This window comes from Pseudomonas kilonensis (assembly GCF_001269885.1).
GTDB lineage: Bacteria > Pseudomonadota > Gammaproteobacteria > Pseudomonadales > Pseudomonadaceae > Aquipseudomonas > Aquipseudomonas kilonensis.
Map to the genome: position 1 here is coordinate 1 of NZ_LHVH01000008.1, position 57,671 is coordinate 57,671.

45 protein-coding genes (1 of these 45 running past the window's edge) are annotated in these 57,671 nt (G+C 62.3%); 12 read left to right on the forward strand and 33 right to left on the reverse strand.

The window, feature by feature from the left end:
- The first annotated feature begins 242 nt into the window (after positions 1–242).
- Entirely contained in the window at positions 243–1,256 is a 1,014-nt protein-coding gene (locus AD662_RS03090; protein ID WP_014336346.1) for an AI-2E family transporter, read from the forward strand.
- A 135-nt stretch (positions 1,257–1,391) separates the two neighbouring features.
- On the opposite strand, the gene AD662_RS03095 is transcribed toward AD662_RS03090, so the two are convergent.
- Positions 1,392–2,666: an Hsp70 family protein gene (locus tag AD662_RS03095; protein WP_018611872.1), complete on the reverse strand. Its 1,275-nt coding sequence runs from the start codon at positions 2,664–2,666 to the stop codon at positions 1,392–1,394.
- 457 nt (positions 2,667–3,123) lie between these two features.
- Here AD662_RS03095 and AD662_RS03100 point away from each other — a divergent pair, with 457 nt between their 5' ends.
- The 3 genes from AD662_RS03100 to AD662_RS03110 all read left to right on the forward strand — a co-directional run bounded on the left by AD662_RS03100 (position 3,124) and on the right by AD662_RS03110 (position 9,675).
- Entirely contained in the window at positions 3,124–4,062 is a 939-nt protein-coding gene (locus AD662_RS03100; RefSeq protein ID WP_053185379.1) for a DnaJ C-terminal domain-containing protein, read from the forward strand.
- Positions 4,063–4,221: 159 nt separating this feature from the next.
- Complete coding sequence (locus AD662_RS03105) at positions 4,222–4,521, forward strand: chaperone modulator CbpM (protein ID WP_018611876.1); 300 nt, start codon at positions 4,222–4,224, stop codon at positions 4,519–4,521.
- Positions 4,522–4,632: 111 nt separating this feature from the next.
- Positions 4,633–9,675, forward strand: a complete 5,043-nt coding sequence (locus AD662_RS03110; protein ID WP_053185382.1) for an NEL-type E3 ubiquitin ligase domain-containing protein — start codon at positions 4,633–4,635, stop codon at positions 9,673–9,675.
- 199 nt (positions 9,676–9,874) lie between these two features.
- Here the strand turns inward: AD662_RS03110 and ureC are convergent, their stop codons facing one another.
- The 24 genes from ureC to AD662_RS03230 all read right to left on the reverse strand — a co-directional run bounded on the left by ureC (position 9,875) and on the right by AD662_RS03230 (position 33,042).
- The gene (gene ureC, locus AD662_RS03115; RefSeq protein WP_018611880.1) at positions 9,875–11,575 is read right to left on the reverse strand and encodes an urease subunit alpha; all 1,701 of its coding nucleotides are present in this window, start codon (positions 11,573–11,575) and stop codon (positions 9,875–9,877) included.
- 82 nt (positions 11,576–11,657) lie between these two features.
- Positions 11,658–11,963 (reverse strand): urease subunit beta, encoded by a 306-nt coding sequence (locus AD662_RS03120; RefSeq protein ID WP_003197343.1) that lies wholly within the window; start codon positions 11,961–11,963, stop codon positions 11,658–11,660.
- Complete coding sequence (locus AD662_RS03125; RefSeq protein ID WP_018611882.1) at positions 11,960–12,493, reverse strand: GNAT family N-acetyltransferase; 534 nt, start codon at positions 12,491–12,493, stop codon at positions 11,960–11,962. The genes AD662_RS03120 and AD662_RS03125 overlap by 4 nt, the downstream gene beginning before the upstream one ends.
- 5 nt (positions 12,494–12,498) lie before the next feature.
- On the reverse strand, positions 12,499–13,032 hold the full coding sequence (locus tag AD662_RS03130; protein ID WP_018611884.1) for a GNAT family N-acetyltransferase: 534 nt from the start codon (positions 13,030–13,032) through the stop codon (positions 12,499–12,501).
- Positions 13,033–13,041: 9 nt separating this feature from the next.
- A complete protein-coding gene (gene ureA / locus AD662_RS03135; protein ID WP_003197350.1) occupies positions 13,042–13,344 on the reverse strand; it encodes an urease subunit gamma in 303 nt (100 codons plus the stop codon).
- Between the two features lie 305 nt (positions 13,345–13,649).
- Positions 13,650–14,492, reverse strand: coding sequence for an urease accessory protein UreD (locus AD662_RS03140; protein WP_053185386.1), 843 nt, complete (start codon positions 14,490–14,492; stop codon positions 13,650–13,652).
- Positions 14,493–14,522: 30 nt separating this feature from the next.
- Positions 14,523–15,221, reverse strand: a complete 699-nt coding sequence (gene urtE / locus AD662_RS03145; RefSeq protein ID WP_018611889.1) for an urea ABC transporter ATP-binding subunit UrtE — start codon at positions 15,219–15,221, stop codon at positions 14,523–14,525.
- A 230-nt stretch (positions 15,222–15,451) separates the two neighbouring features.
- Positions 15,452–16,321: an urea ABC transporter ATP-binding protein UrtD gene (gene urtD / locus AD662_RS03150; protein WP_018611891.1), complete on the reverse strand. Its 870-nt coding sequence runs from the start codon at positions 16,319–16,321 to the stop codon at positions 15,452–15,454.
- Positions 16,318–17,397: an urea ABC transporter permease subunit UrtC gene (urtC, locus tag AD662_RS03155; protein WP_024617353.1), complete on the reverse strand. Its 1,080-nt coding sequence runs from the start codon at positions 17,395–17,397 to the stop codon at positions 16,318–16,320. Before urtC ends, urtD begins: the two co-directional genes overlap by 4 nt.
- Positions 17,397–18,893, reverse strand: a complete 1,497-nt coding sequence (urtB, locus tag AD662_RS03160; protein ID WP_053185389.1) for an urea ABC transporter permease subunit UrtB — start codon at positions 18,891–18,893, stop codon at positions 17,397–17,399. The genes urtC and urtB overlap by 1 nt, the downstream gene beginning before the upstream one ends.
- Positions 18,894–19,019: 126 nt before the next feature.
- Positions 19,020–20,285: an urea ABC transporter substrate-binding protein gene (gene urtA, locus AD662_RS03165; RefSeq protein ID WP_014336360.1), complete on the reverse strand. Its 1,266-nt coding sequence runs from the start codon at positions 20,283–20,285 to the stop codon at positions 19,020–19,022.
- A 330-nt stretch (positions 20,286–20,615) separates the two neighbouring features.
- On the reverse strand, positions 20,616–21,626 hold the full coding sequence (locus tag AD662_RS03170; protein WP_053185391.1) for a FecCD family ABC transporter permease: 1,011 nt from the start codon (positions 21,624–21,626) through the stop codon (positions 20,616–20,618).
- Positions 21,623–22,570 (reverse strand): ABC transporter substrate-binding protein, encoded by a 948-nt coding sequence (locus tag AD662_RS03175; RefSeq protein ID WP_053185394.1) that lies wholly within the window; start codon positions 22,568–22,570, stop codon positions 21,623–21,625. The genes AD662_RS03170 and AD662_RS03175 overlap by 4 nt, the downstream gene beginning before the upstream one ends.
- Positions 22,567–23,355 (reverse strand): ABC transporter ATP-binding protein, encoded by a 789-nt coding sequence (locus tag AD662_RS03180; protein WP_018611901.1) that lies wholly within the window; start codon positions 23,353–23,355, stop codon positions 22,567–22,569. Before AD662_RS03180 ends, AD662_RS03175 begins: the two co-directional genes overlap by 4 nt.
- Positions 23,356–23,586: 231 nt before the next feature.
- Positions 23,587–24,966, reverse strand: coding sequence for a PepSY-associated TM helix domain-containing protein (locus AD662_RS03185; protein WP_053185396.1), 1,380 nt, complete (start codon positions 24,964–24,966; stop codon positions 23,587–23,589).
- Between the two features lie 163 nt (positions 24,967–25,129).
- A complete protein-coding gene (locus AD662_RS03190; protein ID WP_053185397.1) occupies positions 25,130–27,256 on the reverse strand; it encodes a TonB-dependent copper receptor in 2,127 nt (708 codons plus the stop codon).
- Between the two features lie 85 nt (positions 27,257–27,341).
- A complete protein-coding gene (locus AD662_RS03195) occupies positions 27,342–27,731 on the reverse strand; it encodes a DUF2946 domain-containing protein (RefSeq protein ID WP_053185400.1) in 390 nt (129 codons plus the stop codon).
- Positions 27,732–27,788: 57 nt separating this feature from the next.
- On the reverse strand, positions 27,789–28,268 hold the full coding sequence (locus tag AD662_RS03200) for a copper chaperone PCu(A)C (protein ID WP_053185402.1): 480 nt from the start codon (positions 28,266–28,268) through the stop codon (positions 27,789–27,791).
- Positions 28,269–28,315: 47 nt separating this feature from the next.
- Positions 28,316–28,714, reverse strand: coding sequence for a DUF2946 domain-containing protein (locus tag AD662_RS03205; RefSeq protein ID WP_053185403.1), 399 nt, complete (start codon positions 28,712–28,714; stop codon positions 28,316–28,318).
- A gap of 152 nt (positions 28,715–28,866) precedes the next feature.
- Positions 28,867–29,067, reverse strand: coding sequence for a helix-turn-helix domain-containing transcriptional regulator (locus AD662_RS03210; RefSeq protein ID WP_371915887.1), 201 nt, complete (start codon positions 29,065–29,067; stop codon positions 28,867–28,869).
- Between the two features lie 235 nt (positions 29,068–29,302).
- Positions 29,303–29,662, reverse strand: coding sequence for a DUF6124 family protein (locus tag AD662_RS03215; protein ID WP_053185407.1), 360 nt, complete (start codon positions 29,660–29,662; stop codon positions 29,303–29,305).
- Positions 29,663–30,021: 359 nt separating this feature from the next.
- Entirely contained in the window at positions 30,022–30,744 is a 723-nt protein-coding gene (locus AD662_RS03220; RefSeq protein ID WP_053185409.1) for a cobalt-precorrin-6A reductase, read from the reverse strand.
- Positions 30,741–31,838 (reverse strand): cobalt-precorrin-5B (C(1))-methyltransferase, encoded by a 1,098-nt coding sequence (locus tag AD662_RS03225; protein ID WP_053177927.1) that lies wholly within the window; start codon positions 31,836–31,838, stop codon positions 30,741–30,743. The genes AD662_RS03220 and AD662_RS03225 overlap by 4 nt, the downstream gene beginning before the upstream one ends.
- Positions 31,831–33,042 (reverse strand): bifunctional cobalt-precorrin-7 (C(5))-methyltransferase/cobalt-precorrin-6B (C(15))-methyltransferase, encoded by a 1,212-nt coding sequence (locus AD662_RS03230; RefSeq protein WP_053185412.1) that lies wholly within the window; start codon positions 33,040–33,042, stop codon positions 31,831–31,833. Before AD662_RS03230 ends, AD662_RS03225 begins: the two co-directional genes overlap by 8 nt.
- Positions 33,043–33,441: 399 nt before the next feature.
- Here AD662_RS03230 and cobG point away from each other — a divergent pair, with 399 nt between their 5' ends.
- The 5 genes from cobG to AD662_RS03255 all read left to right on the forward strand — a co-directional run bounded on the left by cobG (position 33,442) and on the right by AD662_RS03255 (position 45,683).
- Complete coding sequence (cobG, locus tag AD662_RS03235) at positions 33,442–34,761, forward strand: precorrin-3B synthase (protein ID WP_408003922.1); 1,320 nt, start codon at positions 33,442–33,444, stop codon at positions 34,759–34,761.
- Positions 34,754–35,380: a precorrin-8X methylmutase gene (locus AD662_RS03240; RefSeq protein WP_018608196.1), complete on the forward strand. Its 627-nt coding sequence runs from the start codon at positions 34,754–34,756 to the stop codon at positions 35,378–35,380. Before cobG ends, AD662_RS03240 begins: the two co-directional genes overlap by 8 nt.
- Positions 35,380–36,111, forward strand: coding sequence for a precorrin-2 C(20)-methyltransferase (locus tag AD662_RS03245; RefSeq protein WP_053185496.1), 732 nt, complete (start codon positions 35,380–35,382; stop codon positions 36,109–36,111). Before AD662_RS03240 ends, AD662_RS03245 begins: the two co-directional genes overlap by 1 nt.
- Positions 36,111–37,811, forward strand: coding sequence for a precorrin-3B C(17)-methyltransferase (cobJ, locus tag AD662_RS03250; RefSeq protein ID WP_053185418.1), 1,701 nt, complete (start codon positions 36,111–36,113; stop codon positions 37,809–37,811). Before AD662_RS03245 ends, cobJ begins: the two co-directional genes overlap by 1 nt.
- Positions 37,812–38,624: 813 nt before the next feature.
- Positions 38,625–45,683, forward strand: a complete 7,059-nt coding sequence (locus tag AD662_RS03255) for a TcdA/TcdB pore-forming domain-containing protein (RefSeq protein ID WP_053185421.1) — start codon at positions 38,625–38,627, stop codon at positions 45,681–45,683.
- Positions 45,684–45,694: 11 nt separating this feature from the next.
- On the opposite strand, the gene AD662_RS03260 is transcribed toward AD662_RS03255, so the two are convergent.
- Positions 45,695–46,291: a MarC family protein gene (locus AD662_RS03260; RefSeq protein ID WP_014336378.1), complete on the reverse strand. Its 597-nt coding sequence runs from the start codon at positions 46,289–46,291 to the stop codon at positions 45,695–45,697.
- A gap of 246 nt (positions 46,292–46,537) precedes the next feature.
- On the opposite strand from AD662_RS03260, the gene AD662_RS03265 reads away from it, so the two are divergent.
- From AD662_RS03265 to AD662_RS03275, 3 genes are read left to right on the forward strand one after another with little or no spacing between them, the layout of a single operon-like run.
- Complete coding sequence (locus AD662_RS03265) at positions 46,538–47,314, forward strand: hypothetical protein (RefSeq protein WP_053177932.1); 777 nt, start codon at positions 46,538–46,540, stop codon at positions 47,312–47,314.
- Positions 47,315–47,373: 59 nt separating this feature from the next.
- Complete coding sequence (locus tag AD662_RS03270) at positions 47,374–48,102, forward strand: hypothetical protein (RefSeq protein WP_053185424.1); 729 nt, start codon at positions 47,374–47,376, stop codon at positions 48,100–48,102.
- Positions 48,099–48,734, forward strand: coding sequence for a hypothetical protein (locus AD662_RS03275; RefSeq protein WP_053185427.1), 636 nt, complete (start codon positions 48,099–48,101; stop codon positions 48,732–48,734). The genes AD662_RS03270 and AD662_RS03275 overlap by 4 nt, the downstream gene beginning before the upstream one ends.
- A gap of 29 nt (positions 48,735–48,763) precedes the next feature.
- On the opposite strand, the gene AD662_RS03280 is transcribed toward AD662_RS03275, so the two are convergent.
- From AD662_RS03280 to prmA, 7 genes are all read right to left on the reverse strand, one after another.
- Positions 48,764–51,538, reverse strand: coding sequence for a hybrid sensor histidine kinase/response regulator (locus AD662_RS03280; protein ID WP_018605691.1), 2,775 nt, complete (start codon positions 51,536–51,538; stop codon positions 48,764–48,766).
- A gap of 99 nt (positions 51,539–51,637) precedes the next feature.
- On the reverse strand, positions 51,638–52,933 hold the full coding sequence (gene purD / locus AD662_RS03285; RefSeq protein WP_003197406.1) for a phosphoribosylamine--glycine ligase: 1,296 nt from the start codon (positions 52,931–52,933) through the stop codon (positions 51,638–51,640).
- Between the two features lie 221 nt (positions 52,934–53,154).
- Positions 53,155–54,762: a bifunctional phosphoribosylaminoimidazolecarboxamide formyltransferase/IMP cyclohydrolase gene (purH, locus tag AD662_RS03290; protein WP_053177935.1), complete on the reverse strand. Its 1,608-nt coding sequence runs from the start codon at positions 54,760–54,762 to the stop codon at positions 53,155–53,157.
- Positions 54,763–54,845: 83 nt separating this feature from the next.
- Positions 54,846–55,166, reverse strand: coding sequence for a DNA-binding transcriptional regulator Fis (gene fis, locus AD662_RS03295; RefSeq protein WP_003186237.1), 321 nt, complete (start codon positions 55,164–55,166; stop codon positions 54,846–54,848).
- Entirely contained in the window at positions 55,163–56,170 is a 1,008-nt protein-coding gene (gene dusB, locus AD662_RS03300) for a tRNA dihydrouridine synthase DusB (protein WP_053185430.1), read from the reverse strand. Before dusB ends, fis begins: the two co-directional genes overlap by 4 nt.
- A gap of 185 nt (positions 56,171–56,355) precedes the next feature.
- Entirely contained in the window at positions 56,356–57,588 is a 1,233-nt protein-coding gene (locus AD662_RS03305; protein WP_053177937.1) for a DUF3426 domain-containing protein, read from the reverse strand.
- A gap of 30 nt (positions 57,589–57,618) precedes the next feature.
- A protein-coding gene (prmA, locus tag AD662_RS03310; RefSeq protein WP_018605709.1) for a 50S ribosomal protein L11 methyltransferase crosses the window boundary here: on the reverse strand, positions 57,619–57,671 show its final stretch. The gene runs 826 nt beyond the window's last position; the window shows 53 of its 879 coding nt (coding positions 827–879); its start codon lies off the right edge, out of view — the gene reads right to left on this strand; it ends in the stop codon at positions 57,619–57,621.

The window sequence follows — 57,671 nt, forward strand, 5'->3', positions numbered from 1 at the left end:
AACCCATGAGCCCTATCGTCGGATCGCCGCCCGGAGCAAGCTCGCTCCCACAGTGGGCCGGGCGATGCCGATCCAGGGTGGGAGCGAGCTTGCTCCGGGCGGCGATCCGACGATGGGGCCGGCACAGCCACCGCAAAAAAAAACCTGAACTGCGACGAAGGTCGGCCGATACAATCCCTAGTGCTGCCAGTGGAAGGCTGGCAGACTGCCGATCCTTTCACGCCGTTTTGTCCTGAGGCTGTATGCCAACGTTTTCTCAGCGTCATGTGTTGTTGGTGATCAGTTGGGTGATCATTTTTGGTGGGCTGTTGCTGGTGCTGCCGTTGCGTCTGTTGCCGAGTTTGCTGGCCGGGCTGCTGGTGTTCGAACTGGTCAACATGCTCACCCCGCAGTTGCAGCGATTGATCGAAGGCCGCCGCGCTCGCTGGCTGGCGGTGGCGTTGCTGGGCACGCTGGTGGTCAGTGTGCTGACGTTGATCTTCGCCGGTGCCTTCAGTTTCCTGCTGCATGAAGCGGAAAACCCAGGCGCGTCCCTGGACAAGTTCATGGCGGTGGTCGACCGCGCCCGTGGGCAATTGCCGCCGTTCATCGACGCTTACCTGCCGGCCAGCGCCGCCGAGTTCCGGGTGGCGATCGGTGACTGGGTGAGCAAGCACCTTAGTGATCTGCAACTGGTGGGCAAGGACGCGGCTCACATGTTCGTGACGTTGCTGATCGGCATGGTGCTGGGGGCCATCGTTGCCCTGCAGCGCATCCCCGACCTGACCAAGCGCAAACCCCTGGCCGCGGCGCTGTTCGATCGGCTGAACCTGCTGGTCAAGGCGTTTCGCAACATCGTCTTCGCCCAGATCAAGATTTCCCTGCTCAACACCTTCTTCACCGGGATTTTCCTCGCGGTGGTGCTGCCGTTGTTCGGCATCCAGCTACCGTTGACCAAGACCCTGATCGTGATGACGTTCCTGCTGGGGCTGCTGCCGGTCATTGGCAACCTGATGTCCAACACCCTGATTACCATCGTCGCCTTGTCGTTGTCGATCTGGGTGGCGGTCGCGGCGCTGGGTTACCTGATCGTGATCCACAAGCTCGAATACTTCCTCAACGCACGTATCGTCGGCGGGCAGATCAGCGCCAAGTCCTGGGAGTTGCTCATGGCGATGCTGGTGTTCGAAGCCGCGTTCGGCCTGCCGGGGGTGGTGGCGGGGCCGATTTATTATGCGTACCTCAAGAGTGAGTTGAAGCAGGTGGGGATGGTCTGATCCAAGGGGTGTGTTGTCTGATCTGACGCCTTCGCGAGCAAGCCCGCTCCCACAGTTTGACCGAGTTCCTTCAGGAAGAGTGCGGTTCAAGTGTGGGAGCGGGCTTGCTCGCGAAAGGCGCACCTCGGTCTGGGATCAGGCCTGAGTGCCGTACCGCTTCATCGCCTCGATCGCCAACCCGCTGCCGATACTGCCGAAGATGTTGCCTTCCACATGCCGCGCCTGGGGCAGCATCGCCGAGACGCTGTTGCGCAGCGCCGGGATGCCGCTGGAACCGCCGGTGAAGAACACCGTGTCGACCTGATCGACCCGCACGTTGGCATCGTTGAGCAACTGCGTGACGCTGCCGCGTACCCGCTCCAGCAAGCCGTCGATGGCCGACTCGAACAAGGCCCGGCTCAGGTCCACGCTCAGGCCTGGCTCGATCCGGTCCAGCGGCACGTGGCGCTGGTCGGCGTGGGTCAGCTCGATCTTGGTTTCTTCCACTTCCATCGCCAGCCAGTGCCCGGCGCGCTGTTCGATCAGCTTGAACAGCCGGTCGATGCCGCCGGTGTCTTCGATGTCGTAGCGCATGCTGCCCAGGGCCAGGGTGGATTTTTGCGAGTACACCGCGTTGATGGTGTGCCAGGTCGCCAGGTTCATGTGGTGACTGGTGGGCATGTAGGCGCCGCTTTTCATGCGGCTGCCGTAGCCGAACAGCGGCATCAGGCCGGCCAGCGAGAGTTGCTTGTCGAAATCGGTCCCGCCGATGTGCACGCCACCGGTGGCGAGGATGTCGGCGTGGCGGTTGTCGTGGGTGCGCCGCTCGGGGGACAGGCGCACCAGGGAGAAGTCCGAAGTACCGCCGCCGATGTCGACGATCAGCACCAGCTCTTCTTTCTCGATGGTCGATTCATAGTCGAATGCCGCCGCGATGGGCTCGTACTGGAAGGAAACCTCCTTGAAACCGATGGCGCGGGCGACGTCCACCAAGGTGTTTTCCGCTTCCTGGTCGGCCATTTCATCGTCGTCGACGAAAAACACCGGGCGCCCCAGCACCACTTCTTCGAATTCCCGACCGGCGGTGTCTTCGGCGCGTTTCTTCAATTGGCCGATGAACAGCCCCAGCAGATCCTTGAACGGCATGGCCGTGCCCAACACGCTGGTGTCGTGCTTGATCAGCTTGGAGCCCAACAGGCTCTTGAGCGAGCGCATCAGCCGGCCTTCATAGCCTTCCAGGTATTCGTGCAGGGCCAGGCGGCCATACACCGGACGGCGCTCCTCGAGATTGAAAAAGACCACCGAGGGCAGGGTGATCTTGTCATCCTCCAGCGCGATCAACGTTTCCATGCCGGGGCGCAGCCAGCCGACAGTGGAGTTGGACGTGCCAAAGTCGATGCCGCAGGCACGGGCCGGGGATGCGTTTTTCATGTCTTTCGGGTTCCAGTTGAAAAAACGGCCGCGCAGTGTATGTCAGTGCGAGGCGGATTCGAAGGCCGGTTATCCGCTAATTCGCAATCGTCGGCCTTGAAAGCGGCCCTTATACCCCCAAACTTGCTGGCATGGGCCAAGTGGCCTGTATGGTCAGTTCTGTTAGCTCAACTTCGGCGCCAGAAGCCCCTAGCCTGCGTTGCTGTTCCTCGCCATAGCGGGCTATGACTCGTCACAGCGCCTTGGCTAGGGACTTCTGGCATCCGAATTTGAACTAACGAACTGACCACACAGGCCACTGGTAGCCACACGGCGGTACAAGAACCGCCACCGGCTGCCGATAAACTTCTGAAGCGCCGCCCGGTCACAAACCTTGAGATTGGTCAAACTCCGGGGCTTGTACCACGAGCATGCTGTGCATGGCGGTGCTATATCGATAACGGATGGTGATCCTTCAATGGACTTCAAAGACTATTACAAGATCCTGGGTGTCGAGCCGACGGCCGACGACGCCACGATCAAGGCCGCCTATCGCAAACTGGCGCGCAAGTACCACCCGGATGTGAGCAAGGAAAAGGACGCCGAAACCAAGTTCAAGGACGTCTCCGAAGCCTATGAAGCGCTGAAAAGCGCCGACAAACGCGCCGAATACGACGACCTGCGCCGCTACGGTCAGCACGGCCAGCCGTTCCAGGGCCCGCCGGGTTGGCAGAGCCGTGGTGGTTTTGGCGGCCAGGACACCGGCGACTTCTCGGACTTCTTCAGTTCGATTTTTGGTAATCGCGGGCCGGGTTTCGGTGGCGGACAGTCAGGTCGCAGCGCCGGCCGTCGAGGGCAAGACGTGGAAATGGAATTAGCGATCTTCCTGGAAGAGACCCTGTCGAGCGAGTCGAAAAAGGTCAGCTTCCAGGTGCCGCAGTACAACGCGGCCGGCCAGCATGTGAGCAACACCAGCAAAAGCCTGAACGTGAAGATTCCACTGGGCGTGACCGACGGCGAACGCATCCGCCTCAAGGGCCAGGGTGCGCCAGGTATCGGTGGCGGCGCCAATGGCGATTTGTACCTGACCATTCGCTTCGCGCCGCACCCCAAGTTCGACGTCGAAGGCCAGGACCTGATCATCACCTTGCCCCTGGCACCGTGGGAATTGGCGCTGGGTACGGAAGTGGCGGTGCCGACCCTCACCGGCAAGATCAACCTCAAGGTCCCGGCCGGCAGCCAGAACGGCCAGCGCATGCGCGCCAAGGGCCACGGCCTGCGCAACAAGGCCGGCGAGCGCGGCTACCTGTTCGTGCAACTCAAGGCCGTGATGCCCAAGACCAGCGACGAGGCGGTCAAGGCGTTGTGGGCGGAACTGGCGAAGAAAGCCGCGTTCGATCCGCGGGAGAATTTCTGAACACATCAGATGTGGGAGCAAGGCTTGCCCGCGATGAATGCAACTCGATCTCCAGGAATTGAGGCACCTCTGTCGCGAGCAAGCTTTGCTCCCACAGATCCCGTTCACAAGGGTAGGCGGGGCTAGACTCGACAGTTACAGCATTGGGAGAAGCAGACCATGAGCAACCCGATCATTGAACTGAACCTGCTGGAATTCTGTGAAGCCGCCGCATTGGCCGATGTCCATGTGATCGAAATCGTCGAGCATGGCATCCTTGAACCCCACGGCGCGGCCCCGACGGATTGGCGTTTTACCGATTACGAACTGGCCCTGGCCAAGCGTGCTGCGAAGCTGCGACACGACCTGGACCTGGAGTGGGAAGGCGTCGCCCTGGCGCTGGACCTGCTGGAAGAAGTCCAGCAACTGCGGGCCGAGAACCGTCGGCTGCGTCAGCAACTGGGGCGTTGGGTGGAATGAAAGCGGCGGGCCTGGACGACATTCGGGTCGAGAAAAGCGATAAATAGTTACCGCACTCACCGCTCAAAGGCTGGTTAGGCTCGGGTTTTCCACCCTCAAGGATGACCCGATATGCCAGAACCGATTCTTGGCCCTGTGCGCCCCGAAAACCGCGGCCTGCACTTGGACCTGCTCAAGGCCCGTATTCCCGGCTGGTACAGCGGCGCTATCGTGCAGCGTCAGCAGGCGCTGAGCGACCATGAGCTGGAACTTCCAGACTGGTACGTGAAGACTTCCCACGAAACCAGGACCAGCCTCAAGCACAGTCACTCCCGCTACCGCGAAACCCTGAACCAGATCGACAATGTGCTGGGCAACATCCAGGACATCCGCGCCTTTGCCGAGCCGCTGCTTACCCAGGCGATCCAGACTGAATTCAAGCAAACACTGAACGTCAAGCAGGTGTATTTCGTCCGCAAGTACGGGCTCAAGATGCGCGATGATTTTTTTGGCGCGCTCGTCCTCGATAACGAGGGCAGTCATTTCGATCGCTACGAATACCGCGGCACTTCGCTGCTGGAGGCCGCGCTGGCCAATTTCGATCCCGACGAAGAGAACAAACCCGGCTGCACCGACTGCAGCCTCATTACCACGGTGCGTCCGTTTTATGGTGGCGAGGTTATGCCTTCTATCAACGCCTTTCGCGCCGGGGAGTTGCCGATCGCGCCCGAGGCCTTTGCCCGGCTGTGCCGCAAACTGGACCTGGGACGCCGGTATCAAGAACACATCAACGCCATCGTACGGCCGATCAACCACGAGGTACGCAGCCAGTTGGATCGCCAACTGCGCGACCATCACAAAGAGGGATTGGCGTTGTGTGTCGAGGTGGCCAGGGCCAAGGGCGACATCAGCGTGGCCGTCTACCGAATGTTGCAGCAAGTGGTCAGCGACCAACGCGCGATCTTGCTTGATGGCCGGGCGGTGACGTTCACCTCATTGAGCATTTTCGGTATCGAGCTGGTTGGTCCGGTGCTGATCGGCCCCGACCGTGAAAGCAGTCGCCGGGTGGAGCGGGTCGTGGCCTATATGCCGGGCGATCCCGAACAGCCTCTCAAGGAATATGCTTCCAGCGCTGAATTCATGGTCGATCTTCGGCGGCGCCTGCACGGTATCGCTTACCGGCGATTCTTCAGTCGTTTTGTGCCGTTGCGTCAGCAAGGCGCTTTTTTCGAGCAGTTCAACCACCTCTATCAATCTTCCACAGAGGCAGATGATCAGGTCGATTTTCCTCTCAAATCGTCGTTGCGGAATCTGCCCATGGCAACGGCAGCCTTTCCCGAACCTTTATGGGAATCGTTGCGTCTCAGGCAGATCCAGAAGATCCAGGTCGATGCCCGGGCGGTGGCGGTGCCCACCGGTGATGAGGACAAGAAAGCGCGTCTGGCGCGGCTGGACAGTTACCTGGATGCCGTGATCGATGTCTTCAACCTGGCAGCGTTCGTGGTGCCAGGGCTTGGGCCGCTGATGCTGACGGTAGGCGCTGTGCAGATGTTCAACGAAGCGTTCGAGGGCATCGAAGCGTTCGAACGTGGGGAGACCAGGGAAATGTGGGCGCACTTCTCAAGCGTGGCCCTCAACACGGCATTCGTCGCCACCGGCGCGGCGGTGTTGCCGCACATTCAATGGTCGAGCACGGTGGATCAGTTGGAGCCGGTGCAACTGGCCAACGGTGAATCACGCCTCTGGCGCCCCGACCTGACGCCTTATCAGAGTGTGCGGGAACCCCCCGCGACCTCGGTTCCAGATGCTCAAGGGCTGTACCGGGTCGATGGCCGGGACGTTGTGCCGCTGGACGGCCAGCATTACGAGGTGCAACAGGATCCGACGACCCGGCGCTATCGCATTCGTCACCCTTCCCGGGGGCCGGACGCTTATCAGCCCGGGCTGACGGACAACGGCAGCGGTGCCTGGAGCCATGAACTGGAACAGCCGCGAAGCTGGGAGGGGGCGAGGTTGATGCGCCGACTCGGCCATTGCGTCAAGGACTTCAGTGACGCTGATCTGGAGCAGATCCGTACGGCCAGTGGTACGAGCGAGGAGGTGCTGCGGCGGCTGCATGTCGAGGGCGAGCCGATGCCTGCTTTGCTGGCCGACACGATCAAGCGCTTCGACCTGTGCCGACAAGTCGACCGTTTCATTGAGCAACTGCAAAGCGAAGACCCGCTGCGGTATGAAGCAGCCGATCCGATGACCCAGCTGCATCTACTCGCTGGCTACGGTCCTTGGCCAAAGGGGCTGAGATTGATGGTGGTCGACGGTTCGGGCAAGACGCTTTGGGAATATGCGCGTCCATCGGAAGGGGGCGCCCCGGTTCGAGATGTCATCATCCCCGAGGGGAAAGTCCGCACGCCTTCGGTGCTGAAGAATCTGATCCAGGCGGTGGATGCTGCGGGGGGCGACCTGTTGGTCGGTACGACCCCGGCGATTGCGAAAACGAATATGGACGCTCGGGTCCGGCAGTTGCGCAAAAATCTCGCCGCCGTGGTGGCGCGTGAAAAGGTGCAACTGTTCAACGATCATTACGCCAAAGGTGACGTGTCGAGCGACCCGCGTGCAACGCTGATCAAATCCCGTTTCCCCTCGGTTCCGGCGGCGGCAATCGACCAGATAGTAGCGTTTGCCAGCCCGACCGAGCATCAGCAGATGGCCGCTTGGGACTTCACGGATGCCACCCAGACCAAACCCATCCCACTGCGCATCGCCGAGGAGCTGCGTGACTACCAGCGAGCGCTGCGTTTGAACCGGGCATACGAAGGTTTACACCGTGAAACGCTGGCCACGGCTGACACGCCTCGGTTGGCGTTGGCGACCTTGAAAACCTTGCCCGGTTGGAGTGATACGGTGCGCATCGAGCTGCGCGAAGATGACGTTTCAGGCGTTGTGATCGGGAGTATCGGGCCACAAGACCCGACGCAGACCAAGATCGTGGTCAAGGACGATGAGCGTTACAAGGCCTTTGACGACAAAGGCAATGACCTGAGCCACTGGGGGAGTCTCTACGATGCCTTGCAGCATGCCCTCCCGGATGCCGAGCGTCAGGCCATGGGCCGGCCTTCGATTCATCAGGGCAATCTCTTGCAAGCGGCTATTGGTGCAACGCCATTAGGCCGAGTCGCGCTGGCGCAGGTCTTGAAAATGCAACCGCTCAAACCCTCCTTCAAGTCGCCGATGCGCCTGGCTTCGGGCAAAGTTGGCTATCCCATGAGTGGGGTACGGGAGCGGCTGGGCCTGGGCCGATCGCGGGAACGTCGGGTGCTGGAGTTGTACCCGGACTATACGAGCGAGCAAGTCCAGAGCCTGCTGCGGTCCTTGGGTGATGAAGCCGTTCCGGAACTCAAGCGGCGTAAAATCGAGTTGGATACGCTGCGCCGGGAACTGGATCACTGGGCCAGCCTCCCCCTGATACTGGATGTGGGTAATGATCGTATCCGGCGGGTGCCGCCAGCGATCAGGCAAGGGGTGGCTGAGCGCATCAAACGGTGCTGGAGGCGCCAGACTCCGGTCGTTACGGCGGTGGATGGCAGCAGGGTCGGGTATGAGCTTGATTTGAGTGGGCAGGACGTAGGAACGTTGCCGGGCCTGTCGGCCGACTTTAGCCATGTGGCCTCGCTAAAGCTTCGAGACATGAGGTTGTCGGAACCCTCCTGCGACAGATTCCTCACGGGCTTCTCCTCGCTTCGCTGGTTGGACATGTCCAGCAACAGGTTGACCGGTATTCCTGCATCGCTGGGGTTGATGAATAGTTTGACCAGGCTGCAGTTGCGGTCGAATCAAATCAGGCTGACACCCCGCGGCATTCAGATCCTGGAGGGGCGTGCCAGTCTGAAAATGCTCAACCTGGATCATAATTCGCTGGGCCGGTTACCGGACTTCAGCCCTCTGACCAACCTGCGCGGATTGAGTCTGAGGGACACTGGAATTGACACCTGGCCTACCGGTTTGCGCGATCAGCCGCTGGAACAGATTGATTTACGCAACAACCAACTGACCGATGTGCCGGCTGATCTGACTTCCCCGCCAGCCGAGCGTGCTCATGCCACGGCACGTGTCAATGGCGTGACCCTGATCCAAGGCAATCCGTTGAGCGAGGCGACCCAGCAGCGCTTGCGTGATTACTGGACGAACCTCCTGCCCTTGCATCCCGAATGGGTGGCCTTGCGTTTGCCCGGCGCGTTTGAGCCTGCCCCGGCGCAAAGGCTGTCGAATGTGGATTTATGGTTGCGAGACCTGCCCACGGAGCAATTGCAGGACAAAAAGGCGTTGTGGCAAAGCCTGAAGGCTGAAGCCCAGTCCAGGGAGTTTTTTCAGCTGTTGAGCCGATTGGCCGGCTCCTACCAGGAAGTGGAAAATTATCCGGACCTCCAGGCGCGTGTCTGGCAGATGCTTGAAGCGATCAGGGATTCCACCGAGTTGCGGCGTGAACTGTTCGACCTGGCTGGCGCGCCGGCGTGTGAGGATCGCGCCGCGTTGTCCTTCAGCTACCTGGAAATCAAATTGATGATCCACAACGCCAAGGCCCTGACGGTGGGAGAACAGGAGGCTGTGGCGCTGATCCGGCTGGCCAAGGGGCTGTTTCGCCTCGATGAGGTGGAGCGCATTGCCCTGCAGGATATCCAGCAGCGGCGTGACACGATCAATGCCCGCCGGGATCTCACCACCGCGCAAAAGAACCGGCTCATCAGGCAGATCGAAGAAGTAGAGGTGCGCCTGGCCTACCGTGTCGGCCTCAAGGATCGACTGGAACTGCCCGGACAGCCCAAGGGTGGGCGATTTATCCAGGTGGCCGGCGTTACGGCAGAGATGCTCAATGCGGCGGCAGCCGAGATCATCGCGCTGGATGATTCACCGAAGCAATTGCAGTCGCTGGTTGGCCGGGACTTCTGGATCGATTACCTGAAGCAAAAACGCGCGAGCCTTTTCCAGGCGATGAATGATGCCCTCATCGCCAATCAGCTTGCGCTGGATGAGGCGAAAGCGGCCGGAACCCTGGAGGAGCCCGACTATGTCAGCCAATCCGAGACACTGGGCTTGCAACACAAGGTCAAGGAAGCGGAGCTGATCCAGTTATTGACCAAAGAGGAGCTGGAGGCCCTGGTGGAAAGCACGGACCTGTAAGACGACCCCGTTCCCGCCTGGATCAATGAACCCCGTGGCGAGGGGATTTATCCCCGCTGGGCTGCGAAGCAGCCCCAAAGCCGGCCACCGCGATGTATCAGGTTGATGTGATCAGTTTTTTAGGGCTGCTGTGCAGCCCAGCGGGGATAAATCCCCTCGCCACATGTAACTGTTGGCCGGATACCCAGTGTGATTCAACTCAAAACAGGAAATAACGCTGCGCCATCGGCAGCACTTCGGCCGGTTCGCACCACAGCAATACGCCGTCGGCCTTGACCTGGTAGGTCTGTGGGTCAACGTCGATGCTCGGCAGGTAGTCGTTGTGGATCAGGTCGGTCTTCTGCACATCGCGGCAGCCTTTGACCACGGCGATTTTCTTCTTCAGCCCAAGCTGTTCCGGCAACCCGGCCTCGGCGGCGGCCTGGCTGATGAAGGTCAGGCTGGTGGCATGCCGCGAGCCGCCAAAGCTTGCGAACATCGGTCGGTAGTGCACCGGTTGCGGCGTCGGGATCGAGGCGTTGGCGTCACCCATCAGGCTGGCGGCAATCGCCCCGCCCTTGAGGATCAACGTCGGCTTGACGCCGAAGAACGCCGGGCGCCACAGCACCAGGTCGGCCCACTTGCCCACTTCGATGGAACCCACTTCATGGCTGATGCCATGGGTGATCGCCGGGTTGATGGTGTACTTGGCGATGTAGCGCTTGATGCGGAAGTTGTCGTTGCCTTCGCCGTCGCCGGGCAGGGCGCCGCGTTGCTTCTTCATCTTGTCGGCGGTCTGCCAGGTGCGCGTGATGACTTCGCCGACGCGGCCCATGGCCTGGCTGTCGGAGCTGATCATCGAGAAGGCACCGAGGTCATGGAGAATGTCTTCGGCGGCGATGGTTTCGCGACGAATGCGGCTTTCGGCGAAGGCCACGTCTTCGGCAATGCTCGGGTCCAGGTGATGGCAGACCATCAGCATGTCCAGGTGTTCGTCGATGGTGTTGCGGGTGAACGGCCGGGTCGGGTTGGTGGAGCTGGGCAGCACGTTGGCGAAGCCGCAGGCCTTGATGATGTCCGGCGCATGACCGCCACCGGCACCTTCGGTGTGGTAGGTGTGGATGGTGCGGCCCTTGAAGGCGGCGAGGGTGGTTTCGACGAAGCCCGATTCGTTGAGGGTGTCGGTGTGGATCGCCACCTGCACGTCGTACTGGTCGGCCACGCTCAAGCAGTTGTCGATGGCGGCCGGGGTGGTGCCCCAGTCTTCGTGCAGCTTCAGGCCGATGGCCCCGGCCTTGACCTGCTCGATCAGCGGTTCCGGTAGGCTGGCGTTGCCCTTGCCGGTGAAACCGATGTTCATCGCAAAGGCATCGGCGGCCTGGAGCATGCGCGCCAGGTGCCATGGGCCGGAGGTACAGGTGGTGGCGTTGGTCCCGGTGGCGGGACCGGTGCCGCCGCCGATCATGGTGGTGACGCCGCTCATCAGCGCTTCTTCGATCTGCTGGGGGCAGATGAAATGGATGTGGGTGTCGATGCCGCCGGCGGTGAGGATCATGCCTTCGCCGGCGATCACTTCGGTGCTGGCGCCGATGGCGATGGTCACGTCGGGCTGGATGTCCGGGTTGCCGGCCTTGCCGATGGCCGCGATGCGGCCGTCCTTGAGGCCGACATCGGCCTTGACGATGCCCCAGTGGTCGATGATCAGCGCGTTGGTGATCAAGGTGTCGACGACCTCGGCGGCCAGCAGCTGGCTTTGCCCCATGCCGTCGCGAATCACCTTGCCGCCGCCGAATTTCACTTCTTCGCCGTAGGTGGTGAAGTCCTTTTCCACTTCGATCCACAACTCGGTGTCGGCCAGGCGGACCTTGTCACCGACGGTGGGGCCGAACATGTCGGCGTAGGCTTGTCTCGAAATCTTCATGTGCTCGCCTTGAGGTTTCCTGATCGTTCCCACGCTCTGCGTGGGAATGCCGCCATGGACGCTCTGCGTCCGCTTGTGTGACCTAAAGGTTGCCCATGACCCGCCCGGCAAACCCGAACACCCGGCGATGCCCGGCCAGGTCCACCAGTTCCACCTCGCGGCTCTGGCCCGGTTCGAAGCGCACTGCGGTGCCGGCCGGGATGTTCAAGCGCATGCCACGGCTGGCGGCGCGGTCGAAGGTCAGGGCGTCGTTGGTTTCGAAAAAGTGATAGTGCGAACCAACCTGGATCGGCCGGTCGCCGCTGTTGGCGACGTTCAGCGTGAGCGTGCGGCGACCGACGTTGAGTTCGATGTCGCCAGGCTGGACCTGGTATTGCCCTGGAATCATTGCGGTTGCCCCAAAGTCTTGTAGTAAATGGTGGTCGCGGTATACGTCCCGTCCGGGCTCTGGCAGTAGTCGGGCAGCTCGCCGACGCGGGTGTAGCCCATGGCCCGGTAGAATGCCTCGGCCTCGGAGCCGGCCTGGGTGTCCAGGTACAGCAGGCCGCGCTTGTGCTGGCGGGCGCCGAGTTCCAGGGCACTCATCAATTGCTGGCCCAGGCCACGACGGCGGGCCTCGCCGCGCACCAGCAGCTTCTGCACTTCAGCGCGGTTGAGGCCGTTGGGCTTCTGGCACAGGGCAAGCTGGACGCTGGCCTGCACCTGTTCATCCTTGACCACCACCCACAGCAGCAGGTGGCCCTGGTTGAGGCTGGCCTGGACCTCGTCGAAATAGGCGCGGGCCTGGTCGGCATCGAGATCGGCCAGGAACCCCACGCTGGCGCCGTATCCGACGGCGTCGAGCAACAGATCGATCAGGCCCTGGCGATAATGCGCAAAGCTTTCAGCGTGGACACGACGTAACTGGGCGGGGTTCATAGGCATCACTCCTTGTCGAAGACGGGCGGTTGCGCCCCGGGATTGAGGACCAACTGCATGAAAGTCAGATCCAGCCAGCGGCCGAACTTGGTACCCACCTGGGGCATCTGCCCGGTGGTGACGAAACCGGCGCGCTCGTGCAGGCGAATCGAGGCGGCATTGCCGCTCTCGATGGCGGCGACCATCACGTGTTTGCCGCAGCCCCTGGCGCGCTCGATCAATGCGCTCATCAACAACGGGCCGAGGCCATTGCCGCGCTGGTCGCGGCAGACGTAGACCGAATGCTCCACGGTGTGCCGGAAACCGTCGAAAGGCCGCCAGTCACCGAATGAAGCGTAGCCGAGCACGTTCTCCTCGGCGTCGACCATCACCAGCACCGGATAGCCTTGGGATTGTCGGGCGCTGAACCACGCCTGGCGATTGCCCAGGTCCACGGCCTGTTCGTTCCAGATCGCGGTGGTGTTCAGTACCGCGTCGTTGTAGATATCGCGGATCGCTGGCAGGTCTGCCAGTTGGGCGTCACGGACGTGGTGCGTCATTGCGTGGCCTCAGGCGATGGGTTGGTGGACGGTGACCAGTTTGGTGCCGTCGGGAAACGTCGCCTCGACCTGGATCTCGGGGATCATTTCCGGAATGCCTTCCATCACCTGCTCGCGGCTCAGCAGCGTGGTGCCGTAGTGCATCAGCTCGGCCACGGTCTGGCCGTCACGGGCGCCTTCGAGCAGGGCCGCGGAAATATAGGCCATGGCCTCCGGGTAGTTGAGCTTCAGGCCACGGGCCAACCGTCGTTCGGCGACGAGGCCAGCGGTGAAGATCAGCAGCTTGTCTTTTTCGCGTGGGGTCAGGTCCATGTGCAATCCATAAGGGCAGATAAAAAATTCGGGCCGTAAACACAGATACCTGTGGGGACAGGCCTGTGGGAGCAAAACCTGTAAAAGCAAACCTGTGGGAGCCAAACCTGTAAAAGCAAAACCTGTAAAAGCAAAACCTGTGGGAGCAAAGCTTGCTCGCGATAGCAGCGCTTCGGTCTATCAGAAAGACCGCGTCATCGTTCATCGCGAGCAAGCTTTGCTCCCACAGAAATTCATTGCTTCCACTCCATTGCTCCCACAGAAATTCATTGTTTGCATGCCATTGCTCCCACAGAAAAGCAGATTCATGTGCTCCAGATTCGGGGTGGCACGGCCTCTCTTCCAAGCAATGCAGGCCTGAGCAAGCGCCACAATTCAATCAACCACCCCCGCGCCAGCAACGCCTCGCTCGCCAGGCAGCGGGCCACGACCAGGCCGGGCAATTGGGTCAGGTCGCCGCGCACGGCATGGTCCAGGGATCGGCACTGCTCCAACAGCTCGCTGTCGATCTCGCCGGTCACCAATAACGTGGCAAACACCGGATCACCGCCGAGCCCGATGGGTGAGTCGAGCAACCCATCACCGCCCACAATGCGCTGGCGTTCATGCCACAGCAACTGGCCGTCGCGGCGAATGTCCAACCGTGACTGGAAATGCCCCAGGTCGAACCGCTCGCCGCTGGCCGGTCGGCCGAGGGCAACCATGTCCCAGTAGAACAGGCGCCCGTCGCCCTGCAGGTCGATGCTCGTGCTGAGTTCGGCCTGGGCCGCGCTGAAGACGATGGTTTCCTGGGGCAGCCATTCCAGGGTCGCACCGGGGGCCACGCTCAGGGTCAACTGCTGGTACGCAGGGGCGGCGGCGCGATACCACTTGGCCGCGCCGGGGCTGGTCAACTGCGCCCAGGCGCCCGGGCCGACGTGGGCCGAGATGTCCAGGCGGTCACCGCCGGCAATCCCGCCAGGCGGGTGGACGATGATGTGCTGGCACACCTCGGGGCCCTCGGCGTACAAGTGCTTCTGCACCCGCAACGGACCTTTGTGGCGGCGCTGAACCGGACGTGTGCAGTCGCCGAATCGGGCATAACCCAAGTCCAGCTCGGCGTGCCAGCTGGGGGTGAACAGGGCTGATGGCGAAACAGGTAGATTCATGATTTTCTAATGATCGTCGGGACGCTAAGACTAGATCGTAACCAGCCCGCGCACACCCTCGGCTTCCATATTTTCTCCGCGCCCCTGCTGCACGATCTCGCCCCGGGACATCACCAGGTACTGATCGGCCAGCTCGGCGGCGAAGTCGTAGAACTGCTCCACCAGCAAAATCGCCATGTCGCCCCGGGCCGCCAGTTTCTTGATCACCACGCCGATCTCCTTGATCACCGAGGGCTGGATGCCTTCGGTGGGCTCGTCGAGAATCAGCAGGCGTGGACGGCTGGCCAGGGCCCGGCCAATGGCGAGCTGCTGTTGCTGGCCGCCGGACAGGTCACCGCCACGGCGCTGTTTCATTTGCAGCAGCACCGGGAACAATTCGTAGATGAATGCCGGTACCTCCTTGGCTTCGGAGCCGGGGAACCGCGACAGGCCCATCAGCAGGTTTTCTTCCACCGTCAGCCGCCCGAAAATCTCCCGGCCCTGGGGCACGTAGGCGATGCCGGCATGCACCCGTTGGTGTGGCTTGAACGTAGTGATGGCCTTGCCTTCCCAGTTCACCGCGCCTTCCTTGGCCGGCAACAGGCCCATCAGGCATTTGAGCAGGGTGGTCTTGCCCACGCCGTTGCGCCCCAGCAGGCAGGTCACCTCGCCGACCTTGGCGTCGAACGACAGGCCGCGCAGGATGTGGCTACCGCCGTAGTACTGGTGCAGTTTGTCGACTTGCAGCATGTCTTGAATTCCCCTCAAGCCCCCTGTGGGAGCAATAGCTTTCTGTAGAAGCAACCTTTCTGTAGAAGCAATACCTTTCTGTGGGAGCAAAGCTTGCTCGCGATGAACGATAACGCGGTCCTTCCGATAGACCGAGGCGCTGCTATCGCGAGCAAGCTTTGCTCCCACAGGCTCACTCCCACAGGCTCACTCCCACACGCCCGCTCCCGCAGGGGGATGTGTTTGCAGGTCTAGCGACCGAGATACACCTCGATCACCCGCTCATTTTCCTGCACCTGTTCCAGCGACCCTTCGGCCAGCACGCTGCCCTGGTGCAGCACGGTGACGTGGTCGGCAATCGCGCCGACGAAGCCCATGTCGTGCTCCACCACCATCAGCGAATGCTTGCCCGCCAAGGACTTGAACAGCTCGGCGGTGAACTCGGTCTCGGCGTCGGTCATGCCCGCCACCGGTTCGTCGAGCAACAGCAATTGCGGGTCTTGCACCAGCAGCATGCCGATCTCCAGGAACTGCTTCTGCCCGTGGGACAGCAGCCCGGCGGCGCGGTTGACCGAGGTGGTGAGGCGGATGGTCTCGAGCACTTCGTTGATACGGTCGTGCTGCTCGCCAGTGAGTTTCGCCCGCAGGCTGGCCCACACCGACTTGTCGGTCTTGAGCGCCAGCTCCAGGTTCTCGAACACGCTCAACGCTTCGAACACCGTGGGCTTCTGGAACTTGCGACCGATGCCGGCCTGGGCGATCGCCACTTCGCTCATGCTGGTCAGGTCCAGGGTTTCGCCGAACCAGGCCTTGCCATGGCTGGGGCGGGTCTTGCCGGTGATCACGTCCATCAGCGTGGTCTTGCCGGCGCCGTTGGGGCCGATGATGCAGCGCAACTCGCCGACGCCGATGTACAGGTTCAAATCGTTCAAGGCCTTGAAGCCGTCGAAACTGACGCTGATGTCTTCCAGGGTCAGGATGGTGCCGTGGCGGGTGTTCAGGCCCACGCCGGCTGCTTGGCCGAGGCCGATGGCGTCGCGGCTGCTGCCAGCGTCCTGGTTGGGTTCCGGCGGGAAGAAGGCGGGTTCGAGCATGAATTCGGCACTCGCTGTGATTCTCATTGTTCACCTCTTTTCTTCAGCAGACCGATCACGCCCTTGGGCAGATACAGGGTCACGACGATGAACAGCGCACCGAGGAAAAATAGCCAGTACTCAGGAAACGCCACGGTGAACCAGCTCTTCATGCCGTTGACCACACCGGCACCCAGCAGCGGTCCGATCAGCGTGCCGCGCCCGCCAAGGGCGACCCACACGGCGGCTTCGATGGAGTTGGTCGGCGACATTTCGCTGGGGTTGATGATGCCCACCTGCGGCACGTACAACGCCCCGGCCAAGCCGCACAACACCGCGCTCAACACCCAGACGAACAGCTTGAAACCACGGGGATCGTAACCGCAGAACATCAGGCGGTTTTCCGCGTCGCGCAGGGCGGTCAGCACCCGGCCGAACTTGCTGCGGGCCAGGCGCCAGCCGATGAACAGGCTCGCCACCAGCAACAACACCGTGGCAAAAAACAGCACCGCGCGGGTGCCCGGCTCGGTGATGCCAAAGCCCAGAATCGAGCGGAAATTGGTGAAGCCGTTGTTGCCGCCAAACCCGGTTTCGTTGCGGAAAAACAACAGCATCCCGGCGAAGGTCAGGGCCTGGGTCATGATCGAGAAATACACGCCCTTGATCCGCGAACGGAAGGCGAAGAAACCGAACACCAGCGCCAGCAAACCCGGCGCCAGCACCACCAGGCACATGGCCCAGAGGAAGCTGTCGGTGCCGGCCCAGTACCAGGGCAGCTCGGTCCATGACAAGAAGGTCATGAACGCCGGCAAGCCATCGCCGGCGGCCTGGCGCATCAGGTACATGCCCATGGCGTAGCCGCCCAGGGCGAAGAACAGGCCGTGGCCCAGGGAGAGCAAACCGGCGTAGCCCCAGACCAGGTCCAGGGCCAGGGCGACGATGGCGTAGCAGAGAATCTTGCCCACCAGGGTCAGGGTATACGCCGAGACGTGCAGCGGATTGTCCGCCGCCAGCAGCGACAGTAGCGGCAAGCTCAACAGCACGGCCAGGATCAGCAGGCCGACGGCGAGGGTAACTTTGGGGCCGGCCTTTTGCGTGGCCGTGAGCATCAGGGGCTGGTTCATCAGTCGATTACCCGTCCTTTGAGCGCGAAGAGGCCTTGCGGACGCTTCTGAATGAACAGAATGATCAGCGCGAGGATCAGGATCTTGCCGAGCACGGCGCCGATCTGCGGTTCGAGGATCTTGTTGGCGATGCCCAGGCCGAACGCGGCGAACACGCTACCGGCCAACTGGCCGACGCCGCCGAGCACCACCACCAGGAACGAGTCGATGATGTAGCTCTGGCCCAGGTCCGGGCCGACGTTGCCGATCTGGCTCAGGGCCACGCCGCCCAACCCGGCGATGCCCGAGCCGAGGCCGAAGGCGAGCATGTCCACCCGCCCGGTGGGCACGCCGCAGCAGGCGGCCATGTTGCGGTTCTGGGTCACCGCGCGGACGTTCAGGCCCAGGCGCGTCTTGTTCAGCAACAGCCAGGTCAGCACCACCACGAACAGCGCGAAGGCAATGATCACGATGCGGTTGTATGGGAGCACCAGGTTCGGCAATACCTGAATGCCGCCCGACAGCCAGGCCGGGTTGGCGACTTCGACGTTCTGCGCGCCGAACACCAGGCGCACCAGTTGGATCAGCATCAGGCTGATGCCCCAGGTGGCGAGCAGGGTTTCCAGCGGACGCCCATAGAGGTGGCGAATCACCGTGCGCTCCAGGGCCATGCCGATGGCGGCGGTGATGAAAAACGCCACCGGCAGGGCAATCAGCGGATAGAACTCGATGGCGTTCGGGGCGAAGCGCTGGAACAGCATCTGCACCACATAAGTGGAGTAGGCACCCAGCATCAGCATTTCGCCGTGGGCCATGTTGATCACCCCCAGCAGGCCGAAGGTGATCGCCAGGCCGAGGGCGGCGAGCAGCAGGATCGAACCCAGGGACATGCCGCTGAAGGCTTGGCCCAGCAACTCGCCCACCAGGAGTTTGCGTTTGACCTGGCTGAGGCTGGTTTCGGCGGCGGTGCGCACAGCGGCATCGGTTTCGACGCCGGGTTCGAGCAAACCTTCCAGGCGGGTGCGGGCCAATGGATCGCCGGTTTCCCCCAGCAGGCGGACGGCGGCCAGGCGTACGCTCGGGTTGGCGTCTACCAGTTGCAGGTTCGCCAGGGCCAGGCTCAGGGCGGCGTGTACATCTTCGTCCTGCTCGCCGGCCAGTTGCCGGTCGAGAAACGCCAGTTGGGCGGGGCGGGCGCTTTTTTGCAGTTGCTGCGCGGCAGCCAGGCGTACGTGGGCATCGACGGCGAGCAGTTGATGGCTGGCGAGGGCGGTTTCGATCAGCCCGCGCAAGCGGTTGTTCAGGCGCAGGGTTTTTGGCTGGCCGTCGACGGTCAACTGGCCTTGTTGCAGGGCGTTGATCAGTTCAACGCGCTCAGGCTCCGGCTGCGCGGCCCAGTTTTCCAGGAGTTTGGCCTGCTGGGGCGGGTTGGCGGCGACGAAGTCTTCGGCGTCGCCGGCGTGGGCGGCCATTGGTAGCAGCAAACATGCTAGGAGGAACAAACGATAAAGGGACATAGCTACGTCCTGTAAGGCGACGACGGACCCTGTGGGAGCAAAGCTTGCTCGCGATGGCGGTGTGTCTGGATGACCGCGATCGCGAGCAAGCTTTGCTCCCACAGAGTTAGGGGCTTGTTCCCAGGCTCAGTTGCTCTTCACCGCATAGTCAGGCTTCTTGTCGTTGCCGGCGATGAACGGGCTCCAAGGCTGGGCGCGGATCGGCCCTTCGGTCTGCCAGACCACGTTGAACTGACCGTCGGCCTGGATCTCGCCGATCATCACTGGCTTGTGCAGGTGATGGTTGGTCTTGTCCATGGTCAGGGTGTAGCCCGACGGTGCGGCGAAGGTCTGGCCGGCCAGGGCTTCGCGGACTTTGTCGACGTCGGTGGACTTGGCTTTTTCCACGGCTTGGGCCCACATGTGGATGCCAACGTAGGTGGCTTCCATCGGGTCGTTGGTCACGGCTTTGTCGGCGCCTGGCAGGTTCTTGGCCTTGGCGTAGGCTTTCCAGGAATCGACGAACTTCTTGTTTGCCGGATTCTCCACGGATTCGAAGTAGTTCCACGCCGCCAGGTTACCCACCAACGGTTTGGTGTCGATGCCGCGCAGTTCCTCTTCGCCCACCGAGAACGCCACGACCGGTACGTCGGTGGCTTTCAGGCCCTGGTTCGCCAGTTCTTTATAGAACGGCACGTTGGAGTCGCCGTTGACCGTGGAAATGACGGCGGTCTTGCCGCCGGCCGAGAACTTCTTGATGTTGGCCACGATGGTCTGGTAGTCGCTGTGGCCGAACGGGGTGTAGACCTCTTCGATGTCTTTGTCTGCCACGCCTTTGGAGTGCAGGAACGAGCGCAGGATCTTGTTGGTGGTGCGCGGGTAGACGTAGTCGGTGCCCAGCAGGAAATAACGCTTGGCGCTGCCGCCTTCTTCGCTCATCAGGTATTCCACCGCCGGAATCGCCTGCTGATTCGGCGCGGCGCCGGTGTAGAACACGTTTGGCGACATCTCTTCACCTTCGTATTGCACCGGGTAGAACAGCAGCCCATTGAGCTCTTCGAACACCGGCAGCACGGATTTACGCGACACCGAGGTCCAGCAGCCGAACACCACGGCGACCTTGTCCTGGGTCAGCAACTGACGGCCCTTTTCGGCGAACAGCGGCCAGTTCGACGCCGGGTCCACGACCACCGCTTCAAGCTTCTTGCCGTTCACACCACCCTTGGCGTTGATCTCATCAATGGTCATCAGCGCCATGTCCTTGAGGGACGTCTCGGAGATCGCCATGGTGCCGGACAGCGAATGCAGGATGCCGACCTTGATGGTCTCGGCGGCCTGGACGGTCCAGGCCATGCCCATCGCGGCAATGCTTGCCGAGAGTGTAAAAGCCTTGATCAAGCTACGACGCTTCATTGTGCGATCTCCGTGGACTTATGAATTTTTTTTGAGGGCAGATGCAAACGCTGAAAGCGCTTTTGCAAGGGGTGTGCCCGGTCGGGGGAAGGCGTTGAAATGCGGGGTTGGCGTGGGATGTGTTCGAGCGGTTGCACCATGAGTGAACGCATTGTGGGGGCTGGTGCGAAGAGGTGCGCCACATTGGGGCGAGAGAGTTGCGATGCCCCTGTGGGAGCGCGCTTGCTCGCGATAGCGGTGTGTCAGTCACCTCTAATTTGACTGATCCATCACCATCGCGAGCAAGCTCGCTCCCACAGGTGATTTTTGTGATTCAGGAAAAGACGCCGTTCAGCGGCGGCGCATCAGGCCAATGAAAAACAGTCCGCCGATAGCGGCTGTCGCGACACCAATCGGCAAGTCTTCCGGCGCGATCAACGTCCGCGCCGCCACGTCCACCCACACCAGGAACAGGCTGCCAAGCAGCACACAAGCCGGCAGCAACCGACGATGCTCGGCGCCCACCAGGCGCCGGGCAATGTGCGGCACCATCAGCCCGACAAAACCAATCGAACCGCTGATGGACACCAGCACGCCGGTCATCAGCGAGGCGATCAAGAAGATCCACCACCGCACCTTCGCCGCGTTCAGGCCCAGGGTCACGGCGGTCTGTTCGCCGGCCATCAGCGCGTTCAGCGGCCGGGCCATGCCCAGCAGCAACACCAGTCCCAGCACCACACTGGCCGCCGGCACCGCCAGCAGTTCCCAGCGGGCCAGGCCCAGGCCGCCGAGCATCCAGAACATCACCGCCGAACTGGCGCGATGGTCACCGAGGAACAACAACAGGTTGGCCGCCGCCATCATCACGAAGGACACCGCCACGCCGCACAACAACAGGCGATCACTTTCCAGGCGACCCTGGCGGGCAGCAATGGTCAGCACCAGCAGCATGCTCAGCAGCGCACCGATGAACGCCGCCAGCGGCAGGGTCAGCAGGCCGACAATCTCGCCGACATGCAGCACCACGATGACCGCCCCCAGGGTCGCGCCAGAAGTGACGCCCAGCAGGTGCGGGTCCGCCAGCGGGTTGCGCGTGACGGCTTGCAGCACCGCACCGATCAACGCCAGCCCGGCGCCGACCAAGGCACCGAGCAACAACCGCGGGACGCGGATCAGCCAGACGATATGCTCCTGGCCGGGCGTCCAATGTACGTCACCCACTCCGAAGGCTTTGTTCAGCAGGATGTCCCAGACCACGGCCACCGGCACCCGCGCCGGCCCGAAACCCAGGGACACCACGCACGACACCAGCAGCAGTGCGCCGAGGAACATCAACAGGGCGCCGTAGCGACGACCGTTCATTGGCCGTGGAAACCCCGCGCCAGGGTTTGCACCGCCAGCACGTTATCGATGCCCGGCGTGGCCTGCACGTAGGGGATCACGATGAAGCGCCGTTGCTGGATCGCCTCCACCGATTGCAGGGCCGGGTTGTCCAGCAGGAATTGCTGTTTCTGCTCGGCGCTGACTTCGCCGTAGTCGACGATCACGATGACCTGCGGGTTGCGCTCGACCACGTTCTCCCAGTTCACCCGGGTCCAACTGGTTTCCACGTCATCGAGGATGTTGCGCCCACCGGCTGCATCGATCAGGGCCTGGGGCATGCCCAGGCGCCCGGAGGTCATGGCGCGGTCTTCGCCGCTGTCGTACAGGAACACACGCGGTTGCTGGGCGGGCAGGTGCTTGCGCACTTCGGCCACCTGGGCCTGCATCGTGGCGATCAGCGCGTTGGCGCGATCCTGCACGTCGAAGATCTTGCCGAGGTTGCGCAGGTCGTTGTAGGTGTCCTCCAGCGAGGCCGCTGGACGCTTCATCACGAACGCGCAGGACTCGGTCAATTCATAGACATTGATGCCCAGCGGTTGCAGGGTCTGTGGGGTCAGGTCGCCACCCACGCGCATGCCGTAGTCCCAGCCGGCGAAGAAGAAATCGACGTTGGCATTGAGCAGGGTTTCCACCGAAGGGTACTTGGCGGCCAGTTCCGGCAGGCCATCGAGGATCCTGGTCATCTCGGGCGTCACCGATTTCCAGCCGCTGATGCCGCTGTAGCCGACCATGCGCGGCTTGAGGCCCAGGGCGAGCATCATCTGGGTCATGTTGATGTCATGGCTGACCGCGTGCCGAGGTGCCTCGTTGAACACCACCTGGCGATTGCAGCTCTGGATCGTCAAGGGGTAGTGGGTGGCTTCGGCCAGGGCGTGGGCGCTGCCTAGCAGCAAGGGCAGCAACAGCAGGGAACGCAAAGTCATGGTTGGGTTATCCAGGTGATTCGTGGGTAGCCGGACAGCGGGTGTTCATCCACCAGGGCTTCGATGCCGAACACCGCGCGCAACAGCTCGACGGTGAGGACATCCTTGGGCGTGCCGCTGGCGACGATGCGCCCGTGTTCGATCACGTACAGGCGGTCGCAGAAGGCGGCGGCCAGGTTCAGGTCGTGGAGGCTGGCGAGGGTGCCGATGCCCAGGCCCTTGATCAGTTGCAGCAATTGCAATTGATAGTGGGGGTCGAGGTGATTGGTCGGTTCGTCGAGGATCAACAACTGCGGTTGCTGGGCCAGGGCCCGGGCAAGGATCACCCGTTGCTTCTCACCGCCCGAGAGGGTGGCGAATGCATGCTCGCCAAAGCCTGCAAGCCCGGCCGATTCCAGTGCCTGGAGCACGAGTCGACGGTCGTCGTGATTGTCGCCGTCGAACAGACCTTTGTGGGGCGTGCGGCCCATGGCGACCACTTCCTCGACCGTCAGGCCGAAGGCGTCGGGAAACTCTTGCAGGACCACGGCGATGCGTTGGGCGCACCAGCGCGAGGACTGCTTCCAGACGTTGTGATGATCGAGTTTCACCTCGCCATGTTCCGGCCGGCTGAAGCGATAGGCGCAGCGCAACAGGCTGGTCTTGCCGCTGCCGTTGGGCCCGATCAACCCGACAAACTCCCCGGCCGCCACCTGCAACGTCACGTCACGCAGCTGGAACTGGTGATGACAGTGGCCATGGCCCAGGGGCGCCCAGGCGAGGTGGGAGAGGGTTAGGGAGGTCATGCAGCTACTCGGCATTTGGTGTGAAACACAGTCTCATTGTGGGAGCGGGCTGTGTGGGAGCAAGGCTTGCCCGCGATGAAAACGACGCGGTCTCTTGAGGACCGCAGCGCCTGGATCGCGAGCAAGCTTTGCTCCCACACAGCCCGCTCCCACAGTTTGAACTGTGTTCGTGGTTTGAAAGGCGGGCGCGATTGTAGAGGTTTCGCGCCGCCTTCCGTTAACGCACTGTCTTCAGTTTGAAGATGAGGCAATCTCAGGCTGGCGATTGAGCCGGGTAACGAGGCGATCCAGCAACCACACCACCACCAGCGACGCCCCCACCAACGGAAACACCACCGCCAGGGCCAGCATGATGAACACCCCGGTCTTCCAGGTCGGCAGGTCGTGACGCAGCGGCGGTACGCCGAACTTGCCTTCTGGCCGGCGCTTCCACCAGATCACCAGGCCACTCACGGCGCTGAGCAGGATCATCAGGCAAATCAGCAGCACGATGATCTGGTTCAGCGGGCCGAACATCTTGCCTTCGTGCAGCATCACCCCGGTTTCGGTGGCGCGGGCCACGACGCCGTAGTGCTCCCAGCGCACATCGGCCAGGACCTTGCCGGAGTACTGGTCCACGTGCAGGGTGGCGTCGTTACGCGGGTCGTCGGCAAACACGGCGACGGTGAACACGCCGCTGGCCGTGGTCGGCAGGGTGATGCTGTAGCCGGGCGTGACCTGGCGTTCAGTGGCGATGTCCTGCACCGCTTGCAGGCTGACAGTCGGGGCGGCGGGGCCTTCGTGCATGCCGCCGTGGCCCATGTGCTCGGCATGGTCGCCGGACATCGGCATCGGCGTGTTTTCCACCGCCCACGGCACGGTCTGGCGATGGGCGTTGTTGAGGCTGCCGGCCTCGACGTCGGACTTGGGCACGTCATTCCACATCGCCGCCGGGAAGCGGTTCCAGAGGTTGGCGTATTGCTTGCCCCAGAAGCCGGTCCAGGTCATGCCGCTGAGCAGCATCACCAGCAGCAATGCTGCGCCCCAGAAACCGACGACCACGTGCAGGTCACGCCAGAACAGCCGACCGCGTGCGCTCCAGCGCGGCCACAGCACGCCGGCTGACGATTGCCCGCGCGGCCACCACAGGTACAACCCGGAGACCACCAGCACCACGCCCCAGCCGGCGGCCATTTCCACCAGCCGGTCACCGACCGTGCCGATCAGCAACTCGCCGTGGATGGCCCGGGCCATGGCTTGCAGGTTGTTCTTCGCATCCTGCTCGCCGAGGACATCGCCGTGATACGGGTCGATGAACACGTTCAGTTCCCGGCCCTGGTCGATCACCACGAATTGCGCGCTGCGCTCGGCATTGACCGGTGGCAGGTACTGTTTGACCTGGCCTTCGGGGTAGGCCTGGCGGACCTGTTTGAGCAGGTCGTCCGCCGTCAGGGTGTGATGCCCGGCCGGCACGTTCAACAGGCTGCCGTACATCAGTGGATCGAGTTGCGGCTTGAACAGGTAAATGATCCCGGTCAGGGCCAGCATCACCATGAACGGCGCCACGAACAGCCCGGCATAAAAATGCCAGCGCCAGGCCAGGTTGTAGAAATTGGGTTTCGGTTGGCTCATCAGAAAGCGCTCCGCAGGGCAAATTGGGTTGTTATATTTTTCGGTTGCTGCGCAACCGATCGCGGGCAAGCCTTGCTCCCACAGTCTTTGTCATTGCTGTGGGCCCCGTTGTGTTCCCTCAGCAATGGAGTACCTGTGGGAGCAAGGCTTGCCCGCGATGCTTTTAGAAACTCATATCCACCTTGGTCCAGAGCGTGCGCCCCGGTTCGTTGATGGCCTGCGGGTCGCTCGCCGGGTAGCCGAACCCGGCGTTGCCGGCCAGGTTCAAGTGCTCGGCGTAGGCTTTGCCGAACAGGTTGTCGACACCGCTGCTGACCTTCCAGTGCTGGTTGATGCGGTAGGCGCCGTTGAGTGAGAACACGCCGAAGCCCGAACTCTTGCCGTAGTCCTTGCCCACCACGTTGCCCTTGTTCTCGTCGACCCGGTGCTGCGCCGCCACCACCCGCCACAGGGCGCCGGCGCTCCAGCGGTCTTCGCTGTAGGTCAGGCCCAGGCGCGCGTCCAGCGGTGGCATTTGCGCCAGGGCGCTGCCGTCGCTGCTGTTCTTGCCCCAGGCATAGGCCAGGGTGGCGTCGGCTTTCCAGCGCTCGGTCAGCTTGTAGGCCGCACCCAATTCAGCGCCCATGATCCGCGCATCGATGTTCTCGGCCCGGGAGGTGGTGCCCATCATCCCGGGGGTGTAATCGAACAGGATGTAGTCGCGCACCTGGCCGACATAACCCGACGCCCAGGCTTCGAGGGTTTCGGTCTTGTACTGCAGGCCGAAGTCGAGCTGGGTGGTTTTCTCCGGCTTGATCGCGTCGAAGGCATTCAGCGAGCCGCTGGGGCCGACGTTCGCCGAGAACAGCTCCCAGTAGTCCGGGAAGCGTTGCGCGTGACCGACGCCGGCATACAGGGTGGTGGGGCTGTCGTCCAGGTCGTGTTCGTAGCGGACGAAACCGCTGGGCAGCGTGTCGGCACGGGTGTCATCGGCGGTGGGATTGGGTCGGGCCGACATGCCGGAACCGAGGCTCTGGCGGTAGTCCTTGGCCGAGGCACGGTCGAGCCGGGCGCCGGTGATCACTCGGTCGCGGTCGGCGGCGTACCAGGTCAGCTCGCCGAACACGCCGTAATTGTGGAAGTCGGCGTCCTTGGTGTACGGCAGGTCCTTGTAGGTGTCCACGCCCATGCTGCTGCGTTGGCGATGCTCGTTGGTCTGCGCGTCGAGGCCGCTGATCAGTTGCACATCAGCCCAGCGCCAGGTGGCCTTGATGCGGGCGCCGAGGGTGCGGCGGTCGACGTTGGAGGCCATGGGCCCAGCCATCATCCCGGTGCCGGACGGCGTGCGCAGGGTGTAGTTGTCCATCACGTGGTCGGCGTAGTTGTAGTAGACCTGGGCCTCGACCTTGTCCAGCACCTCGCCGATGTTCGAGCGCTCGAAACGCAGCCCGAGGCTTTCGCGCTTGAACTGCGAGCCGTCCATGCCGCGCCCGGCGTAGCGCGCTTCACCGTCACCCTTGCCGGCGGTCAATTCCAGCAGGGTATCGGCATCAGGGGTCCAGCCGAGGGTGACGTCGCCATTCCACTTGTCATAGCGCGACGGCACGCTGTCGTTGTTGCCGTCGCGGTAATCGTCCGAATGCGCGGTGTTGCCGATCACCCGTACATACCCCAGCGGCCCACCGGCGGCGGCATCCACCACTTTGTCGAAACGGCCGTTGGAGCCGGCCAGTACACTGGCGTTGACCCGGGTGCCGAGCTCGCCGAATTGTTCCGGCTCGCGCTCGAACAGCACGGTCCCGGCCGATGCACCGGGGCCCCAGAGCACGGTTTGCGGGCCTTTGATGACGGTGAGCTTGTCGTAGGTTTCCGGCGATATGTAGGACGTCGGCGCGTCCATCCGGCCTGGGCAAGCACCCAACAGCATGCTGCCGTTGGTGAGGATGTTCAGCCGCGAGCCGAACATGCCGCGCAACACCGGGTCGCCATTGGTGCCGCCGTTGCGCACCAGGGCGAAGCCGGGGATGGTCTTGAGGTAGTCGCCGCCGTCACTGGCCGGCACCGGTTGGCGCGGGTCCTTGGGGTTGGTGACGATGGTCAGGGGCGAGCTGGGGGCGATGGCGGTGATGACCGTCGGGCTCAGTTCTTCGACCTGCTTGTCGTGATGCTCGTGCTCATCGGCAAGTACGAGTGGGGTGAGCAGCAGGCCGCACAGGGCGGCGATGGTTTGGCGTAAACGAACTCGTGGCTCGTTCAGGGGGCAGCGAACCTGGGCAGCGCCCAAAGCGATGTCAGCAGAAAACCTGGACATGATGATTCCATCGAACAAACGTAGACGACGCGGTCGGGCAGCCTGGGGCTGTCTTGTACGACCGGGGTGAAGGTAAGTGTCGGGCTTACGCGTCGAGGGGCGGTGCGCGGGTGCGGGCACCTGGGAAGAACGCTGGCCGGGCATGGCCCAGGCGTGGGGAGGGGCTGGTGTAGGTGTTGGTGTGGGGTGTGTCGAAGACCGCGAAGGTGTGACCGCCAGGCAGTGCGGGGCAATTGAACAGCAGGCTGCAATAGCCGCACTTTTCCCACAACGCATGGTGCTCGCTCTGGGGCGGGCAGTGTTCGGCTGCCGGCGCTTCGTGCGCCGACATGTCCATGCCCATCTCCATGTTCATGTCCATGGAAACAGGCATGGACATGCGCTGACTCATCGGCATCGACTGGGAAATCAGCGGACCGATAAAGATCATCAGCATGGCGAACAGGCTGATCCAACTGCCGCGTGTCAGGCTCATGGGCTGACGGCGGGGCATGGACTGCCTGGCGCGAAGAGGTTGCACGGGCGGATACGACTACTGGGCGTGCATGTGCGTCTTGGTGCCGTCGGGTGCTTTTTTCTGCACCGCAACGTCGACCGTGACATCCCCGGCTTTTTCAAAATGCAGGGTCATGGCAAAGCGTTTGCCATCGCTGAGCAGGCTGCGGTCCTTCAGGTCCAGCAGCATCACGTGATACGCCATCGGCGCGAAGGTGACGGTCGCACCGGGGGCGATATCAACGATGGGCACCGGCTGCATTTTCATCAGGTCGTTTTGCATCACATGCTCGTGGAGCTCGGCCTTGCCGGCAATCGGCGAGTCGACGCTGAGCAGCTTGTCGGCGGTGGTGCCGCCGTTGTGAATCACGAAATACGCGGCCACGGTCGGTGCGTTGGGCGGCAACTCCTGGGACCACGGATGGGCGATCTCAAGCTCGCCCACCTTGTACTGGTGAGCTTGGGCGAAGCCGACGGGAAGCAATAGGGCAGCCAGCAGGATAAGTCTGTTCAACATGGCAATTCTCCGGAACGATTCAGGGGCGCAGTTTGATGCGGGAAGAATCAGGCCAGAGGCGAGGCGCGGGGATTGAGGCTGGGCCACTGCTGGCGTGGCGTGGGGCTGTCGAGCTTCGAATGGACGGCACCGCGATGGGCCAGCTGTGCATCCAGATACAACTGCGGGACATGCCCGGCGAGCGCCACCAACGGCGCTGAACCGGAGCAGCACCAGCAATGCTGCATGGTCGAGTGACTGTCTTTCTGCGGTGTGTCTTGTTCGAGTTTGCCCAGGGAAATCGCCAGCATCTTCGTGCCGCTGGAGGAACAGAAACTGCCCCACAGCAGTTGCTCGGCTGGCGAGTTGGCGGTTGCACCGCCACTGTTGGAAAGCGGCATGGCAAGCATGTTGAACAGCACTGCGAAGCAGGCGATCCAGGCAAATGCAAGCCGTTGTCGGGACATGGGGCAATCCGCTCGATGGGCGATCAGGTGGCGGTATTTAGCCTGATCGGGGTTGAGAAGTAAAAAGGCCACGTGCGGTGTAGGGTCGCAGGGCTGGTGTTAACAGTAGCAACAGATCTTCGAGTGAGTGTTTTTGTGGCGAGGGATTTTGATCAGTTGGTACTCGATTGTTCTATATCTTCATTGGGAGTGGCTTGCATCATCCCTTTTGCCTGTGCGACGTCGTTAAGGGCCGCGCGAATCAGTATCCCATCACCGGCATCCTCTTCGAAACAGGCAACCAGATAAGCGACCATTTCCTCATATGTATTGAGATAGGTTGCAGCGTCGAAACGCGTGAGTTTTTCGACCATGACTGACTCTCCATTGGTAATGTCATCCACCTTCTGACGGTGCATGAGATCCTTGTGGCGAGGGGATTTATCCCCGCTGGGCTGCGTAGCAGCCCCAAGAGCAGTGAATGCAGTCCGCCAGACAAAACTGTGAGCTTATGTTTTGGGACTGCTTCGCAGCCCAGCGGGGATAAATCCCCTCGCCACAGGGGTGGGTTTGACCAATCGATTTTGATCAAACCCAACGTCCTGTCGCTTATCTCGGGTCGACCACATCCAATGCCCGATTCGCCAACAACTGGCCCAGCTCAATCATCTGCTGGACCCCTTGCGCGATATGTCGTCGCGAGCCCTCCAGATCGAATGCGAGGTCGCTGACCATGGCATTGGCCGAGGCCAGGGTTTCGCTGAGGTTGGCGAGCAGGCATTCGGCGTCGATATTAGGTGCGATGACGAAAAGGGTATCTAGCCTGTCGGATGGTTCTTTGTCGGCTGACGGCTTGAGGTAATAGTCCAAGGCGCGGGTGGCCGCATCGTCGAGTTTTTTGGCGTTGGCCGACTGGCAACGGGATGTATGGTCGTCTGGGGTTGGGGGATTCGGTGTGTTCTTGAACATTGCTGGAAACTCCATGTTATGGAGCCGCAACCGTTTCGCGACTAAACGAAGGGCGGCGGCTGTGCGCAGGTTAGTCGACCGGGGAGTCCAGCATTACCGGCGCGCCCGAAGGCGCCCTGCGCACAACCACCATCGAGTGCAGGGATGAGATACCTGACTGACGGGGCTTGTGAACCTGCTGAAAACCCCGGGCGACTAAACCCGATCACTGATGGGCAGTGACGGGAATCAAGTTACCGATGGTCTCCAAGGCGCACAAGCCGGCGGATTCTGGCGTAGTTGTAGGTAGCGGCGCAAGGTGATGTAGCCTGCTGACGTAGTTCTGACAGGACAGGCTTGTAGGACGGTGCAGTTTTCTGTCAGACCAACTGCCGCAGCCCCTGTAACACCTCATCCACCGTCCCAAACTCCCGATCCACCCCCGGCAACACCGGCCGCTTCAACACCAACACGGGCACCCCTCGCTCCCGCGCCACCTCCAGTTTCGGCTCGGTGGCCGTACTGCCGCTGTTCTTGCTGACCAGCACATCGATCTGCCGTCGTTCGAACAGCTCGCGCTCGCCCTCGATGTGAAACGGCCCACGGGCACCAATCACTTCGCAGCGCTCATTGCCGGGGTAAACGTCCAGGGCACGCAGGGTCCAGAATTGCTCGGGCGGGATTTCATGCAGGTGTTGCAGCGGCTCACGACCGAGGGTGAAGAGGGGGCGGTGGAAGGGTTGCAGGGCCTGGATCAGTTCGCTCCAGTCGGCCACTTCGCGCCAGTCATCGCCGGCCTGGGGCTGCCAGGCCGGGCGGCGCAGGGCCCAGCAGGGGACGGCGCAGGCGCGGGCGGCGTGGGCGGCGTTGTGGCTGATTTGGGCGGCGTAGGGGTGGGTGGCGTCCAGCAGCAGGTCGATGCCCTCGGCGCGGATGAACTGTGCCAACCCTTCGGCGCCGCCGTAGCCGCCGACGCGCACCTGGCAGGTCAGGTCGGTGGGGACGCGGCCGATGCCGGCCAGGCTGTAGATGTGTTGGGGGCCGAGGGTGCGGGCGATGGCCAGGGCTTCGGTGACGCCACCGAGCAGCAGGATACGTTTCATAACAAGGCTCCGGCGTGACCGACGATCCCGCCCTGGCGGTCGATGGCGAAGACTTCGACCTGGACCTGGGCCGGCACCACGCTGCGAGCGAAGGCCAGCGCGTGCTCACACACAGCATCGCCGAGGGCGATGCCGGCGGCGCTGGCCATTGCCAGGGCTTGCTGGCTGGTGTTGGCCGCGCGGATGCCTTGCTGCAGCGCTTCATCGGCACCGATGGCGGCGGCCCACTCGGCCAGTTGTGGCAGGTCGATGCTCGAGTGACGGCTGTGCAGGTCCATGTGGCCGGCGGCGAGTTTGCTGATTTTGCCAAAGCCGCCGCAGAGGCTGAGCTTATCCACCGGGACCTTGCGCACATGTTTGAGCACGGCGCCGACGAAATCACCCATTTCGATCAGGGCGATTTCCGGCAGGTTGTAGACCCGGCGCATGGTGTCTTCGCTGGCGTTGCCGGTGCAGGCGGCGATGTGCAGATAGCCGTTGGTTTTTGCCACGTCGATACCCTGGTGGATCGAGGCAATGTAGGCCGCGCAGGAGAACGGCCGGACGATGCCGCTGGTGCCGAGGATCGACAGGCCGCCAAGAATCCCCAGGCGCGGATTCATGGTTTTCAGCGCCAGGGCTTCGCCGCCCTCGACATTGACCGTGACTTCGAAGCCGCCGGCGTAACCGCTTTCCTCGGCCAGCCGACCCAGGTGGTCGTTGATCATTTTGCGCGGCACCGGGTTGATCGCCGGTTCACCGACGTTCAGCACCAACCCCGGTCGCGTCACCGTGCCGACGCCGCGACCCGCGACGAAACGTACACCGGGCTCGGCGATCAAGCGCACCTGGGAAAACAACAGGGCGCCGTGGGTTACGTCCGGGTCATCGCCCGCGTCCTTGATCGTCCCGGCTTCGGCGCCTTGTTCGGTCAGCCGGCAGAACTCCAGGCGCATCTGTACCTGCTTGCCCTTGGGCAGTACGATTTCCACGGCATCGGCTTCGGTGCCGCGCAGCAGTAATCGAGCGGCCGCCAGGCTGGTGGCCGTGGCGCAACTGCCGGTGGTCAGGCCGCTGCGCAGCGGGGCGGGTTGTTCGGCGGTTTCGTCACGCATCGAGAGGTTTGACCAGGTCGAGCAAGGTGATCGGCAAGGCCTGGCGCCAGGTGTCGAACTCGCCCAAGGGCTGGGCCTGGGCGATGTGGATGCGGGTCAGTTCACCGCCGTGACGTTCGCGCCAGTGCATCAGGGCCGTTTCGCTTTGCAGGGTCACGGCATTGGCGACGAGCCGGCCGCCGGGCTTGAGTTGGGCCCAGCAGGCGTCGAGCACGCCTTCGCGGGTGACGCCGCCGCCGATGAACACCGCGTCCGGCCGCTCCAGGTTCTCCAGCGCCTGGGGGGCTTTGCCGCGAATCAGTTGCAGGCCAGGCACACCGAGGGTGTCGCGGTTGCGTTCGATCAAGCCTTGGCGGCCTTCGTCAGCTTCGATGGCCAGGGCCCGGCAACTGGGGTGGGTGCGCATCCATTCGATGCCGATGGAGCCGCTGCCGGCGCCGACATCCCAGAGCAACTCGCCGGGGGTCGGGGCGAGGCGGGCGAGGGTGATGGCGCGCACGTCGCGTTTGGTCAACTGGCCGTCATGCTCGAAGGCGGTGTCCGGCAAACCGGCCAGGCGTGACAGGCGCGGTGTCGACGGTTCGGCCCGGCATTCGATGGCGATCAGGTTCAGGTCGGCGACGGTGTCATCGGACCACTGCGCGGCGCAACCGTCGATCCGTCGTTCCGCCGCACCGCCCAGATGCTCCAGCACGGTCATGGTGCTCGGGCCGAAGCCGCGCTCGCGTAGTAGCGTTGCCACAGCGGCGGGGCTGCGGCGGTCGTTGCTCAGCAGCAACAGCCTGACACCTGTGGATAAGTGAACATTGAGCGCCGCCAGGGGCCGCGCCACCAACGACAGCGTGACCACCTCTTGCAACGGCCAGCCCATGCGCGCCGCAGCCAGCGAGCAGGAGGAGGGCGCGGGGATGACCAGCATCTGATCACTCGGCACCTGTTTCGCCAGGCTGGCACCCACGCCGTAGAACATCGGATCGCCGCTGGCCAGCACGCACACCGGCTCAGCCTGCCGAGCAAGCAGCGGTTCCAGGGAGAACGGGCTGGGCCACAGCTCCCGTTGGCCGCGGATGCACAGCGGCAGCAGCGCCAGTTGCCGGTCGCTGCCGACAATGCGTGACGCCCGCAGCAAGGCATGGCGAGCCGTTCGGCCCAGGCCCTTGAAGCCGTCTTCACCGATGCCCACTACGGTCAGCCAGGGGGTCATCTCTGTTCCTCGAATAATTGGGTTGATCGACAGGCGCGTTGCCGCCGCGAACCGGGCCGCCATCATACCGCGCCCCGGCGGATCAGGCGCCAGGCGCAACATCATTGTGGCTGCTGGACCGCTTTCGCGAGCAAGCCCGCTCCCACAGGGGATTTGTGAACACTTCGATCAAAACTGTGGGAGCGGGCTTGCTCGCGAAGGCGGCGGTGCATCCGATATCACCTTTTCAGACAGACCGCTTTCGCGAGCAGGCTCGCTCCCACAGTTTGGAATGGGGGCGTTCGGAAATTGTGTGCCCGCCGTCAGCAATCCGACCGGCAAGCTTTTCATGACCCCTGGCAAAGCAGGCATAATGGCGGTCCTTCGCCGATGCGGCGTTTCTTATTTGTCGGTTTTCCCTTGAACGAACGTCCATCCTCCAACGTCGTACGCCCCTCCGGTTGCCCGGGGTTGCTGCGTGTCGTCCAGGCGTTGGACGGTGGGATCTGTCGGATCAAGCTCGATGGCGGTGCCATCCAGGCGGATCAGGCCGAAGTCGTGGCGTCGGTGGCCGAGCGGTTCGCCGGCGGCGTGATCGAGGCGACCAACCGGGCCAACCTGCAAATTCGCGGGATCGGCCCCGAGCACGACGCGCTGATTGAACCCTTGCTGGCCGCCGGGCTTGGTCCGCGCAAGCCGGCCGGCGATGACGTGCGCAACCTGATGCTCAGCCCGTCGGCCGGGATCGACCGGCAGATGCTGTTCGACACCCGCCCATTGGCGGCGCAGATCCTCTGCACCCTGCAAACCCACGAACGCTTCCCTGAGTTGTCGGCCAAGTTCGCCGTGCAACTGGACGGTGGTGAAGCGTTGGCGATGCTCGAACATCACCATGACCTGTGGTTGTCGGCCCTGGTCCGTGATAGCGAGCCTTGGCTGGCCTTCGGCTTGGCCGGTTGCCCATTGGATAAACCGGCAGGCAGGGTGCCCCTGGCCCAGGGGCATGCCTTGGTGGTGGCGGTGCTGGAACTGTTCCTCGACCTGGCGCGCCCGGACCAGATCCGCATGCGTCACTTGTTGGCTGAAATCCCCAGCGATGAATTCATGACCCGATTGGCCCGCCGCGTGCCGCTGCAAACTTGCCTGGATTGGCAGCGGAGCGTGTCCATCGACGGACTGCATATCGGCGTTCATCCCCAGCACGACGACCGTGTCTACGTCGGCGCGGCGGCGCCCCTTGGCCGACTCGACGCCGGCATGCTGCGGGGGGCGGCGCAATTGGCACGGGAGAAGGGCGACGCAAGCCTTCGTTTCACCCCTTGGCAAAGCCTGCTGCTGCCCAACGTGCGCCGCGAGGACGCCGACGAAGTGCTGGCGCGGCTTGAGGGGTTGGGCCTGTTGTGCTCGGTCGATCAGCCCCTGGCACAACTCATCGCCTGCACCGGTTCCAGTGGCTGCGGCAAAGCCCTGGCCGACACCAAGGCCGACGCTCGCCAACTGGCCGAGCTGTTGCAACGCCAGGGCCAGACCCTGAAGGTCCATCTGTCGGGCTGCCCGCGTTCCTGCGCGGCAGCCCATATCGCGCCCGCCACCTTGCTGGCGGTCGCCCCCGGTCGTTATGACCTGTATTTTCGCGATGCCACGCTGCCGGGTTTCGGCGCGTTGCAGGCACACAATCTGACTATTGAAGCGCTCGGCCACTGGCTCGACGCTCGCCCCCGGAGCCCCCTTGATGCTTGATTACATCCGCGACGGTCAGGAGATCTATCGCAACTCCTTCGCGATCATCCGCGCCGAAGCCAACCTGGCGCGCATTCCGGCCGACCTGGAAAAACTCGCGGTGCGGGTGATCCACGCCTGCGGCATGGTCGAGGCCATCGATGGCTTGCAGTTTTCCGAGGGCGCGGGCACGGCCGGGCGCCAGGCGCTGGCTGCCGGTGCGCCGATCCTGTGTGATGCGCGGATGGTCTCCGAAGGCGTGACCCGGGCTCGTCTGCCGGCCAACAATCCGGTGATCTGCACCTTGCGCGACGAGGCCGTGCCGGCATTGGCCCTGGAGCTGGGCAACACCCGTTCGGCGGCGGCGCTGGAGCTGTGGCGCCCGCACCTGGAAGGCAGCGTCGTGGTCATCGGCAACGCGCCGACCGCGCTGTTCTACCTGTTGGAAATGCTCGATGCCGGCGCGCCGAAACCGGCACTGATCCTCGGTTTTCCGGTGGGCTTCGTCGGCGCCGCCGAGTCCAAGGCGATGCTGGCAGCCAACAGCCGCGGCGTGCCGTTCGTGATCATGCAAGGCCGCCTGGGCGGTAGCGCCATGGCCGCCGCCGCCGTCAACGCCCTCGCTACGGAGATTGAATGATGCAGCAGCCTGGACGTCTGATCGGCCTCGGCGTGGGCCCCGGTGACCCGGAACTGATTACGGTCAAGGCCCTGCGCCTGCTGCGCGAATCGCCGGTGGTGGCGTACTTCGTCGCCAAGGGCAAGAAGGGCAACGCCTTCGGCATCATCGAGGCCCATTTGCAGGACGCGCAGACGTTGCTGCCGCTGGTCTACCCGGTCACCACCGAAGCGTTGCCGGCGCCGCTGTCCTATGAACAGGTGATCGCCGACTTCTACGACACCGCCGCCGAGCAGTTGGCCGTGCACCTGGATGCCGGTCGCGACGTGGCGGTGATCTGTGAGGGCGATCCGTTTTTCTACGGCTCCTACATGTACCTGCACGATCGCCTGGCCGAGCGCTATGAGGCCCAAGTCATTCCCGGCGTGTGCTCGATGCTGGGCGGGGCCTCGGTGCTCGGTGCGCCGCTGGTCTATCGCAACCAGAGCCTGTCGGTGCTCTCCGGCGTCCTGCCCCACGACGATCTCAAGCGTCGCCTGGCCGACGCCGATGCGGCGGTGATCATGAAGCTGGGGCGCAATTTCCCCAAGGTTCGCCAAGTGCTTCAGGAATTGGGTATGGACGGACGGGCGCTGTACGTCGAGCGGGCAACCATGGCCAACCAGAAAATCGTGCCGTTGGATGACGTCGAGCCGATGTCTTCGCCGTACTTCTCGCTGATCATTGTCCCGGGCGAACGGTGGCAGGGTTGATGACTTCTTCCGCGCCGGCCATCGTCATCCTCGGCCCGGGCAGCCTCGCAACGGCCCGGCGGATCCAGCAACGCTATCCCGACGCCGTGATCCACGGCCTGGCCGCAAGGGTCGAGGGCGCGGATCGCCAATACCTCGAGTTCGGCGCGACGTTGCGCGAGCTCTACCAACAGAACACACCAATCATCGCCCTGTGCGCGGCGGGCATCGTCATCCGCACCCTGGCGCCGCTGTTGCTGGAAAAAGGCGTCGAGCCGCCGGTGCTGGCAGTGGCCGAGGATGGCAGCGCCGTGGTGCCGCTGCTGGGCGGCCTGGGCGGGGTCAACGTCCTGGCCCGGGACATCGCGGCAACGCTGCAAGTGGCGCCGGCGATTACCACCAGCGGCGAATTGCGTTTTGGCACCTGCCTGCTCAATCCACCCAGCGGCTACAGCCTCGGCGACCTGGAGCAGGGTAAGCGCTTCGTCTCCGACCTGTTGGCCGGTGAACCGGTGCGCATCGAAGGTGCAGCGCCGTGGTTGGATCAGGCGCAGTTGCCGCAAGACCCGCAAGCCCGACGCACGATCCACGTCGGCCATGCCGAGCGTGAGGCGAGCGCCCATGAACTGCTGATTTATCCGCGCAGTGTCGCGGTGGTGGTGAGCGCCGAGGTGGCTGATCTGCCGGGCGCCATTTGTGCCGCTTTGCAGCAAGCCAACGTGGCGATTCCGAGCCTGGCGTGCCTGGTGGCGGCGCAGACGCTGATGGCCAGCACGGCCTTGCGTGAAGCGGCGCTGGAACTCGGGGTGGCGCTGCGCTTTGTGGCGATGACCGGCGATGCCGCCACCTTGGCGCGCAGTTCGGTGCCGGCGGCGAACATCCTTTCGGCGACGGACAACCTGGCCATCGCCGTTGCTGCGCAGCCCTTGGAGGTGACCCAAATCGGTCGTCCGCGCGGACGCCTGGCGGTGATCGGCCTGGGGCCGGGCGCGGCCGAACTGATGGTGCCGGCGGTGAAGGCTGAACTGGCGCGGGCCACCGATGTGCTTGGCTACGAAACCTATGTGCGCATGGCCGGCCCGTTTCGCGACGATCAAGTGCTGCACTGCACCGACAATCGCGAAGAAATGCAGCGTGCGCGACACGCCTTTGAATTGGCCGCCCAAGGCCGTTCGGTGATCGTGGTGTCGTCCGGCGACCCGGGTGTATTCGCCATGGCGGCGGCGGTGCTCGAAGCGTTGCACGAGTCCAGCGACCCGACCTGGCACCAGGTTGACCTGGAGATCCTGCCCGGTGTGTCCGCCTCCCTCGCCACCGCCGCCCAGGCCGGTGCGCCGTTGGGGCATGACTTCTGCGTGATGTCGCTGTCGGACAATCTCAAACCATGGTCGATCATCGAAAAACGCCTGGACCTGGCGGCCGAAGCCGATCTGGCGTTGGCTTTCTACAACCCGATTTCCCGTGCGCGACCGTGGCAATTGGGGCGAGCGCTGGAGATCGTCGCCCAGCACCGCACGCCGGAGACGCCGGTGGTGTTGGGGCGCGACATCGGTCGCCCAGGCCAGACCCTGCGTGTCACCACGTTGGGGCAGCTCACGGCCGAGCAGGTAGATATGCGCACCATGGTCCTGATCGGCTCCTCCACCACCTGCGTGTTCCCGCGCGCATCCGGTGGAAACTGGGTGTATACGCCGCGCTGGTATGGGGCCAAACCTGCCTGAACCGCGACACTGTTCTGTGGTGGGGGGCGTTACTGTGGCGAGGGAGCTTGCTCCCGCTGGGCTCTGTAGGAGCTGGCGAAGCCTGCGATCTTTTGATTTTGATCTTTTGCTCTCGATTCAATTGTCAGTGGAAAGATCGCAGCCTCGTTGCACTCGACAGCTCCTACGGCGCAGCCCAGCGGGAGCAAGCTCTCATGGAACAAATTACAACTTGCTGATTTTTAATAAAAAAATTCTGCTGAAATAAGTCGGCCATGTGTCTCAGGTAGGAAAGAACACTCCCTTTGTGGCGAGGGGATTTAGCGAAACGTCGCACCGCCCCGCTGGGCTGCGCAGCAGCCCCCAAAACCAGGCAACTCGGTGTGCCAGGAAGATTGAGTTGACTGCTTTAGGGCCGCTGCGCGCCCCAGCGGGGATAAATCCCCTCGCCACAGGGCCTTGTTCCCTGCGCGACAGCGCAGCGTCGAAGACGCGGCGGGGGCTCCCTCGCCACAAAAGAGAAACATCGCCTTCAGGACCGTGCATTCGATTCTTTCGCTTTAGTTGTCGTCCATATAAATAAAAGAGCATGTTGCAGTCTTGACCCTTCTTTGAAATGCATTGAAAGCGTTCCCGTTTGAGTTGTTGGTTTTTAAGCGTTAGTTTGCGTGCCTGATAAGTTGTCGGTGTGCGCTTGTCAGTGCTTGGCAAACGTTTTAGATGTCGCCAGGTTGCAAAATATTAAATTGAATCAATAGCTCGCCAGAACACGTGCTGGCGGCGGCGTTGTTATAGGCCTGTTTTTTAATGGAACAGGTCAAGGAGTGTCTTTTTATGCAGGAAGCAAACATCAAGACAGGCGACAGTGCGCTCGGCTTCATCAGCCTTTTCAAACTGGCCGACCTCGAACGGGCACTGTTGCCCTACAAGAACAATGAGCACTACGACGCGGTCATCCGTTATTACTTTGCCTGTGTCGGCATGCCGGATTCCCACAGGCTGCTCGAGCCACTGGGGCTCTTGAAGCAGACGCTCGCCAAGCTGGTGGGCACGCGCAGGGTCAAGCGCAGCCAGGAGACACATATCTCTGGCCCTGCCAGGGCGGGGATTGATCTTGCGCAGATATACGACAAAGTCGAACAGCATGAAGCGCGCCTTCAGTTCAGTGCCGAGCAGATGAAAAAGTTGCCCGCGGAGGTGCCCAGGACGTTGCACTTCGTCTGGCTCGGCGGTGGCCTTGGCGACATTCAGCGCGATTACCTCAATGTATGGCGACAGGTGTTGGCCCGGCAGGGTTATACCTTGAATCTTTGGTATGACAGCGATGCGCTACTGGCCTGGCAAACCAATAAGCTTATTGTTGAAGCCGCCAAGGCCAATGTTTTTTTACACGACGTAGATGTGCGTATTAGTGAAATCGAGTTGGGTGCCCTGTACAACGAACATGCCCTGGTTCTGAAACAACAGATGCAGGCCCATATTAATACCGCGGTGACGAATGGCGGATCCGCCGATGAGGCCCGGATCGATTTACTGACCCGCGCCTACGGTCAGGATACGCAAGTGCTGCGCCAACAATTGGAACGCAATCGGCGCAGTGTCCTGGACATGGACGGCTTCAAGTTGCGCGATCTTGCCGCCGGCGCAGTTTCGCTGCAATTGCAGGAGGTCTATGACCGGCAGATGCGCTTGCTCGGCAATATGGCGGCAGCCTCGGATGTGGTGCGCGCTGAAGTCCTGTTTGCCGAAGGTGGCAGTTATACCGACATCGACCACCTTCCACCGTTATCGACAACCCTGGGCGGCGTCGACATCAGCGGGTTTAGCGATGATGCCCGCCTGGGCACCCTGCAATTGCTGCTGAACGAGAACCCCGGATGGATGCCGGGTCGCCAGGCCTCCTCCCGTTATCGGGTACATATTCCTGCCGAGCATCTGCCGGCACTGCAAGCGTTCGCGCAAGGCCGGCCAAGCGTGAGCGAGGTCTTCGCATTGCCGACGGAGCGGTTGGCCCGACCTTTCGCGCTGCGGGCCTTGAGCATGGAAATGTCGTTATCCAATGCTTTCCTGATGGCCCATCCGGGCGCTGAGATGCTTGAAAGCGTGATCGATCGTCTGCGCGCCAATCACGAGTTGATTGAAGCGTCGGTCCAACTGGCCGCCCAACGCGATGTGACATTGAGCGACGTTGCTGGGATGTTGGCTCTGGTGGAAGAAGTCTTCGAAACAACCAATGGACCGCTGAGCCGCCTGCCGATGGGCGAAGTGCTCAGGGCGATCGCGCGAATATCGGGCGTAGCGACCCACTTCGGCGACGGCATTCGCTTCGAGAGCGAAGGAACCGTCCATCTGACGGGCCCCGGCGCCATGCGCGACGGCATGGCCGACTACGCGAACACACACTTGAGCGCGGAAGTTGCCAGCACCTTGCACAAGGAGGCAGGCATAGCCCCTCACCTGACGGTGAACGGCGCCACAGAAGAGGAGCAGGATCACTCCTGGAAAGAAAATGGCAACCAACCCGAAAAATGGGTCACCGACGAGCAGGCACGCTGGCGTGAAGGTCAGTATCGCACGCGCTACAGCGGCGACATCGCCCAGTTGCTCAAGCATTCGACCGTTGAGTTCCAACAGGGCTGGCCGCTGATCGAAGGCCGCGCCGTGCTGCTGACCGATCTCCTGGAGCGATTGGTCGAGGGGCTCGGTGAGCCGTTCATCGAGGCGATGAGCCGGGGACACGATGGTGAGATTCGCTTCGACAAGCTGCTGCCGTTGAGTTTCGATGATCGCCAGCGTATCCGGCAGCAGCCTGCCGATGCACTGGTTCCGGTGTTCCTGAGCGACGCAAAGATGCAAAGCCTGGGGATCGACGACGTACTGGGCGAGATTGCCAGCGGCTTGCGGCGCGTCATTGAGGCCAGCCCTGTGCAAAGGTTGTCGCTGGGCGTGTTGCTCGGCTTGGAGACTCTGGATAACCCGCATTTCAACGCGGCTACCAGCGCGCTGGAGAACCTGGCCAACAGCGTTGCCGAACAGGCTGTGGCCGGCCGTTACGCGGTCATCGAGCGGCAATTGTTCAAGCGCAAGGCGCCAGGGTTCATGAGCGGCCTGGCGAGCGATTTGGTGGATGTGCCGCTGCCGTCCGACAGCGCGTTGGCGCTGAAGAAAACCGCTTTGAAACAGGCGCGGACGCTGTTCCAGTGGGGGCGTCATGTCGCACGGATCCAGAAGGTGGCAACCCTTGAGCATCGCCTCCAAGTGGTCGAACGCTCCGGGCAGGTGCTGGACGGATTCGGCCACACCGGTGTGCAAATGGTCCCCCAGGATTTGCTGCTCAACGGCGATGGCGAGGCGATTGGTGGGCGCTGCTATCCCTTGGCGTTGGTGATGAGTGCAGCGCTTGCCCAGGGCGACGTCGCCTCCGGGCACTTGCGCGAGCGCTTCTTCCTGGCAGTACTCGAACCCGGACAAGCCGACTCCCAGGCCTTTGTGCAAAGCCTGGAAGCTCTGCGGGACGTGTCGCTGGGCGAGGTGGGTACGCGGCTTGGTCAGGCGAGCCTGGACCAGATCACTGCCGCACTCGAAAGACACGTCGCGCCCCGTACGCTGATGCTCAACTCGGACAACCATTCGATGCTGGTGGCCAAGACCGCCAGCGGAGAACGCGCCAGCTATCATTTTTTCGACCCCAACTTTGGCCTGTGCAAATTCGACCATGTGGACGGGCTGCAACGTGCGCTGGAACACTTTTTCCAGACCGAGGGCATGGCCCGCTATTACGCCGCCTATGGTTCTGAAACTCGACCGCAATTCGATCTGATCGACCTGCACAGCGCAAAGATCTCGGCCTTGGAACTGTCTGACGGTTTCACGGTGGAACGCCTGCTCAAGCCCGATCCCTTGCCAGGAAAACCGGCGCTTGAGATTCGCCAGCGCTTGAACAGGGCCTATGGAAAATCCCTGGTCGACAATTCGCACCTGGGCAGCAGTTTGCTGGCGTTGGACAGCCATTGGTGGGGACAGCAGATCGCCCAGGCAACGGTCGGTTTGCAGGCGCTGCATGACTCGCCGACGCCGCTGGTGCCCTTGTTCGAAACGCTGGAGATCACGCCCGAAGGCCAATACCGAGTGAGCTTGATCGATCCCGCGCAACCGCAACAGCAGGTCCGCGTGCTCAGTGACGATCATCGCCTGCTGCGGATCAAGAACTGGTTGTCGGAACAGTTCTCGACCCTGGCCCGCCAACCTGTGCAGACCGGTGGCGTCCTGGATCCGACCGAGGCCGGCAGTGTCCATACCCTCAATGCAGGCTTCACCATCCAGGCCTTGATGAACGCCTTGCGCGGGCGGGAAGGGGATGACCGAACGTTGACCACTGCCGTGCGCTTGCATGCCTACGTCAACTACGCGCAGTTGGTGCACGGCAATGTCGTGGATGTGGCGGGGCTGGTGCAGTTGGCTCGCACCGCCCTGGCGGAAGAACGGCTCATTGCCGGCACGTGTGCGCCGGTCGTTGGTCAGGCGCTGGGGCATGCGGCCAACGAGGGCGTCGGCGCGGTGTTGGGGCTGGCCAATGTCGGCTTTGATATCTATCAGTTGAAGACCGCGCAAACCGGCATCGAAAAAGCGCAATTCGGTACCCAGCTGACATTCGACTCTGCCAGCCTGGCCTTGACGGCGGGCGGCGTCGGGGCGGGGTTGGCCGGGGCATCGACCGCCGCAGCGGTGCTTGGCGGTGCGGGTGTGATTCTGGGTGGGGTGGCCGTCGGGGTGGCCGCCCTGGCCCAGGGGTTTGCCAGCATCGCGCAGCAGGCGCGGGACGTCGGTCAGTTTTTCGATGAGCTGGAACAGGTCTATCGTGGTGACGGCTACCACTACGATCACACGCTGGCCGCGTGGGTGGCACGGCCTTCAATGATCGTCAGAAGCATCGACCTGGCGGAGGGGACATTGCAGCTCGACAGTCCGAAGCTGTATCCCCTGCATGATCATTTTGGTGTGCCGGGCTTCGATCCCGATGAGGCGCGGGCGATCGACATCCGTCAAGAATTGGGGCTGCCCGGACGGATCGGATTCGTCCCGCCGGCCGGACAACCCATCGTGCTGCCCTGCACGCCGCAAACCACTTACGGCTATGAATACAAGGCGCTGCCCTTTGCTCGCTGGCGCCATGATCGCGGCTTCGACACGGCCCGGCGGCTGGAGAAGAGGCAAGCGGACGGCACCTGGCTGTTCTTGTTCTCGTTCTATTCGTTTCCGTCCGACTACATTCTCAATCGCCTGAGTCCGGTGTATGGCGAAACGGTCATCCGGGTGAACCTGGATGCGCTGGAGCGGACACTGGTGATTCCCGTGCTGCCAGACGCCTGGCACGGAAAGTTGTCCTATCGGCTCAGGGGCGCGGGTGCGCGCTGTACCGTGACGCTCAATCCCGGGGTCGATATCAGCCTTGTTGCACCGAACCAGACGTATTGCCGCTGGGTGTTGCAGGCAACCTGGGCCAATGAGAGTGATATCCGTGTCGAGTCTTCCGGCGAACTGTACATCGGCTCCGTCCATGTCACGCGTTCCGGCGGCCGGCAGGAAGTGCTGATCCGTACCGCTGATCAATTGTTCAGCGTCACCGGGGACAAGCGCCAACTGGATCTGATCGAGCAGACGGCGCCCGAGGGGCTCGATGAGCAGGCGCTGCTTGACCACTACACGGCCCTGGCGCGCGAGCATCGATTGGCGCTGCCCTATACGCCGATCCATCACTATCTGATCCCGTTCGAGGATCCCCGGCAACTGCGCTACACCACGGCCTGGTATGACGGGGGCGAAGACCGCTTTCTCTATATCCGCGACGACATGGCTGTGCTCGGCGAGCCGCAGCTGTCGGTCGTCATGGGCACGTCTGCGTATTTCTACGATCCCGACGGGTTCCAGATCTGGCAGACGGATTGCGCGACGGGTTTGCTCAAGTGTCGCTACCTGTTACTGCTCCAGGAGGGGCAAAGCACCATTCGCAGCCTGGAAGCGGATGCGCAGGGGGTGATTCATGTGGTGCAGGAATACCGCCTCAATGATCAAACCGTCCGGCAATACCGCTACCTGATTCATGACGGGCAATTGCTGTTGAGTTCCGTCACTTACGACACTGCGCCACAACTGCAGGCGCTGCTGCTGACCACCGATACCCTGCCCGAGTGGTCGTCCGTACTGGGCGACGTTCTGCGGCTGCCCCCCGGGCCTTCGAATAACGGGGCGACGACCGTCGATTGGCAACCGGCTTCGTACGTTTCGATCTGCTGGACGATTGCGCCCGACTCCCGAGACCTGGCGTGGGTACGCAGCAGCGATCGACGGCTGATCCTTGCGCAACCCGCCAGTTCTCATCCCCGTGGCTGGGATGACTCGATCAAGAACCTGGACGGGGTGATGCTATTGCCGATGGCCGACGACAGCGATGTGTTCTTCGTTTACCAGCGAGTGACCTCCAACCAGACGCTCTGCCGACTGCAGCGCAGCGTGTACGACGGTAGGGCGCTGTGGACCCAGCAATGGGTGCAGCCTGAGGGGCTCAAGCAGATCCTGGCCGTCGACGGGGGGTATGTGGCGCTCGATGAAAACGGGCTGTTTTTCAACCTGGGCGCGCAAGAGACGTTGCAATTTGCTGGCGTGAGCGAACAGTGGCTCAAGGGGCGTGCCCGGTGGTGGCAGGCGCTCGAGCCGTTGGCCAAGCGCTACCCGGGCAAGGATTTTGCCATTGCCGGTCTGCGCAACGTTGCCGGTGACGGCAACCTGTGTGCCTGGTACGTGAACAGCCGATTGTTGTTGTGCGATCCGGGACTCGACAAGGAAGTTCGCTTGCTTGGCGTGACGCCCGATAACCAGTCGGTCTGGTTGTTCGATCGGTCGAGCGGTGAAGTATTGAACCAGGCATTCTTCGACCCGCAGCGGCTTGACCAGGCATTCGGCACTGGCTCGCAATTGTTGCCGGGCGACAGCCTGCCGGCGTATCAACGGGAGTGGGCGAGCTGGCGGTTTGCCGAGGTCACGCTTGAGGGCAGCGGCTTGCGCGGGACCCGCGTGGACGGCGTGTCGCTGGCGCTGCGTTATCAGGAAGCGGGGACCATCACCGGGGTCAACCACGACTGGGTGAGCGCCCAGGGCGAACGTCTGGTCGAAGCCCTCCAGCGCCTGCTGGAGCAAGCGCAGCATACGGAGTTCGTGTCGGTGGAATCCGAGCCTGGAAGCCTGCAATGGTATGACGTGCAAAGTGCCCGGCTGCTGCGGGTGACCGGCCAAAACCTGCCCAGGAACTTTACCCTGCTCGGCACTCAGGCTCAGGTCAACGTGCTGCTGCACAAGCATCAGGATGGGCGGGTGCTCATCTATCCGGACAAGCGCAGCATCGGGCCGTTCGATTATGTCCAGCGCAACGCCCAGGTGCTGGTCGTCGAAGGGGCGAAGGTCGGCCGCGATCTCTTGCCGCTGATTCCCGATGAGGTCAATACGTTGATCCTGCGCTTGGGCCAAGGCGCAGTGACGTGTCATTTGACGAAGACGGAGTGGCTGAAACTGGACTCGGTCATTGTCGACTGTCGACATGCCCTGGGTGAGCCACCCGCCACGGCAAGCACATTGATCTGGGCATTCGATGAGCCTGGAAAACTCGTGTTCGAGATTGTCCAGGCGCATCTGGTCATTGTCGATCCGGACAGTGAACACTGCCTGATCTTGCGTGATGTGTGTTCCGCCGATCCGGACTTGCGCGGTGAAATATGCCTGGGCTTCAACGCTGCGCAGGCCCGCCCGGTGTCGACGTTCGTGGCACGGTTACGGGACCTGGGAGGGGTCGGCAGTGCAACCCTGAAAGAGCTGCAGGCGCCAGCGCCGGTCGAAGGCTAGGCGGTCCCCCTTCAGGGGACCAGGTAGCCCCTCACCCCGGTAAAAATGATCTGCGCCGCCAAGGCGCAGACAAACAGCCCCATCAGGCGGCTGACGATCTGCAAGCCCTGGTCGCCGAGGATTCGTTCGATACGGCTGGACAGGTAGAGCACGACACCGACGGTGAAGCTCGCCAGGGCGATGCTGATGATGGCCATGAGTTTGTCGTCCCAGTGCGGCTGGCTCACACCCATCACCAGCAGGGCGCCGATGGTGCCGGGGCCGACGGTCAACGGAATGGTCAGTGGGACGATGGTCACGTCCTGCTGCACGTTGTCGGTCTGCACGGCCGACTTGCCTTGGGCCATGCCCAGTGCCGAAATGAACAGCACACTGCCGGCGCCGATACGGAAGGCATCCACGGTGATGCCGAACACGCTGAAAATCACCCGTCCGAACAAATACAGCAACACGCTGGAGACCAGCGTCGCCGTCGCGACCTTCCAGGCCAGGCGGCGTTGTTCCTTGCGCGAATAGCCGCGAGTCAGCCCGATAAAACACGACAGCACGAAGAAGGGGCTATAGAGCACCAGCATCTTGAGGTACACGCTGAATAGCACGTGGAGCATGGTTCAGACTCATTGCGAAAGACATCGCTGGAGTCTATCAGCCTCTGAATCGACTGTCGGCATTTGATTGGATGTAATGGCGGGACGTTTTTTATTCGAAGGGTTGTTTTGACTTTGTTTTATTAATGTTGCTGGGTTGACTTTTATTTTGAAGTTACAAGTCAGGTGTTGTTGTGCCTGACTGAGTTGGTTAGTGTGGGGTCGCAGGTCATGGAGTGACTTGCTTTATAACTTAAGGAGTAACTTATGAGTTTTGAAGTGTGTGATAGCAGTGTGGCCGCCTGTGTGGCGCGTCTGGAAAGTTATGATATTTATCCCGATGTCAGTCCCCGCTCGTTGTATTCGGGTGATATCGAGCCCCCTGCGAAGGGATCGGTTGTCGGTGAAGGCATCCTGGCGTTCGCCGGTGGTCTTTCTCCCCAGCATCAAGAGGACGCGCAGCATGCTTTTCTCTTTGCTTCCCTGGTCGCCAACAGGCAATACCCTCTCGAATCCCAAGGACGAGAGTGGTACTACAAGTTTGTTGAAGTCATGACGAACGCCGGTTGGGTCGCTACCCAGCGGTTCTATGATGACCTGAGCATTGCCGGTAACACCGTGCGGATGGACAAACTGGTGTTGGACATCCTCGCGTCCGTAGTGTCGGGTATTGCCCTTGGAAGCGCGGCGTCGGCGTTGCTGTTGAAGGTCGCTGACAGTGCGATTACTGCCTTGCAGAAGAAAGAAAAGACGCTGACTCTTTTTGAGCGAAACCTGCTGGAACATGGGGTGGGCGGAATGGCGGCCGGTACCTGCGTCGAGATTGATGGTGAAGTCAGCATGTTGCTTGGCACCGTGCGCTTTATCCGGCGCAACAGCGCGACCCAGGTCTTGTTTGCAGATTGGAGCAGTCGCGAAGTGAAGTTGTATAAAGGTGAATCGGTTTTCAGGAAAGTGCCGAGTATTGTCGAGCGCACCCGGGGCATCATTATTGGCAGGTTGGGTAATCATGCCGTAAGCAAGATCGAAGAATACGAAATCTAAGCTTCATTTCAATAAGGCAGCCGGAGGGTCGGTTGCTTTTTTTCAAGAGGAATAAAAGCATGGACAAGGCATATTCGGTTTTTGTTAACGCGGCGGCGATTGTTTTAGTTCCCTCCATTGTGCGGGACGCAGCAGTTGACGACCTGATGAACTCGGTCTTGCTCGCGCAATTGGTGGCTAACAAAAATCTGCAACGCATACCAAACGCTGATTGGTACGGTAGTTATATGGACGTCCTGAGAGTCGCCTGGATATCAGGTGCCAAGCGGCGAAAGGACCTGCTACCGAAACAAGAAGGGACCAGCTCGCCATTGGAGTGGGTTGCAGCAATACCCTTGGACGATCGTCCGGATCAGCAACAGCAGATCATGGCGGTGTTGGACCGTGTCGCAGCGTTACCCGGCTCGCTGCCAGCGCTGAGTATCCTGCGCAAGCATATGCAAAAACACAACGAACCTGATCCGCCGCAGAGCCCTTCATCGTCCAGCCCCGTGCGCTTGTTGGTGATCGTGGCGCACAGCCCAGTTTCGATGACCGGTATCTGTTTGCAGTTCAACACAGGGAAATCAATCGATGCCAACCCTTGGCGGCAAGGCTTTGATGGCAAGGATATTGACGGTTGTGTGTCAGCGCGTTACGTCCGCATGCAACTGAGCGAAACATTGTTCGCGCCTGCCCGTGATGTTATCGCCCGTAAGGTTGCGGCTTTCGTCGGCGACAACATTGCCGATATCACCAAGGCGATCGATGATTCAGATGCTCTTCCTGCCGAAGAGGTCTGCAGATGAGGGGGCCGATTCCATCTGCCGCAGTCGTTGGCGGCAGTGTCGTTTCGTTCGCCGCCGGTCTACCTGATTCCCATCGGGAAGATGTGTACTTGAGCACGATGTATGCGCAACGGGCCACCTGGGCGGCCTATCGCGACGGGTTGTCTGGTCACTGGTTCGACTATTACTGCAATCAGCTCAGATTCCTGGGCTGGGACGTACCGCGCCCGCAGACACTGCCGGCCATTGAAGGTCCGATGGGGGTGGGAGCGACACAACATATCGAGGCTCGTCTTGGCGAAGCTTTTCACGCCCCGGCCAGTGGCGCGTTGGTGGCATTGGAGAGCAATCCCAAAGCGTTCGAGCTGTTCGAATCAACCAGCCTGTCGCGCGACACGGGCATTTTCCAGATGATTCCCTGTGTGCCGAACGGCACCCATCGAATTGAAATGGGTGTCTATCACTGCCAGTTCCAGCTGCGTCGACAGACGTCTCGATTCTTGTTCATCGAGCGCGGCGACTGGGTGCGCAACAGCGTCGAGCAAATGACCGTCATCAACTTCAATACGCTGTACTACGCCACCTTCAGGGAAAAGGTAAAACGTTCGGTGATGTCCCAAACATCCGCCTACCTCAGCGCCCTGGAACTCTGAGGCGTGCTCTCCCGCAGGCTTGGCTCGGTTCAATAAGTCGATGCAGTCGGTTTTTGCTGATCGCGCTGGGCCACCCAGTGTTCGATCAGCTCACGCAACTGCGACAGCTCCACCGGCTTGGCCATGTGGCCGTCCATCCCGGCCTGGCGGGCGCGTTCCTTGTGCTCGGCCAGGATGTGCGCAGTGAGCGCCACCACGGGAGTGCGGGTCCGCTGGTTGCCCATTTCCCAGGCGCGCAATTGCTGGGTGGCGGAAAACCCGTCGAGGATCGGCATCTCGCAGTCCATCAGGACCAGGTCGTAGCGCTGCTCCTTCATGGCCTTGAGGGCTTCTTCGCCGTTGCTGGCAGTGTCGGGTTGCAGGTTGAGCTTGCCGAGCATGCCGCGGATGACCTTGGTGGAAATGCTGTTGTCCTCGGCCACCAGGATGCGGAAATCGCTCGGCACCTTCACCGGGAGGGGAGGGCCGGCGTTCACCTGCACATTCGTCGCCTGGCCCCGGTTGCGCTGGTTCAGCTCGTCCGCCAGGGTGGTCTTGAGGGTATAGCCGGCCACCGGTTTGGCGAGGATGCGCTTGACCCCGCTGTTGCGTGCCACGATCTTGCTCGGCGCATTGCTGATACCGGTGAGCATGATCAACAGGATGTCGTGGTTCAGGCTCGGGTCTTCCTTGATCTTGGCCGCCAGTTGCATGCCGGTCATGCCTGGCATGTTCTGGTCCAGCAACACCACGTCGAAATAATCGCGCAGGTGCGCCTTGGTGCGCAGCAGCGCCAGGGCTTCCTTGCCCGATGGCACCGCACTGACGTTCAGGCCCCACGCGCTGCACTGTTGCACCAGTACTTTGCGGCAGGTGTCGTTGTCGTCGACGATCAATACCCGCGCCCCTTGCAGCGGGCCATCGAGGTCGGAAGTCGGATGTTCGAGGCGATCCGGGTCCAGCGGCAGGGTCAGCCACAGGGTACTGCCCTGGTTGCTGCCGCTTTTGATGCCGAATTCCCCGTGCATCAGCACGATCAACTGACGGGCGATGACCAGGCCCAGGTTGCCGCCCAGGCGCGTGGCCGAGAGGAAATTCTTGCTGTGCAGCTCGGCGTGCATCAGTGTGTCGCGCTCTTCGGCGTCCATCGGCGTCCCGCTGTCCTGCACGGCGATGCGCAGGCGCGGCTGATTGCTGCGCTCGTCGAGGGCGACGACGATCAGCACTTCGCCCTCGTCGGTCTTCTTCAGGGCGTTTTCCAACAGGCTCAGCAGCGCCTGGCGCAGCCGCGTCGGGTCACCGCTGATCACTCGCGGCACCTGGGGCTGGATGAAACTGATCAGCTCGACATTCTGCTGTTCGGCCTTGGCCCGGAAGATACTCAGGCAATCCTCGATCAGTGCATTGAGGTCGAACTGCACGTCGTCCAGTTCGATCTGCCCGGATTCGAGCCGGGAGATGTCGAGGATCTCGTTGATCAGGGTCAGCAGTTCATTGCCGGCGCTGTGGATCGTCTGCACGTAGTCGCGTTGCTTGACCGACAACGGCGTACCCAGCAGCAGCTCGGTCATGCCCAGCACGCCGTTCATCGGGGTGCGGATCTCGTGGCTGATCTTGGCCAGGAACTCGGCCTTGGCATTGATCTCGGCATTGCTCGCCGCCAGGTCGCGGCTGATGCTGAACCGGCTTTCGTTGATCGAGCGCTGGCGTTCGCCCAGGGCGACACTCATCAACAGGCCGCTGATGCAGATGAAGGCCAGCAGGGTGATGATCAAACCCTGGGGAGGAACTTCCGTGAGCCCTTGCAGGGCTGGAAGGATGATCAGCGTGCCCAGGTTGAAGACCACCATGGCCGCGACGAACAACCGGGCCGGGCGGTAGCCCTTTTGCCAGTGCCAGGCGCTGACGAACAACATGCTCAGGCCGGCCAGGGCCACCAGGGCATAAGTCATGATATTGAGTGGCAGCGTATTGACGAACAACAGCAACAGGCTGCACAGCATGACGAACACGATGTCCCCCAGCAGCAGCCGGTTCAACGGGTGCGGTCCCAGGGGCGCGAAGAAACGGTAGGCGAACATCAGGCCGCAGGGCGCGGTCAGCAACAAAGCCAGGTAGGCCCCGGGTGTCTGGACGGCAGGCCAGTTGGGCAGCCAGGGCCCGGCCAGGTTCAGCAACAGTGCGAGGCTGAGCATCAGCAGCCCTTCACAGGCTGCCAGCCACAGGCAACTGCGTGAGCGGGTGTAGGCATAGCGGGTGAGGTTGTGCAGGATCAGCATGGCGATGCAGCCGAACAGCAACCCATAGATCAGCGTCTGGTTCTGATCGGCCGCGGCCACGACGGCCGACTGCAAGGTGATGTAGGGGCGCAGTTCATGGCGCGAGGACAGTCGCAGGTAGACGTCCAGCGATTTGTCGCTGCGTGGCAGGGGCAGCATGAAATCGCTGCTCGGTACCGCCGGTTCGGTGTGCGGCGTGGCATTGCCGCTGACTTGTTGGTCAACCAGGGCGTCGCCGTCCAGCACATAGAGGTTCAGGCGTGACAGGTCGGGCGCGAAGATGCGCAGGATCTGTTCATGCCGGTCGGGGGCCAGGCGGAAACGCAACCACAATGCCCCGCCGGGCTCGGCGGCCTTGAGGCGGTCCAGGTCGATGGGGCTGAATTGATTGGTGTAGCGGGCGGAACGGATGTCGCTCAGCGTCAGGTCGCCCTGTTCGTCGAGCAATACCGCCCAGCCACTGCCTGGCGCGGCCTGGGCCGGGAGCATGCAGAGCAGCGTCAGCAGGGTGACGGTAAGGCCTATGGCAATCCTGAGCCAGCGCACGGCGAAATCCCTTCGTAGGTTGATGCCAGATTATAACTATGCGCGGCGCCGGAACAGTCAGGCAAGGGCCGCAGACCCTTGCCTGGCTGAATGGCTGGGTTATTCCAGATTTTCGCCACGCTCGCGGGCAATGGCACGGTAGCCAATGTCCTTGCGGTAGAAGCAACCTTCCCAGTCGATCTCGGCGGCAAGCTTGTAGGCCTGCTGCTGAGCTTCGTCGACACTGGCGCCCATGGCGGTGGCGCAAAGCACACGACCGCCGGCGGTGACCACTTGCCCATCCTTCAACGCCGTGCCTGCATGGAAGACCTTGCCTTCCAGGCGGGCTGCGGCGTCCAGGCCCTGGATCGCGCTACCCTTGGCGTAGTCGCCCGGGTAACCGCCAGCTGCCAGTACGACACCGACGCTTGGGCGCGGATCCCACTGGGCTTCGACCTTGTCCAGTGCCTGGGCCAGCGCGGCCTCGACCAGCAGGACCAGGCTCGATTGCAGGCGCAGCATCACCGGCTGGGTCTCAGGATCGCCGAAACGGCAGTTGAATTCGATGACTTTTGGGTTACCAGCCTTGTCGATCATCAGGCCAGCATAGAGGAAACCGGTGTAGACATTGCCTTCTTCGGCCATGCCGCGCACGGTCGGCCAGATCACTAGGTCCATGACGCGTTGGTGTACTTGGGCGGTTACCACCGGGGCTGGGGAGTAGGCACCCATGCCGCCGGTGTTCGGGCCGCTGTCGCCGTCGCCGACACGCTTGTGGTCCTGGCTGGTGGCCATTGGCAGGACGTTCTTGCCATCGACCATGACGATGAAACTGGCTTCCTCGCCGTCGAGGAACTCTTCGATCACCACGCGGGAACCGGCGTCACCGAAGGCATTGCCGGCGAGCATGTCGCGCACGGCGTCTTCGGCTTCGGCCAGGGTCATGGCAACGATCACGCCTTTACCGGCAGCGAGGCCGTCGGCCTTGATCACGATCGGTGCGCCTTTCTCGCGCAGGTACGCCAGGGCCGGTTCGATTTCGGTGAAGTTCTGGTAGTCGGCGGTCGGGATCTTGTGACGCGCCAGGAAATCCTTGGTGAACGCTTTCGAACCTTCCAACTGCGCGGCACCGGCAGTCGGGCCGAAGCAGTCCAGGCCACGGGCGCGGAACAGATCGACCACACCGGCGACCAGCGGCACTTCCGGGCCGACGATGGTCAGCGAGACGTTCTTCTCGGCGAAGTCGGCCAGTTGTTCCAGGGCCAGCACGTCGATGGCGACGTTTTCGCATTTGGCTTCGATGGCGGTGCCGGCATTGCCCGGTGCCACGAAAACCTTCTGCACGCGTGGATCCTGAGCCACTTTCCAGGCCAGGGCGTGTTCGCGGCCACCGCTGCCAATGATCAAAACATTCATTTCAAAAACCTCGGATGACGCTGATTCTGTTGAGCATCGCAGAGATGCTTTTCTGTGGGAGCGAGCTTGTGTGGGAGCTGGTCTTGTGTGGGAGCAAGGCTTGCCCGCGATAGCATCACCTCGGTTTGCCTGATGGACCGAGTTGCCTGCATCGCGGGCAAGCCTTGCTCCCACAGAGCCTTGCTCCCACACCCACCCAGCTCCCACAGTGAGTCGGTGTATCAGTGACGGAAGTGGCGCATGCCAGTAAAGACCATGGCGATGCCGGCTTCATCGGCTGCGGCGATCACTTCGTTGTCACGCATCGAACCACCCGGCTGGATCACGGCGGTGATGCCGACCTTGGCCGCGTTGTCGATGCCGTCGCGGAACGGGAAGAACGCATCGGAAGCCATGACCGCGCCTTGTACCTGCAAACCGGCGTGTTCAGCCTTGATGGCGGCGATGCGGGCCGAGTTCACGCGGCTCATCTGGCCAGCGCCGACACCGATGGTCTGGCGGTTCTTGGCGTAGACGATGGCGTTGGACTTGACGTACTTGGCGACTTTCCAGGCGAAGATCAGGTCGTTGATTTCCTGCTCGCTCGGGGCGCGCTTGGTCACCACTTTCAGGTCTTCGCTGCCGATCATGCCGATGTCGCGGCTCTGGACCAGCAGGCCGCCGTTGACGCGCTTGTAGTCCCAGGCCGGCACACGGTCGGCCGACCATTGGCCGCAGGCCAGCAGGCGGACGTTGGCCTTGGCGGCAACGATGGCGCGGGCTTCTTCGGTGACCGACGGGGCGATGATCACTTCGACGAACTGACGCTCGACGATGGCCTTGGCGGTCTCGGCGTCCAGCTCACGGTTGAAGGCGATGATGCCGCCGAAAGCCGACTCGGTGTCGGTGGCGTAGGCCAGTTCGTAGGCCTGGCGGATGCCGCCCTCGGCGTCCGGGCTCACCGCCACGCCGCACGGGTTGGCGTGCTTGACGATCACGCAGGCAGGCTTGACGAAGCTCTTCACGCATTCCAGCGCGGCGTCGGTGTCGGCCACGTTGTTGAACGACAGTTCCTTGCCTTGCAGCTGGGTGGCGGTGGCAATGCCGACTTCGGCAGGCTTGGCTTCCACGTAGAACGCCGCGCTCTGGTGCGGGTTCTCGCCGTAGCGCATTTCCTGGGCCTTGACGAACTGGGTGTTGAAGGTGCGCGGGAATTCGCTGCGGCCTTCGGTCGACAGGGTTTCAGCAGCCTGGTTCACGGTGCCCATGTAGTTGGCGATCATGCCGTCGTAGGCGGCGGTGTGTTCGAAGGCCTTGAGCATCAGGTCGAAACGCTGGGCGTAGGTCAGGCCACCGGCCTTGAGGTTGTCCAGCACGCTGGCGTAGTCGCTGGCGTTGACCACGATGGCTACGTCTTTGTGGTTCTTGGCCGCCGAGCGGACCATGGTCGGGCCGCCGATGTCGATGTTCTCGATGGCAGTCGGCAGGTCGCAGCCGGGCTTGTTGATGGTGGCTTCGAACGGGTAGAGGTTGACCGCTACCAGGTCGATCGGCTTGATGCCGTGTTCGTTCATGATGGCGTCGTCGATGCCGCGACGACCCAGGATCCCGCCGTGGATTTTCGGGTGCAGGGTCTTGACCCGACCGTCCATCATTTCTGCAAAACCGGTGTAGTCCGCGACTTCCACTGCGGCAACGCCGTTGTCCTGCAGCAGCTTGAAGGTCCCGCCGGTGGAGAGAATCTCGACGCCCAGCTGTTGCAGCTCGCGGGCGAATTCGAGGATCCCGGTCTTGTCGGAGACGCTGATCAAGGCGCGGCGGATCGGCAGGCGGGTGGTCTGGTCGGTCATTTCAATTTCCATCAAAAGCAAGGGAAGTCAGCAAAAAAGGCGACCGTTTTTTACGCGGGCGCCTTTCTGGTTTGATTGAATGCTTACAGCAGATCGTACTGCTTGAGTTTCTTGCGCAGGGTGCCGCGGTTCAGGCCCAGCAGCTCACTGGCCTTGGTCTGGTTACCCTTGACGTAGTTCATCACGCTTTCGAGCAGCGGCGCCTCGACTTCGGAAAGCACCAGGTTGTACACATCCGTGACGGCAGCGCCCTCAAGGTGGGCGAAATAATTGTGCAGCGCCTTCTCGACACTCCCGCGAAGGGTCTGGCCTTCTTCGCTGGGCGTATTGAGGTGCTGTTTCAAATTCACGTTGTCGCTCACGGGTGTTGTTCCACTCACTAAAGTCTCGGTCATCATCGTCATGCGGCCACCCCTTCGTCCCCTGTCAGGCTCTTGTAACGCTCAGCGAAGAACGCCTGAACGTCGGCGCATTGTGCTTGTGTACCATCCAAACGATTGAAACGGGCGCGAAACTCCCTGGCGCCCGGCAGGGTTGCGAGATACCAGCCCACATGCTTGCGAGCAATGCGTACACCCATGACTTCTCCGTAGAAGGCATGTAGCGCGGCCAGATGCTCTAGCAGAATACGTTCCACCTCGGACAACTGCGGCGCAGCGAGCTTTTCGCCGGTGCGCAGGAAGTGTTCGATCTCACGAAAAATCCATGGCCGCCCCTGGGCGGCCCGGCCGATCAACAGGCCATCGGCACCGGTCGCGTCGAGCACGTACCGGGCCTTCTCGGGCGAATCGATGTCGCCGTTGGCAAAGACCGGAATCGACACTGCATGCTTGATCGCGGCGATGGTGTCGTACTCGGCTTCGCCGGTGTACAGGTCGGCACGGGTGCGGCCATGGACCGCCAACGCCGTGATGCCCGCCTGTTCGGCGATCTTCGCCACCACCAGGCCATTCTTGTTCTCCCGGTCCCACCCGGTGCGGATCTTCAGGGTCACCGGCACATCGACCGCGGCGACGACCGCCTGCAGGATCTCGGTGACCAGCGCTTCATCTTTCAACAGTGCCGAGCCTGCGGCCTTGTTGCAGACCTTCTTTGCCGGGCAGCCCATGTTGATGTCGATGATCTGCGCCCCCAGCTCGACGTTCGCCCGGGCCGCCTCCGCCAGCATCTGTGCGTCGCCACCGGCGATCTGTACCGAGCGGGGCTCGGGATCGCCTTCGTGGATCATGCGCAGACGCGATTTGCGGGTGTTCCACAAACTCATGTCGCTGGTGACCATTTCCGAAACCACCAATCCTGCGCCCAAGCGCTTGCACAGCTGACGAAAGGGCTGGTCGGTGACGCCCGCCATAGGGGCGAGAACCAGGCCGTTCTGCAATGTATATGGGCCGATGCGTACCGCCGACATAGGACTTCCCTGAAGTGGGGCCGGATCATGAGACTTCGAAAAAGGGTTGGCATGATACCCGCTCTCGATGACTGGATAAAGATCGAATTGGATAAAATCTGAACAGCTATTTTGTTATCGCCAGCGGTTTGGTCTGGGTGGGGTCAGTCAGAAAGCTGCCGTCAATCGGCCGACCCTGGCCGGTTTCATTCGGGGGAGTGGAAGCTCAGGCTGTAGTTCACCGCCTTGGGCCCAGGGTCCAGGATATCCAGTGCGATGTGGATGGGCGTCTGGGGCGGCATTTCGCCGCGGTCCTGGAGATCGCCACCCAGGTACTCCCCGGGCTTGAAGCGGCGGCTGGCGATCAGGTGTCCGTTGAGGTCGGCAAAGCGCAGTTCCAGCAGCGGAAAAGGCTGGGAGAAGGGCGCACGGTTGTAGATGATCGCGTCCACCACCAGGGCACCGCTGAACTCCGGATGGCTGCGCACCACCAGGTTGCTGCTCTTGATCTTGGCGATGTCGACCTTGGACGGTACGTCGCAGCCGATGGTCGGGCAGATTTGCAGGAACCATGGCCGGTACTGGTCCTGACGGGCCAGTTCCTCGAAATGGTAGGCGATGTACTGGCCGCCCAAGGCCGCGGCAGCGAGCAATATCAGCAGGCCCCATAACATGCGTCGGCCCCAGGGCGAGCGGCGTTTGCGCCAGTCCAGTTGCAGCGGATCGTCGTCCAGGTCGTGGAGGGCTTCGGCGCGTATTCCCGGCTCCTGGCGTTCCCGTGACTTGCGCAGCGGCAGCGGTCGCTCGGGCTCATCGTCGTGGTCGTGGTCATCGGTGGCGGACAGGCGTTCGAGGTGTTCCTCGGGCTCGTCGTCCGGCGCCAGGTGGAGCGGGGCGACCGGTTCGTCGTCCGGTTCCAGCGGTTCGAGGGCCAGGGACAGGGACGGCTCGGTACGCGGTGGCCGCACCGGTTCGTGGGGTTCGAACGGTTCGAAGGGGGTATCGAGGACGGTTTCGGCGCGTTCGCTCAGGGTTTCGCTGTACAGGCTGTCGTCCCAGGCGTGCTGTTCGCCAGAGAGCGAGTCGCGTTGCGCGCTCAGGTTGTCTTCCCGGCGCCGGCCGGTGTTTCCCGGCGCGCGATTGTCGCGCCGCTCCAGGCGCGCCAGTTCCTTGTCCAGGTCATCCAGATCCAGCTCGGCGGCGCTCCATTGTTTCTGGCTGATCGCCCGGGGCGGGGCTTCGGCGGCGGGCTTGGAGGGCGGCGCGACGGGAGGCACCGCTTGCTTGGCCGTGCGTTGTTCCAGCAACTGTCGTGCGGCATTGAACACCTGCAGGCACGAGCCGCAACGAACCACCCCGCGGGCCACGCTCAATTGAGCATGGCTGACGCGAAAACGGGTGTGGCAATGCGGGCACTGGGTGACGAAGCTGTCAGTCATGCGGCAATCCGGTGGATACAGGCGGTCATTCTAGCGCCGACGTCCGGTGATGCGCACCCAGCCATCGCGATTGGCGATCGGGT

Bases quoted from the DNA above. Each gene is read 5' to 3' on its own strand.
- AD662_RS03090 (WP_014336346.1), top strand. From the start codon at position 243: ATGCCAACGTTTTCTCAGCGTCATGTGTTGTTGGTGATCAGTTGGGTG.
- AD662_RS03095 (WP_018611872.1), bottom strand. From the start codon at position 2,666: ATGAAAAACGCATCCCCGGCCCGTGCCTGCGGCATCGACTTTGGCACG.
- AD662_RS03100 (WP_053185379.1), top strand. From the start codon at position 3,124: ATGGACTTCAAAGACTATTACAAGATCCTGGGTGTCGAGCCGACGGCC.
- AD662_RS03105 (WP_018611876.1), top strand. From the start codon at position 4,222: ATGAGCAACCCGATCATTGAACTGAACCTGCTGGAATTCTGTGAAGCC.
- AD662_RS03110 (WP_053185382.1), top strand. From the start codon at position 4,633: ATGCCAGAACCGATTCTTGGCCCTGTGCGCCCCGAAAACCGCGGCCTG.
- ureC (WP_018611880.1), bottom strand. From the start codon at position 11,575: ATGAAGATTTCGAGACAAGCCTACGCCGACATGTTCGGCCCCACCGTC.
- AD662_RS03120 (WP_003197343.1), bottom strand. From the start codon at position 11,963: ATGATTCCAGGGCAATACCAGGTCCAGCCTGGCGACATCGAACTCAAC.
- AD662_RS03125 (WP_018611882.1), bottom strand. From the start codon at position 12,493: ATGAACCCCGCCCAGTTACGTCGTGTCCACGCTGAAAGCTTTGCGCAT.
- AD662_RS03130 (WP_018611884.1), bottom strand. From the start codon at position 13,032: ATGACGCACCACGTCCGTGACGCCCAACTGGCAGACCTGCCAGCGATC.
- ureA (WP_003197350.1), bottom strand. From the start codon at position 13,344: ATGGACCTGACCCCACGCGAAAAAGACAAGCTGCTGATCTTCACCGCT.
- AD662_RS03140 (WP_053185386.1), bottom strand. From the start codon at position 14,492: ATGAATCTACCTGTTTCGCCATCAGCCCTGTTCACCCCCAGCTGGCAC.
- urtE (WP_018611889.1), bottom strand. From the start codon at position 15,221: ATGCTGCAAGTCGACAAACTGCACCAGTACTACGGCGGTAGCCACATC.
- urtD (WP_018611891.1), bottom strand. From the start codon at position 16,321: ATGAGAATCACAGCGAGTGCCGAATTCATGCTCGAACCCGCCTTCTTC.
- urtC (WP_024617353.1), bottom strand. From the start codon at position 17,397: ATGAACCAGCCCCTGATGCTCACGGCCACGCAAAAGGCCGGCCCCAAA.
- urtB (WP_053185389.1), bottom strand. From the start codon at position 18,893: ATGTCCCTTTATCGTTTGTTCCTCCTAGCATGTTTGCTGCTACCAATG.
- urtA (WP_014336360.1), bottom strand. From the start codon at position 20,285: ATGAAGCGTCGTAGCTTGATCAAGGCTTTTACACTCTCGGCAAGCATT.
- AD662_RS03170 (WP_053185391.1), bottom strand. From the start codon at position 21,626: ATGAACGGTCGTCGCTACGGCGCCCTGTTGATGTTCCTCGGCGCACTG.
- AD662_RS03175 (WP_053185394.1), bottom strand. From the start codon at position 22,570: ATGACTTTGCGTTCCCTGCTGTTGCTGCCCTTGCTGCTAGGCAGCGCC.
- AD662_RS03180 (WP_018611901.1), bottom strand. From the start codon at position 23,355: ATGACCTCCCTAACCCTCTCCCACCTCGCCTGGGCGCCCCTGGGCCAT.
- AD662_RS03185 (WP_053185396.1), bottom strand. From the start codon at position 24,966: ATGAGCCAACCGAAACCCAATTTCTACAACCTGGCCTGGCGCTGGCAT.
- AD662_RS03190 (WP_053185397.1), bottom strand. From the start codon at position 27,256: ATGTCCAGGTTTTCTGCTGACATCGCTTTGGGCGCTGCCCAGGTTCGC.
- AD662_RS03195 (WP_053185400.1), bottom strand. From the start codon at position 27,731: ATGAGCCTGACACGCGGCAGTTGGATCAGCCTGTTCGCCATGCTGATG.
- AD662_RS03200 (WP_053185402.1), bottom strand. From the start codon at position 28,268: ATGTTGAACAGACTTATCCTGCTGGCTGCCCTATTGCTTCCCGTCGGC.
- AD662_RS03205 (WP_053185403.1), bottom strand. From the start codon at position 28,714: ATGTCCCGACAACGGCTTGCATTTGCCTGGATCGCCTGCTTCGCAGTG.
- AD662_RS03210 (WP_371915887.1), bottom strand. From the start codon at position 29,067: ATGGTCGAAAAACTCACGCGTTTCGACGCTGCAACCTATCTCAATACA.
- AD662_RS03215 (WP_053185407.1), bottom strand. From the start codon at position 29,662: ATGTTCAAGAACACACCGAATCCCCCAACCCCAGACGACCATACATCC.
- AD662_RS03220 (WP_053185409.1), bottom strand. From the start codon at position 30,744: ATGAAACGTATCCTGCTGCTCGGTGGCGTCACCGAAGCCCTGGCCATC.
- AD662_RS03225 (WP_053177927.1), bottom strand. From the start codon at position 31,838: ATGCGTGACGAAACCGCCGAACAACCCGCCCCGCTGCGCAGCGGCCTG.
- AD662_RS03230 (WP_053185412.1), bottom strand. From the start codon at position 33,042: ATGACCCCCTGGCTGACCGTAGTGGGCATCGGTGAAGACGGCTTCAAG.
- AD662_RS03240 (WP_018608196.1), top strand. From the start codon at position 34,754: ATGCTTGATTACATCCGCGACGGTCAGGAGATCTATCGCAACTCCTTC.
- AD662_RS03245 (WP_053185496.1), top strand. From the start codon at position 35,380: ATGCAGCAGCCTGGACGTCTGATCGGCCTCGGCGTGGGCCCCGGTGAC.
- cobJ (WP_053185418.1), top strand. From the start codon at position 36,111: ATGACTTCTTCCGCGCCGGCCATCGTCATCCTCGGCCCGGGCAGCCTC.
- AD662_RS03255 (WP_053185421.1), top strand. From the start codon at position 38,625: ATGCAGGAAGCAAACATCAAGACAGGCGACAGTGCGCTCGGCTTCATC.
- AD662_RS03260 (WP_014336378.1), bottom strand. From the start codon at position 46,291: ATGCTCCACGTGCTATTCAGCGTGTACCTCAAGATGCTGGTGCTCTAT.
- AD662_RS03265 (WP_053177932.1), top strand. From the start codon at position 46,538: ATGAGTTTTGAAGTGTGTGATAGCAGTGTGGCCGCCTGTGTGGCGCGT.
- AD662_RS03270 (WP_053185424.1), top strand. From the start codon at position 47,374: ATGGACAAGGCATATTCGGTTTTTGTTAACGCGGCGGCGATTGTTTTA.
- AD662_RS03275 (WP_053185427.1), top strand. From the start codon at position 48,099: ATGAGGGGGCCGATTCCATCTGCCGCAGTCGTTGGCGGCAGTGTCGTT.
- purD (WP_003197406.1), bottom strand. From the start codon at position 52,933: ATGAATGTTTTGATCATTGGCAGCGGTGGCCGCGAACACGCCCTGGCC.
- purH (WP_053177935.1), bottom strand. From the start codon at position 54,762: ATGACCGACCAGACCACCCGCCTGCCGATCCGCCGCGCCTTGATCAGC.
- fis (WP_003186237.1), bottom strand. From the start codon at position 55,166: ATGACGATGATGACCGAGACTTTAGTGAGTGGAACAACACCCGTGAGC.
- dusB (WP_053185430.1), bottom strand. From the start codon at position 56,170: ATGTCGGCGGTACGCATCGGCCCATATACATTGCAGAACGGCCTGGTT.
- AD662_RS03305 (WP_053177937.1), bottom strand. From the start codon at position 57,588: ATGACTGACAGCTTCGTCACCCAGTGCCCGCATTGCCACACCCGTTTT.